We start from the raw sequence: 44,754 nt of genomic DNA, 5'->3' as shown, positions 1-44,754 counted from the left end.
TCTTATTTGATTCCTAAACGTCTCGCACCTATTCTCGCTTCTTATACCGTATTGCCCTAAAATATTAACCTAATTTGAGATTAAATCATGCTCCCCAAAATGCGACTGCTGAATCGACCCCTACGGCGATCAGCCCAACTAACTTGTCTCCAAATAGCTTTTATTGCGATCGAGAGGGGTTTGGTTTGAGTTGGGCGGTTAGGACTTGCTGCATTGGGGATTAGGTTTAACGGTTTCTCAGAGATGGGATTTGATGATATTTTTGGTGGAATTTCCACCAACGACTGAGGGGAAAGTAGACCACAGGAGCCAATAAACTACTGAGTATGGCTGAACTGATGGCAATTTTTTGGCGATCGCTCCAAATGTCTGCCAAATCATTTGTAATGGTTCCTAAGCCCCATTGGCTAAATTGTAAGGCTCTGATCATCTCGACGATGATCGCCATGCCAAATACAATCATAGCCACGGAGATAAAATCTTCTTGAATATTCTTGAGCAACAACTTAGAAAGTACGAAGGTGATGACGGCAGCAATGACTAATGGAACCGCATGGCTAGGCTGTGGGGCGCTGATGCTATCACTCAAGAAACCCATGACTAAACCAGCAATAATAGCCTGGGGAAGCGATCGCCTGAGACTCCAAGCTACTAACCAGATGACCGGCCAATTAGGACCAATGCCAAACATATCAATACCAGGGACTCTGACGAGCATCAATAAAATACAGGCGATCGCAGAACCCACATTAATCAGAGCATTTAGTAATTGACCATTTGTGATATACATTTAAATCTTAAAAATTGGATTATCCAAATCATTTGTACGGACGAGTTCACCAATCATCTGAACTTGCGCCTACTCTGGGAGTGATGGGTTATTCAAGGCTGAAGACTGTTGCTGATTTTGGTAAACCACCACCCACTCTAAGGAATCAAGGGGAGCAAAAAATGCGATCGCTGCCTCTGGTCCTGTGGCTTTGTTAATATCGACAGATACCACCTTACCCACTGGCCAACCCGGAGGTAAGATTTGGCTAAATACTGAAGTTGTCACCACATCTCCCGGTTGAACATCAGGAACAGTATTAAAAAATACCATAACTCCCTGATTGTTATTGAGACCCTGCAAATAACCCATCTGACGACTACGCGCGACAGCCACACCAATGCGACTGGTAGGGTCAGTCACCAGCAGAACTTTACTGGTGTTGGGGGTGACACTAATAATGCGTCCCACTAAACCACCTGGTCCTATCACTAAGGCGTTTTCTTTAACACCCGCTTGACTTCCCCGCCCCAAAGTTATCTGTTGCCACCAATGGTCAGGACTACGGGCAATCACCGGAGCCACCACACCTTTAAAATTAGGTCTAGTGGAAACATAGTCTACCAGTTCTCCTAACCTTTTGTTTTGCTGTTCCAATTCTTCAACTCTAGCTTCAAGTCCTTGGATAATAGGATTCAGGGACTCAGCTTGTTGTTGTTGTTCCAATCTTTGTTCAGATTGAATTTGAAACGGGCGAGTTATCCAATAATAAACCTCAAACAGTGCAGCACCTTGGGTTTGTCTTACCCATAATGCTGTGAAAACTGCTAAACTTAGCAGTGCTAATTGTGAACCGTATCGATTCCACCAGGTGCGTGTACCCATCTATTCCTCCGCAGCAGCCTACACAAATTATTTAACCAAACAGCTACGGATTTTGTGATTGTCGTGTAAATACCCGTTCAAACTGTTCCATATTCTCTAAAACCCGTCCAGTTCCCAATACTACACAGGAAAGGGGATCTGTAGCCACATGGGTGACAATACCAGTTTCGTGACTAATCAGAGCATCTAAGCCTCTCATCAGAGCTCCTCCCCCGGTTAACATAATCCCTCGATCAATAATATCGGCGGCTAGTTCTGGGGGGGTTAGCTCTAGGGTGCGCTTAATGGCTGTAATAATGTCTGATAGTGGTTCTAGCATACTCTCGCGGATTTCTGCGGCTTTAATGGTGACAGTCCTAGGTAATCCTGAGAGTAAATGAATCCCCCTGACTTCCATAATAGATTGTTCTTCGCCATCAATAGGATAAGCTGAACCTAGATTTATTTTAATCTCTTCAGCGGTTTGATCCCCAATTACTAAATTATGGACTTTTTTCATATATTGGATGATCGCCTCGTTTAGGTCATCCCCGGCGACTCGGAGGGACTCACTCAGCACGTTTCCTTCTAGGCTGAGTACAGCTACTTCTGTGGTTCCGCCACCAATATCAACTATCATATTGCCTGTGGGATCTACCACCGGAAGACCAGCGCCAATAGCTGCGGCGATGGATTGATCTAGCAGTTTGACATCTCCGGCTCCGGCTTGGGTGGCCGCTTCAATTACGGCCCGTCGTTCTAGCCCAGTCACACCACTGGGAACGGCAATTACAATCCGAGGAGCAAAAAGGTGTTTTTTCCCGTCATTAACTTCCCGGATAAATACTCTCAGCATCTGTTCTGTCGCTTCTACATCTGCCACCACCCCATTACGCAGAGGACGTACAACACTGACGTTTTTAGGGGTACGGCCTAACATTTTTTTGGCAGATTCTCCCACGGCTAATGGTGTTTTGTCGTCTTCGTTAATGGCAACTACGGATGGTTTTTGCAGAACTATTCCCTTTCCTGATACATAAATGAGGGTGTTTGCGGTTCCTAGGTCGATGCCCATGTCCCGTGATAAGGAAAAGCGATTAAAAAAGCCCACTGGTGTTTACGCCCCCAATTTTGATTAATTCTTTATTCAACGCTATCTTGGCTATGTTGATACGATACAACTTAGACTATGCACAAACAGCACTGGCAAACTCGGTTGACTGGAATACGAGAAAGCTATTGCTAAGATGACACCCTAGCAGTTTGGCATATTTTTTTTCTCAAACGCAGAATTTCACTGGAAGTTATAACCAGTTTTCTGGTTTGAGTCAATCCTGGTGAACCGATGTGGATTGTAGTATGTTTTGGTCTCAGAGTCTAGTCTTTCAGTGAAGACTTGACTATGTGCTGCTATACATATCCCTGAACTGGGTCAGCCCTAATGTAAGGGTTCGGTGGACAAGGCAAGGTTTCAGGACAAACAAAATAGATCAATTCAAATATCATCCTGGTTCTGGACTTATGGGAAGATAATATATATATAATTTTGGTTTATAATCGGGGTCTACTGGTTTTGCTCACCCGGGTTGACGATGATTATTTGATATAATTCAAGGCTGTTTTGATGGTGAAACAGGAAAGGATAACAGTTGATGCGGCTGCTCTATGAACTGCATCTACCTTGGGCAACTTTTTGGAAAAAGTCAATATATTGGAGATGTCCTTGAGGAAATGCGACATTGAGGGTGAGGGGATCTTCTGTGTCTAGGGGGTCGCCGGGTCCAGCCACTACTTCTAGTATTCCATCTTCATTGGTTCCTAATTTAAGAGGCTGGCGATTTTTCACTTCTCCCTGGGAACTATCTACATAGATAATAATATTTCCGGTATGGAATGCTTTGCCAATTTCCTGAATTAATAATAAAAAGTTGCGATCGCTTCCACCACGACGGATTTCTAATTGACCATCTAGCTCTTGAGATTGGCTATTTACGGTATCACCTACGCCGACGATTAAAGGCATTTGTTGGGGATCAAAATTAGCTTTGACTAACTCTAATAGATCAGCGATCGCCTGGGGACACTGGCGGACATTAAAATCTGCGCCGAGGGGATAACTGCCGGTTTGTTGAAAATAGTAACGATTCAACAAAGCTAAAACCCCAGCTTCTTTAATTGCACCCCTAATCATAAACTGAAAATCCGTAGTACCAGAGTCTCCTAATTTTGCCGGACGTAGAATTTCTTTACCCTGTGTATCTCGCCCTAAATTGGGGGCATAGTGAACAAAAAATGAGTTTTCTAAGCCTTGGGCTTTGGCTTTTTCTAATAACTCGATCATTAACTGATGAATGTCTTGTTGTAAGTCGGCATAAACTTGATGGTGGTTATGGAGGCGATCGTAAAATGAGTTTAAGTTAGCGGTTGGTGAGGCTTGATTATCCAAAACGGAAGCATCAATACATTTTTCTATATCTTCAGGGGCAAAAATATCCTGATGTGTCTGACAAAATCTTTCTAATCGGGCGCGAATTTCACGGGGAACGATCGCCAAAAATTCCAACTCAGCATCAGTAACGCCTGGATGAGATACTTGTCCTTGGCGATTTTGCCATTGCACGCCGCCCCCGGCTAAACCGGGAAGATAAAGCCCTTGTTTGGTTACTAAGTTCGGATCACCAACGGCTCGTTCAATAATACCATTTACGCCACGAGTGCCGATATGTTCTCCATTGGTCAAAACGTAAAAATGACCATCTAACAGGGAAGCGGCGCGCACATAATCTAAACTAATCTGGCGATCAAGGGGATCTTTGACCAATCCCATACAAACCCCATCCAAGTCCTGAATAATCAAGAGGTTTGGAGTCTGAACCAAAACCTGAGTGAGGGTCTGATGGTCAAGGGACAGAGACTGCTGGTGCAATGGGATTTGGGATAATGGTGTCATGGTGGAGCAAAAATTGACCGCGCGATCGCCACTATACCATGTGGCTGGTATTTTCCCAAGCCATGTCTGGCAGAATGAGCCAGGCTATGGCAAAATCGCGATAGACTAGAATGATTATTAAATATACAAGCAGGGCAGTTCCGGCTGTTCTCGACTGACTCTGATTTTAAGGAAGGAATTGTAATGCAGCGCCAGAATCGAGCCGTTTTAGCATTAATGTCCGTAAGTAGTATTATGATCTCAGCCTTTGTGCTGTCGGTTGATGTGGCCCGTAGTCAGTCTAACCCCGTCGAGGTCAGTCCGGCGGAGGTGGAACGATTACAGAATGAACTGCGACTACAGGAGGCGGTACAGGCGGAAGCGAACCAAATTTTTAGCCGGACAATGGCTTTGTTTAATCTGCTGCTGTTGTTGTTGGCTTTGCTGTTGGCGGCGGCGATCGCTGCTTTATGGATTTTACGGCGATCGGTCATTCATGAAGTTACTGGAATTGTGGAAACCCATCTAAACGAACTGGGGGACTTGGAAAATAAAATCACCAGTGGGAATGAACAGGTACAAACTTTGATGAAAAATACCGAGGTGTTAGCTGGTCAATTGAATCAGCAAGCTGAGGGTTTTGAGCAAGATCTGGGAACTCGGCGAGAAGAAATGAACGCTATGCAATCTGAGTTCGTGAAGTCGAGGGAACAGGTGCTACTAAAGTTTGAGGAGCAGATTCAGAAACTACGGGAAACCCGGGAACATTTACAACGGGAATTAACGGCTCGTATGGGAGAGCTGAAGCAACAGGTGGATGAACGGGGGGAGTTGGCTCAACAGGATTTACAGAGGTTGGTGGATACTCTGGAAAATGAATTTTCTCAGGTTCATAATGATTTGGGAAATCGGCGAGAGGCCTGGTTTGAGGAGTTGCAGGAGTCGGCTGGTCAATTTTCTACAGAATTAGCACAATTGCAGGGGCAGACGCAACAGGAACAAAGGTTAATTGTTGATAATTTGAAACAGCTTGGGGAAGTATCAACGCGGGATATTTCGAGAGTGCCAGATGATGTTAATGAACAAAAACAAGCGGTATTGTCTCTGTTAAAGGGTGCGGAACGGGAGTTTGCTACTCAGTTGGCGCAGTTACAACAGGAAGTGAGAAAACAACGGGATTTGGTGTTAGAAAATATCAGCCAAATGGCGGCGGATTTTTCGCCTCAACTGTCAAATATTCGTGAGGAAGCGGAATTGGCAGCTCAGAAGAAGGTGGAAGTGGCTTTATCAGATTTGGAGAGGTTAGGGGAGACTCTGGCGACTCAAATTGCTGACGCTCAGTTGAAAATTCAAGATCGGATTCGGGATAAGTTTCAGTCTCTTAAACAATTGGAAAGTGAGTTTGTGGCTCAGGTGACGGAGGCGCAAACGGGAATTCAAAATCAGAAACAGCGGGTTTTACAAGAGTTGGAAATATTGCAAACTGATGTGGGAAGTCAGTTAAATGGTTTGAAAACGGAAATTCGCGATCGCAAAGATGGTACTTTCCAGAAATTAGATAAGTTTGAAAGTACATTGTCTGAACAGTTGGCGGTGATGCAGTCTGATGCAGAATCGGAAAAACAGCGGATTATTCAACAGTTGGGAACGGTTTATTCGGCAGCAGAAAATCAAAAGGATGAAATCTTGGCACAATTGGTGATGCTGCAAGAGTCTGCGACTACTGATAAACAACGAATTTTGCAGGAGTTGGCTGAGATTTCGCCGACTTTTATCGCTGAGTCTGCTTTGTCAGAAATTTTGCAGAAGTTAGCAGGGGTTAATGAGGAACTGGCTAAGATTAAGGCGGCAAATCCTGAGCTGTTTATGACGGCGGAAGATTATGTGCATCAGGGTAATTCCTATTTTGCTAAGGGTGAGTTTGAGACGGCTTTAGAAATGTTTAATCAGGTGGTGACGCGGAAACCTGATGATTATCGAGCTTGGTTAAATAGGGGTATGACTTTAAGCCGTTTGAGGCGGCTTGAGGAGGCGATCGCTTGCTATGATCGAGCGTTAGAATTGAAGCCAGATTACCATCAGGCTTGGGTTGATCGGGGTGTGGCTCTTGGAAAGTTACAGCGCCACTCCGAAGCGTTTGAGTCTTTTGATCGAGCGGTGAAGGTGCATCAAGATGATGGGGTGGCTTGGTTAAATAGGGGTATGGCTTTGGATGTGTTAGAACGTTATGAGGAGGCGGTTAAGTCTTTTGATGTGGCGACTCACTGTGATCCGAGTTTGGCCAAAGCCTGGAATTATCGGGGTTATACTTTGCTAAAATTGGAGCAGGATGCGATCGCAATAGATAGCTTTAAACGGGCCTTAGAGGTGCAACCAGATTATGCTGATGCTTGCTATAATTTGGCTATGGCTTATGCCATAAATAGTCAGGTTGATTTGGCGACGGAACATCTGGAACAGGCTATTAACTTAAATCCCCGATATGGGAAAGAGGCTCGCACTGATCCTAATTTGGAACCGATCGCTCGTCGGCTGCGTTCTTAGGCTTCATGTTGAGGAATATCAAGTTAGTTCATTTTGTCCATACCATAGACACAGCCAGTCTCACCCCTTTGACAATGGTATAGCTGCTAGGTAAGTGCTGGCTGTGGCTGAGGAAATCCCCAAATTTGATCAAATTTTGACAGTGACTTTACAGCTTCAATTAGACTGAACACGCTTAATCAAAAACGGTAGATATTTGCGGGTTGATTTCGGTCAATTATGGTAAATGTAGGGCAATTCAAGGGGGCTATCAATGGCAAGTTTTGACAAACCTAGTGGAACTTATGAGCAGGGAGAAAAATCCTCGTCATTCTATCATAATCAGTCGGATACTGAGAGAGTACAGGAGAAAATTTATCAGTATTTTATCGAGAGGGTAAAACAGGAAAAACCCGATGAAGTTTTGGCTAAGTTTGAAGCAATATTTCTGAAATTTTCTGGCCCGGTTGACCGGGAAATCAAACAAAGTTTGAAATACCTGATTGCTAAAAATCAACAGCAAAAATTTCAAGAATTAATCAAGCGCACTTGTTATATTTTAATCAATAACTGGTATGTGGGGAGATATTCTGAGTGTGTACAAAAACTAATTGCCAAGCTGAATGAAGTTAGACAGCAGGATTTTGGGGGTGATGATGAAGAGCATATTTGTTTACATAATTGGTTAATTAAATTTTTAAATAGTTCTGATTATCAAGATATTAAGGCAGTCACACAGGTAACGGTTAATCAGAATTGGAGCGATCGCTATAAAACCTATTTATTAGTTTCTCAATATGCTAATCCTGACAACTCTTGGGAACATCGAGAAGTAGCGAGAAATTTATCACAACAACTCCGGGACAAATACAAGTTTGAATTAGCTATGTATTTATCCCGTTCTGAGTCTGCCAGTTATCCCCATAAGGATTTAAAAAATCCTACTCATCTGGGTGCGGAAGTTATTACTCTAATTAAAAAGGCTATTTCTACTCAAAGTGTCTCCCAAAGCAAAGTCAAAGCCGACCATTTTTTAGAACAAGTAGAACCCTTAAAATACGGAGACTTTAAACATAAGTTTTATGATTATTTAATGGTGAATGTTGACTCCAAACATCCCTTCAATGTGATTAGTTCCCGCCTAGATAAAATGCTAAATGATTTAGGCAACCAATGGAGCGATCGTCAGATGAATGCCAATATGATCCAGATAGTTTGTAATCAGACACTGGAATTTTTGACCATGAGGAGTAATGGTAATCCTTCCCCTAATTTCACTTTGTCAATGAAGCACGCTACTCATTTGACATTAGCAATTATTTTAATGAAAGTAGTTTTAATTTCTCCGAACAGTCGAGAGCATCTGGATTTGTGCATTTCTAGGATTATTAGTTATTATCAAAATTCCGATGAACAGCAATGTAAAATTGTCATCCAGTTTTTAGAGGTTTTTAACTTAGTCTCTACTTTATTCACCGAAAATATTCAGTATAATTTAGTCTCAATTAAATCTGAGGATGGCATCTTACCATCAGCCACTGAGCTAGAAACATCTCGGCTATTTTCTCAGTTCCAAGGACTAGACCTGCGCCAGACCAACTTAAAAGGAGTTAACCTGAAAAAGATGGATTTAACAGGTGCGGATATGCGAGAAAAAAACCTCGAGGGAATGAGTTTAATTCAACTAGATTTGCGACTGGTAAATTTAGCGAAAGCCAACCTAAGCCATGCTATTCTTAACGGTTCTAAATTAGCTGTTGCTAATCTGAAGGGAGCGAATCTGCAAGAGGCAAGTCTGGTAAAAGCAGACCTAAGACGTGCAGATCTGGAAGAGGTTAATCTGAGTTATGCGAGTCTAACAACTGCTAAGTTACAACGAGCGAATTTGCGATCGGCTTGTTTAATTGAAGCTAATTTAATGGCAGCCAGTTTAGAAGGCTGTGACCTAAAGGGTGCAGATCTAAGTAATGCCAATTTAGAATCAGCTAAGTTAAACCAGGCTAATTTAGCTCATGCTAATCTACGGGGGGTTAATTTACGCAATGCGAACCTGCGAGGGGGTAATTTAGAAGGGGCACATTTAGAAGGTGCAGATCTTAGAGGTGCGGACTTACAGGGTGCTAATTTAAAGGGTGCTAATTTATACAGAGCCAACTTTTATCAAGCTAATATTACAGAAGGTAATTTTAATGGAGCGAAGCTGAGACGAGTTAATTTTAACCGCAGCGATTTACGGGATGCTGAGTTAATAAGAGTTGACCTCAGTAAAAGTCGTTTACGAAGTGCTTGTTTGCGGGGTGCTAATCTAAGTCAGAGTAATTTAAAGGGTGCTGATTTGACTCGTGCTGATTTAAGTAATGTTAAATTTACTGGTGCTGATTTGAGTTGTACTTTAATTCGTCATGCTAATTTAAGTGGGGCTGATTTAAGGAATGCTAAACTTGAAAAGGCGAACTTATTTGGTAGTAATACTGTAGGCTGTATCAGAAATGATGTATAACTTTTAACAGAAACTGTTAGAGAGTTACTGAGATTATGGAATCACCAGTTGAGCGTTTTCGCTTATCGGAAACAGCTAAGGACCAATTGATTAAACTGAAACGAATCACTAAAATTGACCAATGGAATATTTTATGTCGCTGGGGTTTCTGTCGTTCCCTTGGGGAGTCGAGTCCCCCTTCTCCGGTGCCGATCGCTAATTATAGTAATGTGGAACTAACCTGGCGAGTGTTTGCGGGTGAGATGTCTAATATTTTAACAACTGCTCTCAAACAACGCTGTTATGAGGATGGCTTAGGAACTTCGCCGGAAACCCTCGAACAACAATTTCGGCTACATTTACACCGAGGTATTGGCTATTTGGCGGGGGATAGTGAACTGCAAACCCTAGAAGACTTAACAGATTTAGTGTTAAAATGAAAGTATTGGTGCGAGACGTTTACTGTAATAGTGAATAAGAGACAACTGTGAAAGTATTTGATAGGGTGTTTTGCTTAGGTAACAAATATTAAGCCCGGTGGAGTTATGGCTAATCCGGGTTTTTGTAAATCTTGGGGGATTGAGATTATGGCAACTATTAAATCCAGGAAATACCATAATGTTATGGAAGATCTAGTGTCTGAGGAAGTCCGACGACAGTTAGTTTCGATGTCTCCTCGGCTAACTCAATATATTAAACGGGTGGAGGTAGAAACCTATGCTTTAAACCGTTTACCACCTCTGTATGCTTGCAGTAGAGAAGGATGGCTACATCAAAAGCGGCGGGGGACTGAGGACTGTTATGAGCAGGTAAAAATAGCAGTGCGTCAGGCTTTGGCTGCTGTTCAGCGGGATTTGTTGAGAAATTCGACTCCCTTGGTAGGGGATGAGGAGGAACACAAAACTGCCACCACAGCTACTCATCCCGTGACTAAGGGATCTAAAGACCCTGAGCAATATAAATATTTGCGTAAAAGTAACTCTTATTACAACCGTTAGGGGTTATGAATAAAGTTGCTTAACTCCATGCTGATTAATTCCTGTGGGATTAATTCTGGGGAGATTCTTTCGGGTGGGGCGATATCTGCTCCTAAAACAATACCTTGCTGATGGTTTTTTAAACCTGGTACGGCTGATTTGGCTTCGGATTCAGATTTACTATCGGGTTTAATCTCAGGTAGATCTGGGGGTAATTCAGTTTCTGGGAGAGGTTGATCCGCTATCCAAGCAATGCCACCCAGGGAAGCTGCTAAAATGGCGGTATAACCCAGATATAGGTGAACAGAATTCAGATAAAACCTAGAGTCTAATTCAATTTTTGACCACGAACGAACTAGGGTCGGGTCAGGATTGGGAGTGGGTAGGAATCCGGCTAAAGCACTGCCGTTAAGTCCGAGAGCATTGCCTAAACGACATATAAACCCTCTCAAATAGATATCTTCGGGTAGGCGATCTATTTGACCTTTTTCGATCGCTTGTATAACTTTAACTGGGATGAGAGTGTGATGATGAATTTCTGCTAAGGTTATGCCCTTATCGGCGCGGGTTTTTTGTAATTTTTTGCCAATTTGACACAGGCAATTTTCCCGCCTTTTTTGAGATTTTTCCGCCTCTTGTGCGCGGGTGAGTTTTTGAGGTTTTTTCTTCTTGGCTGTGGTGGTCTTGGGTTTGGGGGTGGGATCTTTTTGACGGGTTTTTAATTGGCTATGGGATTTATCGTGATCCTCTGGTGAGGATACGGGAGAATTATCTGTTGGAGGTTTGGGTTTTTTGGCAGATACTTCTACTTTTGACGGGGATGAGGAGGTTTCAGATGTGGGCTGAGGTGTTGGAGAATGGACGGAAGGCTGCGGCGGTGGGATAATGACGGTTTGATCGGCGCTGACTAACATCATTCTCTGCTGTCTGATTAACTGTTTAACAGAAAGCTGGATCGCCTCTCTACCAACTGCTTTGATGACTATTTCAGCTTTAGTGGCGGCTTCCCCTAACATCTTTTGGAGGCTTTGCATAGCAATCTGATAAACTTCGCTCTTGTGCAATTCTGCCTCAATCTTATATAAAAGCGATCGCATATCCTCTGAGGAAATCTCGGCAGCCATCCCGGCGGCGCTGAAGTTAACTGTAGGATTAATATCGTGCATTATCGGTCTCCCCTAATCCAAGTTCTATAATTCATTTTTCAATGGGTTGATTCTCAGTCCGGATGAGGATCAAAAGAATCTTGATTGTGTCCTGTGTCGGTAAAGTCGGCTAGATAGCTGAATTAGAGGAGGGTTTCAGGGAAGGTCGGCTATATCTTATAATTAGGTATTTATATTAACCCAACCCAGATAAGGTAAATGCAGCCCAGTAGTAGGGGTTAGCAAAAGGAAATTCTTGTAAGTTGAGGCTGGCTAAAATGGTTTTTTGGTCATTAATTTGTTTCAGGTTTTCGGGAGTTTTCACCTGCTCAAAATAGCTCTCTAATTCGGGCTGGTAAGTTTCCATTAACTCGGTTTTGGTTAAACTTCTGAGTCGAATTTGAGCCTGTTTTAGGGCTTCTAGGGGGCTTAATTCTTGACGATATTGATAGTAGAATTGGCTAAAAATGGCGGTGGGAATTTCTCCGGCTGACCATTGGGGATAAATAACTGTTGTGGCTCCCATACCCAGAAAGGCACTACTAAAGTTGATGAATTGTTGATCTATTAGGGAAGAGGTGCGGTTTTGGTCTGAAGCTGTTGTATAGGTCTGACAGCGGGAAATGAATACTTCTAGGATTTGGGGCGATCGCATATTGAACAGGTCTTGTAGAGATATAGATTCTGTGCCTAAATTGAGTTGAGAGGATAGGGGATTATCCATATTAAAGCTCATGGGATTTCCGATATATAAAACCTGGGCAGATTTCAGTAATTTTTGATACTGATTGAGGTTAATATTGTCATTTAGCAACTGTTCTGAGGGGATAGAATAGCGTTGAGCTAAGGCTGCACATTCATAAGTTGCTAGTAGTGAGGTAGGTTGAGAATTGCCCATTAATCCCCATGGGGTTGAGATGTTTAATGCTGTGATCGGAGACTGAGGCTGAGACTGGCGGGCTTCTCTAACTTGACGGGATAAATTGAGAATATGGCTACTGGGGGCGATTCTGACCCGGAAGCGATCGCCTAAAAATTCCTCGCCGCCAGCAATTGGTAAAGCGACAAACGGACAGCGATGTAAGACTAAATTCGGAATAATTAGCAGTTCGTCAACTTCCACAAGATGTTCACTAATTAGGCGGTCTATATCCAGACGTTGAGCCAATTCTGCCAACATATCTTTCATGCGATCGCGGCTATTTTTGGGAGTTTCTATATCCAATTTTAGCCAATAATTAGTCAACCAAGTTTCTAAGCTGTCGCCTGGTTGTTCAGGACATATATGCAGGGCAATTTCTACGGTGTTTGTAGCTGACCAAGCATCATCATTACTGCTCTGTTTTACTATAAAAATATAGGCGCACTTTTCCGATGTATAGAAACTTAATAAAGCCGTTCGAGAATGTATGAAAGTCTGTAGGATTTCTTGACTCCACGGTTCAACTCGCAGCAGACCCGCCAGGAAGGGGTCTAGGGAGCGGATCTGATTAATCAATTGGTCATTTTGAGTGGCTAAACCATTGAGTGTAGCCGTTTCCGCCCGGAATATAGCAATACTATTCATCCTAATTCCTGCTGCGGCAAACTGTTTCATTTCATCAGACTGACGGCGAAAATGGAGGGTGTCAATTTGCTGCTGAAGCCGTTGATATTTTTCGACAAGTTCAGTTAATTGTTGATCTATTCCGGCATAATTATTAGACAGCAAGCGGACTAAATGTTGAATGCGGAAACGTTCCCCATATTCAAAAGCTAACTGCTGCTCATTAGCATTAATACAGGTCTGCACCATGCGACTATATAACCCGGCGACTTCCCTAGTAACTTCGTGGCGATGAGTGGCGGGAATAATATTTGTGTAACTGTTTTCTACAGTGTCAATGGCTCGACTATAACCTGATATAGCCAAGGACCAATTTTGTTGCGAAAAGCCGATATCCCCCAGATGTCTGGCTGCTAGTAAACAGTGCATAGGAAGGGTTAAAGGTGTGGTTTTTTCTAAACTTTGTTCAAAGGCTTGAATCGCATTATCAAAGTCTTTAATAGTTTGGTATGTTTGACCTAAATTATTAAGGGCTTTGACTTCTTGGCGCAGGTCTCCGGTTTCTTTGGCGATCGCTAAGGCTTGTTGATAGTTGTCAATGGCATTCTGTGCTTCTCCTTGGCGATAATAGGTATCGCCTAAATTGAGTAAAGCGATTATTTGTCCTTGGCTTGACTGCATTTGTTGTGTTAACTGGAGATGCTGTTTATGGTAGGCGATCGCTTGCTCTAAATCTCCTTTAATTTGATAGGTCATCCCCATATTACTCAGGCTATTTGCCACCCCAAAATTATAATTAATACTGCGGGCAATTTTCAGGGCTTGATGGTGGGTTGCCGTGGCGTTATCATACTGTTTGATGGCAGTATATGCACTTCCCAAACTAGCTAAAAAGCTGGTTTCTCCGAATTTATAACCTAATTCCTCGGCTTTTTCGGCGGCTTTTTTCGTATGGGCGATCGCTTCTTCGTAGCGCCCCAAAGTAGAGTATAATTGACCCAAAGAACCCAGCACATTGACCTCCCCAAAACGATAGTTAATTTTTTGGGTAATTTCTAAAGCCTGCTGATAGCCAAACAAGGCTTGATCATGTTGACCAATAGCATAGCAAACATGGGCAAGACTGCTGTAGGCGTTGGCTTCTCCCTGGGGATATTGAGTTTTTCGGGCTACAGCTAAACACTGTTGATGGGCGGATATAGCTTGTTCATATTGTCCTAAAGAATGATAGATATTACCTAATTTACCCAAACAATTAATCGCCCCGCGATGGTTATTGACTTCCTGATAAAGAATCAGGGCTTCTTGCCAAGATTTAAAGGCTTCCTGGAATTCATTATTTTGGAACTGTTGAACTCCCTGTTTGAAAAGTTCCTCAGCTTGGGATTGTTTAGCTGTAATTTGTTCAGGAGTTAGGACAGGTAACTCAGGTTTTGGTTGGTCAGAAACTTGGGAGGATGCTGTGGTCGCCACTGCTGGTACAGGTTGAGCGACGGGTTGGGGTTGTGGGGCTGGAATTTTCTGCTGAATGAGAGTCGAGACATTGCCAAACTCTTGAATTTGAGTGGCTATTTCTGTTAATCGTTGGGCATCTTCTTCACAATTTCGCTCTACAAGAACTTGGCAAACTTCCTGTAAAAATGGCACAAAATCCTCGTCAATTACGGCCATATTGCCTTGGAGGACTTGCAGATATTTCTCTGGAGAGTATACAAGCAAACTGTAAACAATTTCGTAGTAGGCTTGCTGAAGATGTTCATCCATTGCGATCGCGATTGATTGTTTAGGTCGGTTTGGCACTTGGGGTACAGAGCCAGAGATTATGGGAACACTCCCGACAAGATCTCCCCCTCGAATTTTACCAAGATCAATAGCTATTTACCACAGACTTGATCTGATTTCCGTTAATTGTTCCTATTCTCCACCGGGATGGTTGCACTAGGGAGAAGGAGAATGGGAGGAATGAGTCTAGGAATAGTGTTCGGCAATTCTCTAACTGCTAAATTGCTGGGAATAGAAATAAGCATAACGACCACCAAGTGCTAATAATTCAGTATGAGTTCCGGATTCGGTAATTGTACCATGTTCAACTACTAAAATGCGATCGGAGCGGCGGACGGTGGCTAATCGGTGGGCGATAATAAAAACGGTTCGACCCTCCATGAGTCTTTCTAAGGCTTGTTGAATTAGGGTTTCTGATTCGGAATCTAGGGATGATGTCGCCTCATCCAGAATTAGGATTCTGGGGTTTAATAAGACAGCCCTGGCGATCGCAATTCGTTGTCTTTGTCCACCGGATAAGTTGACTCCCCGTTCCCCTACTATGGTTTGATAACCTTCGGGAAATTGGCTGATAAAATCATGGGCGTTAGCGATTTGGGCGGCGGATTTTACCTGTTCAATATTATAATCAGTTTGACCAAAGGCAATGTTTTGGGCAATATTACCAGAAAATAATGTCACTTCCTGGGGTACTATGCCAATTTGTCTACGGAGACTGGGAAGGGTGACATCTCGAATGTCTATATCATCAATCAGAATTTGCCCCTGTTGGCGATCATAAAATCTAGGGAGGAGGCTAACAATTGTGCTTTTTCCGGCCCCTGATGCACCGACTAAGGCTACCATTTGCCCTGGTTCTACTAAGAGATTAAAATCGACGAGAACGGGCTTATTAGGGGCAGAATCTTGGCTGTAATTATGGCTATTTTGTGTAAAGGTGGGATAGGTAAAGCTGACATGACGATATTCAACTTTTCCTTTGACGTGAGGAAGGGCGATCGCATCAGGTTTTTCTATGACGTTTGGCTGAATGGCGAATAGTTCAAAAATGCGATCGCAGGAGGCTTCTCCCTGTTTGAAATCACTATAATTACTGGTGGTTAAAGCAATCGGATCAATCAATAAAGCTACGGCGGTCACATAACTAATAAAACCTGTTCCGGTTAGCTGACCTTGGGAAATTTGCCAGCCTCCTAAGAAAAACAAAAAGACTACACTCATAGCTTCCAAAAACCCCACTACTACAAACTGTAGGGCTTTAATTCTTTCCGCCAAAAATTTCGCCTGTCGGTTATGTTCTGCTTCTAGGGAAAATCGAGATATTTCGTAATCTTCGGCGGCGAAGGCTTGCACTAAACGGATGCCGCTAAATACTTCCGTCAAGAGGGCGGAAAGGTTAGAAATACGGGTTTGACTTTGGCGGGTAAAGGCGAGGAGTTTTTCCCCAAACCAGCCAATTAATAGCGCCATCAGAGGGGCAATAATTAGGGTGGCTAGGGTTAGTTTCCAGTTCAGATAAAGCATATAGCCGAGAACGACTATTAGCTGCAAAATGCAGGGGATAAATTGATGAAATAATTTGTTAATGACTTCGCCAATTTTATCTATATCTTCGGTGAGACGATAGGATAAGTCTCCGGTTTTGGCGGTTTCAAAGTAACCAACATTTAGCCGATGAAGATGACTATATACTTGTTTTCGCAGGTCTAGGGCGATGCTTAGGGCTGCTTTGGCCATCAGGGTATCTTGACCATATTGGACAGTTCCCCGAATTAGAAATATAATGGCAGCAACCCCAGCAATTTGGGCGATCGCTTCTACATCCCCCCGACCAATATATCCGGCTATTTGACCCATTAGCCAAGCTAATAGCGGCCAAAATGCGGTAAACACGAGGGTACAGGTTAGGGCTTTGGTGATCGTTCGTGACTGGGGACGAACATAGGGCAATAGTTGCCAGTAACTTGATGATTGTTTCAAGGATGCCACAGATATTAATACTATTTGTTTAGGATATCAGTTGTTAAGTCTCTGGAATTTGCTAATTGTCAATTGAAGTTGTAATCAAATATGAATTTTCGATTGTTTTAGCTGATTTTACCCGACAACATGAATAATAAACTTACTCAACAACAGTTAGATCAGGTGATTGCTGAGGTTGAACGCCTATCGCAAATGCAGGAAACTGAACTCGATCGCCAACAGGTCCAAGAAATTCTGGAGGAATTAAATTTACCTACTGAAAATCTTGATCAGGCGCTGATGCAGGTTCGCCGTCGGGAAGTCTTGGCGGCAGAAACCAAGCGAAACCGAATCTTGATGATAGGATTGGGATTAGCTTCTGTAGCTATTGTCGGTGGCGGTTCCCTGTGGTTTTATCAACAACAACAGGCGATCGCCCAAGTTTATGCTAACCCAAATCAAAGCCGTTTGACCTTAGAACGATTCGACCGGGTTAGTCATTTTGACATCATAGACCGTCAGAACTCCCCCACAGTTTACTATCAAGTTAGGTTACAACAAACTCCCAAGGGTCGTCAACTAGAATTAGGATGTAATTGGATTAATCCTTTAGGTCAACTCGCCCACCAAAATCGCTATCAAACTCGTACAATTGATAAGAATGTCTGGAATACTCGCTGTCGCCATCAGTTGGGTCCGACTTCACCACCGGGAACTTGGCAGGTGGAAATGTTTTTAGGCGATCGTATTTTAAGCCAATCAGAATTTATCGTTAAATAACAGCAGTTAAATCACATCAATAATTAATGAATATCACTGAAGCCAAAACCATCAACCCTAACCAGTCTCAAAACTTGCCTTTTTCTGCCGCTTTAGCGCAAAAACTACTAGATATATATGGTTCGCCTCTGTATGTATATGATGCTGAGATTCTCCAGGAGACAATTAACCATATTGGTGGGGCTGTTAACTATCCAAAAACTCGCTTTAAATTCGCTAGTGTCACCAATGGCAATATTGCCTTACTCAAGATTTTTCAACAGGCTAACTGGGGACTCCACGCCAATACACCAGGAGACGCATTTTTAGGACTCAAAGCTGGCTTTCATCCCCAGCAAATAGTTTATAGTGGCAGTAATTTAAATCACCGGGAGTTTCAATTATTATTAAACTGGGGAATCACTACCTATAATTTAGACAGTCTCGACCAACTCCAGCTATTTGGGGAAGTTTTCCAACAACTAAAACCTGATTTTTTGCCTAAGTTAGGATTTCGGCTAAATCTGCCGGAAATTAATGGCGATAGTCGCATTGGTGTTAATCCCCAGGAATTTCCAGAAGCCATCAAAATAGCCTCATCTGCTGGCTTAAAAATTAGCGGACTGCATTTTTATCGCGGCACTGGCACTAATGCAACTTCCTCTTTTACCCAGGTTATTAAACCCCTGTTAGCTATCGGTCAGCAGTTACCAGATTGGCAATATCTGGACTTTGGCGGTGGTTTTGGCTACCCCTATCAACACCAAAAATCAGCCTTTGATTGGCAATTGTTCGGGGAACAAATCACGGCAGAACTTAATCAACTTGACCGAGAAATTGATTTAATTATTGAACCAGGAAGGTCGGCGATCGCCTCCTGTGGAACCCTATTAACTAAAGTAGTCTCAACTAAATGGCAATCTCCCAAACAGATAGTGGGAGTTGATACCACAGTTGCTAATTTATCCGTTCCCTCAGTCTATGGAAATTATCGAGAAATTGTGCCATTTTCTGATACACCCAACCATTATATTACTGATGTTTGTGGGAATACAACCTACTCCCGCGACTATCTGGGAAAAAATCGCCAACTTCCGCAACTTAAACGGGGAGATATCCTCGCTATTTTAGACTGTGGCGCTTATGGTTACGCCATGTCTTCCCACTTTCTGCACCGACCTCGACCAGCGGAGGTCTTACTAAAACAGGGAAAACATCAGTTAATTCGCCAACGGGAAGATTATAATATTCTCTTAACCCAGCAGGTAGATATTTAAGTTAAAATCAATTGGCTGCCAGGTTTAATTATCAAACAATCAGATTATGAAGTGTATCAATTGTGGTATCGAGAATAACTTTAAAGAACGCACCGCCTATGGTGGCAGATGTAAAAGTTGCGGACATCAATTTGTATTTGAACCTAAAACAGGTTCTCCCTTTAGTGACCCCGGCTTTCAGAAATATATTGAATCAGTTTCAGGTCTGGGGAATCTTTTATTCACCAAAAAACAATTAATCTACTTTTTTGAACGCAAATTAGGCCGAAAGAAGAAATTTACCCCCTATCCATACGCCATACTATTCCTGATTATATATTTTTGGGTAACTATTTTATTTTCTGTGCCACTCCTGGTTTCGTTCATAACTTTGAAGATATTGTCGGCACAAATAAAGTCAGAAAATCAACCCGTATCATTGCGTAAACAACAGGCGAGATTTTTGCAATTTATCGGTTTATTTGAGATATTTGCATCAGTAATATTGCTGATTATCAATCCCAACAGTATCAGATTTATAATTTTCCTACTGAGTGTAGGTCTGGGTTTATTTATGATATATATAGGAGAGAGTCGTCGTCAAATGCTTAGTCATACTGTTGACAAATTTCCGCTCGTATCAACAGAATTAGATACTTGGTTAAATCGCTGGAGTGTAGTTAATGGTCCCATAGGTAAACTCTTACCACCTCCCAAACAATCAGAGAGTAATGCTGTGCTTAGTCCTGACATTACCTCCTATAGTTTCGATCGCCTGATGGTGTGTGATAATTCGGCGATCGCTCAATTTTTAATTGCTAATAACTTTCACTTCAATCACAATTGTGCAATTGTCAGTATTACTGGATACCCTGAAAATATTTTTTCCACCATCTTAGAAATGGCTAAACGCAATGCCGAATTAGTAGTTTATGCCGTCCATGACGCTACTATTCGGGGTGTCTCCTTAACCCATCATTTGCGGAATACCCCTCAATGGTTTGCCAACACTACTATACCTATTTATGACGTAGGTTTAACACCCCAACAAGTTTTAAATAGTAAAGGTTTCTTTATCCGTAATTCTGAGACATTCGAGGCACAATCACAAGCCATCTCTTCCGAAATTCGCACCACCCTATCACCGGAAGAAATAGCATGGTTAGAAGCCGGAAATTTTGTCGAATTAGAATCATTACCACCAGCCAAACTCTTACAAATTCTCAGCCGACAATTTAACTTAAACTCTACTAAGTGGTCAGATGACACTACCAGTAGTTATAGCACAGTTGATGGCAGAACATCTACAGATATCGCTATCTTTGCTTCTTCGAGTTTCGGTTAAATCACCACCCCTTGAATGCCTAAAATTATCAAATCCGTGAAACCCCTAAATTTGTCTAAATCTTTAATCCGGGTAATCCTGATAATTTTAATAACCTGTGGATTAACCATAGCCGCAATTCCGCCTGTCACCATACACCAAACAGCCGTTAGTGCGGAACAGGAAATTCGGGGAGTATGGATAACCAATGTTAGCAGCGGAGTTCTGTTTTTTCCCTGGGGAATAAACCGCGCCCTAGACCAATTATCTACCCTTAATTTTAACACAGTTTACCCAGTAATTTGGAACCGAGGCACGACATTTTTTAAGAGTGCAGTCAGTCGCAGAGTCACCGGACAATCCCAAGATTCTCTACTACATATCAGCCGACTAGGACGAGATATCCTGTCGGAAATTGTCATCGAAGGACATAATCGCGGATTACGAGTAATTCCCTGGTTAGAATATGGTTTTATGGCTCCCATCAATTCTCAGTTAGTCAAGAGACATCCCGAATGGGTAACAACTACCAAAGATGGTAGGCTAATACTTCCTAGATATACCACGGAACCAGAGCCGGTTAATGCCAGATTATTTAATCAAATTCGGAGGCTGTTGCTATTAAGTCCGATTCGCAATGTTTGGCTAAATCCTTTACATCCAGGAGTCCAGAGATTTCTGGAAGATTTAATCATAGAAGTGGTGATGAAATACAATATAGATGGTATTCAACTTGATGATCATTTCGGTATTCCGGTTGAGTTTGGTTATGACCCCTATACGGTCAGCCTTTACAAACAGGAACATCAGGGAAAATCTCCCCCAGATAATCCCCAAGACCCGGAATGGCGGCGGTGGCGTTCTAACAAAATTACTGACTTTATTGAACATTTAGTTACAACTATTAAAGCCACGAAACCTGATTGTATTGTTTCCCTATCTCCTAATCCATACGAATTTACCTATAATGTTTATTTACAGGATTGGTTAACTTGGGTCAATCGTGGCTGGATAGATGAAGTTGTGTTACAAGTTTATCGCAATAGCTTAGAAGGATTTATCAAAGAACTGGAACACCATTCGCTGATTACTACTCAACAAAAAGTTCCCCTAAGTATCGGTATTTTAAGCGGTACTTTGCATAATCCTGTGGCGATTAAGGAGATTGCTGCACAGGTGCAAGAAGTACGCGATCGCCATTTAGATGGTGTATGTTTTTTCTACTGGGAAACACTCTGGAGTTACCTAACGCCTGATTCACCAAAAAAACGTCGTCAGGTGTTTGAGATGATGTTTTCAGAATCGATTGTAGACTAGAGTTTTTAGGTGGATTTCCCATCAGATTGGTTGAGACGTTTCTGCCATTCTGCATCAATTTTATCAGCGTTAGCAGCTTCTTGGTCAAGCATATCGGTTTCTGTGGTATAAGCCAAATCCTGATTGCTAATGACGGTTTCTGCGGCGAATTTTCGGGCATATTTTAACTTTTGTTGAAGGGTATCATCAGCTTGATTTAAGGCGATCGCATGAGACTGGCGGTATTCATTACGCACGGCGATTTTACCATTGCGCCACTGTACCCAAAAATATCTAATTAAAGGGACAATCATAAAACCCGCACCATAGGCAAAAAGTAGGGGATAAATTATCTCCACAAATGCCACTAAGCCACCCATTTGTGCTGCTATTGCGCCATCTTCTAGTAAATGACCTAAAATCAATGCGCCGACGAAATTAACCGCACCTAAACCCGCTGCTAACATTAACTGATTAGAAGTAGCATTGCTAAACTTCCAATTATTTTCTTTGAGGTAGGCGGGGACGGGTTGGGGTCGATATTTAGTGGCAGTGGTTTGTAATTCGGGAAAATGATATACTAACTGTCCTTGGGGACTCACTTCTGGCTGTCCGTTAAACCTAGTTAAAACTGGCAGCATATAGTCCTCAAATTCCTGGGAATATGCGTTACCCAAATTATCCAAATAAGGGGCAATTTGTTCAGCTACTACTGCACCTTGATTATTGCGAATTACTGTGGCGATTTCCTGCCAACGCTGTGCTTCTAAATTATAGTTAGGGTTGCCATCTCCAAACAGGAAAGAAAACACGACTTCAAAGAAGTTCATTTTCTCTTTCTTCTGTTTCTTGGTAATCTTCTGTTGCTGGCGATAATAATTGCCATTATCCCAACTCAGGAATGAGAAGGAGTTAGGGTGAAACCAAAAGTGGGGAATAAAAATGAGGCCGCGACCACGGGAACCGCCGCCACCGCCGCCACCGCCACCGTTGCGATTAGAATCGCCAAAAAATAGAATCGCTGCAATGGTTATAAAAATTAGGACTATGGACACCAATAACATAATCCCAAAGGAAATGCGAATTAAATAAAATAGTATTCGCCAGACTTTTTGCCACCATTCATAAACTCTTAACCGCCAATATCGATTTCGCATGACAGCGCGAAAATTCTGGGGAAATAGGAAGGCAATATCCCCAGACTCAGCTACTTGTAGGTGTCCTCCGGCTTCTGATGCTAGGGCTAAAAGTTGCTGTTGAGCGAGGTTAACTTCAAGGCCAGCTTGAATGGCGACATCAGCGCTACTGACGCGATATCCCAGCTTTTCGACAGCTTCAATAATAGCGGGGGAACTAGCAGAATTAAATAGGTTAGACATGATTAAATCTTGACATATTCCTAGTGATTTCTATTTACCCATTGATATGATCGTTATGGTTTAGGGGTGAGCATTGGCAAAACCTGCTGTCAGCACTTACCCATATTGTAGTCTATAATCAAATAGTTTTGAAAATATTATTGGTTAATGTCTGATTGGAATAATTGGGCAATCATTAAGATATACAATAACTGCAAATAAGTTATTGATGCTCATGAAAGTTGGATTAATTGGAACCGGACTTATGGGAGGACCGATCGCCCTGCGACTATTGGAGGGGGGATTAGATGTAGTCGCCTATAACCGCACTGCTACTAAATTACAGCCTCTTGAGGATAGGGGAGTAGCGATCGCCTCATCGGTAAAAGATGCGATCGCCTCTTGTGATTGCACTATTTTGATGTTAGCAGATGCGCCCGCCATTGAAAATACGGTACTATCCGCTGATATTCGCCCACACTGGCGGGGTCGCGCCGCCATCCAAATGGGTACTATTGGCCCACGGGAAAGCCAAGCCATCAGAGACAAAATAGTTGCTGTAGGGGGGGAGTATATGGAGGCTCCGGTTTTGGGTAGCATTCCCCAGGTAAAATCCGGTACACTTCAGATTATGGTGGGGGGAACTGGCGAACAGTTGCAACGGTGGGAGAAAGTCCTTGCACCCCTGGGGGAGGCGATGCTAATTGGGGAGGTCGGTGCGGCGGCGGCTGTGAAATTAGCCCTCAATCAACTAATTGCGTCCCTCACGGCGGCCTTTGGCTTGAGTCTCAGCTTTATTCAGCGTCAGGGTGCAGATGTTGAAATTTTTATGAAAATTCTCCGGGATAGTGCGTTATATGCGCCGACCTTTGATAAAAAGCTACAACGCATGGTTGATGGGAATTATGCCGATCCCAATTTTCCGACTAAGCACCTGTTAAAGGATACTAATTTGTTTATCAATGAAGCGATCGCCTCTCAGTTAAATGTCGCCGGACTATCGGGGGTGCAAGAGATAATCGCACAGGCAATCACCAATTTAGATTTGGGCGACCTGGATTATTCGGCATTAGTAGAAAGCATCAGAAACCCCATTTAATTATATCATAAAATATCCCCCAATAGTATTTTTTAACTACTGGGAGATATAAATTTAATTAATTAGATGACATCTGACACAATTGGGCAGCAATTTGATGTTTGCAAATGGTTTGCCGATACCGCCAATCTTCACAGGTACATCCTCCCGATTTTACTAAGGATAGGGTATGATGATCGGGGTTCCAAACTACTGCACCTTGGGGGATTAGGCGCACTTGTAGAGGTTCTAGGGCTACTCGATTATAGCGAGATAGGAACATTTTAGCCTGGTTTTTATCGACGGCAACCGTGCCTTGATTGGTCTGGATAATTAAGCTGTGGTCGGTGATGTTAATCTCCAAAATTCGGGAATGTTTTACGCCTCGAATTGACAGATAACAAGACCAAACCCTAGCAAAATCAGCTTTAGATACGAGACGACTGCAACGACCAGCGGAAGTTTTATAAACGAGTCGCGGGGTATTGCCGGGGCCGATAGTATCAATATTTTCGATTTTGATGGATTGAGAAATGAGAGGGGAAATTTTGGGGGTTTCTGGCTCTACCAAAGGGGAAGAATAAAACCCCAACCGGCTGTTAGCAGCGGTGGCGATCGCACTTTTACTCATTGTGGTATTATACCCTTGTGATCAAAATATTGGGGACTGAGCGCTCTATCCAGAATCAAGGGGGGAGAGCGCTCTTTTGTTAACTCTATTATAGCAAATCGGAAAAGTGATCGGGGGCTAAAACCTCAGATAGTTGGGAAATTAGGGCATTTGAGGGGGTCGAGCCGTCGCCCCGCTTTACCACCGTTCCCAAACAGGTTAAAATAGGGCAGATATATCAGCGCGTTGGATACGCCGATTAACCGATGGTTTTATGAGCAAAGGAACACTATTTGATAAAGTTTGGGACCTCCATACAGTGGGAACCCTACCATCCGGTGAGACTCAACTCTTCATTGGTCTACACCTGATCCATGAGGTGACAAGTCCCCAGGCTTTCGCGATGTTACGCGATCGCCAATTGAAAGTCCTATTCCCACAACGCACCGTCGCCACGGTGGATCATATCGTCCCCACGGAAAATCAGGCCCGTCCCTTTGTGGATGTCCTGGCTGAGGAGATGATGCAAGCCTTAGAAAAAAGCTGTGCGGAACACAAGATCCGATTTTATAATATCGGTTCGGGTAATCAAGGCATTGTCCATGTAATCGCACCGGAACAAGGCCTGACTCAACCGGGAATGACGATCGCCTGTGGAGACTCCCACACCTCGACCCACGGCGCTTTTGGGGCGATCGCTTTTGGTATCGGTACTTCCCAAGTTCGGGATGTCCTCGCTTCCCAAACCCTAGCCTTATCAAAACTCAAAGTTCGTCGCATTGAAATTAACGGCCAACTCCCCCCAGGGGTCTACGCCAAAGATGTCACCCTCCATGTGATTCGCCAATTGGGAGTTAAAGGCGGCGTGGGTTATGCTTACGAATACGCCGGCACCACCATTGAAGCCATGTCAATGGAAGAAAGGATGACTGTTTGCAATATGTCTATTGAAGGCGGCGCACGTTGTGGCTATGTTAACCCCGATCAAGTCACTTTTGACTATCTCAAAGACCGCGATTTTGCACCCAAAGGCGAAAATTGGGATAAGGCGATCGCCTGGTGGCAACAAATTCGCAGTGATGCCGATGCGGTTTATGATGATGTGGTAACTTTTGATGCTGCTGATATTCCCCCCACCGTCACTTGGGGAATTACTCCCGGACAGGGTATTGGCGTTGATGAGGTCATCCCTAAACCGGAAAATCTCCCCCCCAGCGATCAGGCGATCGCATCAGAAGCATACCGCTATATGGAGTTTACCCCCGGAACTCCCATTGAGGGAACCAAAGTTGATGTTTGCTTTATCGGAAGTTGCACCAACGGACGCTTAACCGACCTACGGGAGGCGGCTAAATTTGCCCAAGGTCGCAAAGTCGCCGCCGGGGTGAAAGCCTTTGTAGTTCCCGGTTCCGAAAGAGTTAAACAAGCCGCTGAGGCTGAAGGACTTGATCAAATCTTCCGAGAAGCAGGTTTTGAGTGGCGAGAAGCCGGGTGTTCTATGTGTTTGGCTATGAACCCTGACAAGTTACAGGGAAACCAAATTAGTGCATCTTCTTCTAATCGCAATTTTAAAGGCCGTCAAGGTTCCTCTACCGGACGCACATTATTAATGAGTCCCGCCATGGTAGTCGCGGCGGCGGTTAACGGAAAAGTTGCCGATGTTCGTAAGTTAATCGAAGCCTAGTTAATTAGTACCCCCATTACCTGATGCAACCGGGTAGGGGGGAACTCTCCTTATTTCCTCTTGTTAACTAATCGGAATCTTCCTAGTCAAAAATCATGAGTAAAATTCACAAGGTGTCAGGACGCGGTATCCCCTTAGTTGGTGGTGATATTGACACCGATCGCATCATTCCCGCCCGGTTTTTACGCTGTGTAACCTTTGATGGTTTAGGACAACAAGTATTTGCTGATGACCGTCAACAATTAAACGGAAACCATCCCTTTGACCTCCCACAATATCAAGGTGCTAATATCTTGGTGGTTAATGAAAATTTTGGCTGTGGTTCCTCCCGAGAACACGCCCCCCAAGCTATCGCAAAATGGGGCATTCAAGCCATTGTGGGGGAAAGTTTCGCGGAAATCTTTTTGGGTAATTGCGTGGCGATCGGAGTTCCCTGTGTCACGGCTACACCAGAGGCGGTCACACAATTACAACAGTTATTACAGCAAAATTCCCAAGTTGAAATTATCATGGATCTGGGGTCGCTGAAAGTTCACGGCGGCGACCTAACTATTGATGTGAACATGAATGAAGGATCGCGACAGTCTTTTATTAATGGTAGTTGGGATAATTGCGGTCAGTTGATTGCTAATAGTGACCAAATCGGCGCTACTGCTGCTAAGTTGCCCTATTTGCAATGGGATAATTCGGCGATCGCATAATCTTTCCCCAGCTTTGGTAGTAGGTTGGGTTGAATATTTCGCCTAACCTATTCCCGTTTCGCGTATACTTACTCAAGTGCCGGAATTCTTCTAGCCACAGCAGCGATATCATTGCTTAAATCCATGATTCCCTATCAAAACCCCATTGATTCTACACCCTATCTAATTTATCCCCCCTTACCTGACCCCCTATTTATTCCCGGAAAACCCATCAAATTAGGGGTTTTGGCTTCCGGTAGTGGCAGTAATTTTGAAGTAATTGCCCAAAAAATACGCGATGGACAACTTAACGCCCAAATACAGGTTTTAGTTTACAATAACCCCAAGGCTAAGGTTAAACAACGCGCCGAAAAGTTTGATATTCCCACTATTCTGGTTAACCACCGCGACTACCCCACTAGAGAAATTTTTGATCAGCAGGTTGTTGATACCCTCAATCAATATGATCTTGATTTAGTTGTATTTGCGGGATGGATGCGAATTGCTACCCAGGTTTTGGTGACCGCTTTTCCTCACCAAATTATTAACCTACACCCCGCCATATTGCCCAGTTTTCCCGGTATTCGTGGCGTTGAACAAGCCTTAGAATCGGGAGTTAAAATAACAGGATGCACGGTTCATATTGTCGAGTTGGCTGTTGATAGCGGCCCGATTTTGATGCAAGCGGCTGTCCCCGTTTTACCCCAAGATACCCCCGAAACTCTCCATCAGCGCATTCAAGTATGTGAACATCAGATTATGGTTGGGGCGATCGCTTTGATGACCCAAAAATTGCCGTTAACCTAATTTCATGAAGTTTTGTAAAGAAAAGTTAAGAAATGTTAAAAAAATCGCCTTTTTCTGGGAGGGGGTAGCTTTTGGGGTGGACTTGTGCTATACTTTTTAGATAATGGGAATATTGCCAATTTTTTAAAAAAAGGTTAGATTTCTATTATGAAGCATTACACTTAAATAATCCCACAAATTGCACCAATTTGTCAACCCCTGTGAAGGAATTTCGGCTAAAATGCAACTTGGAGCAGAATATGTCTTTTTTATCATCCTGGCAGCTTTTGAAACCTCGTCATCGTCAAAGATTACCAGGGCCAGAAATCCGGCCAAATTGGTGGGTAAGTTTAGGTAATTATATCACTCCATCGGATGAAATAACTTGGCAAGAGGAGACAATTGCCATTTACCAAACCCAGCCAATTATCAGCTTAAAGCAGCGATTTGTCATAGTAGGGGACAGTAATTTAATTAACGGGGATATTGAGGAATTATTAGACCATTTAGACAGCAGGGATAATATTCCCCAAGTCCTCTCGGAGTTACAAGGAATGTTTGCCTTAGTAATTTGGGATAGAAGCCAACGGCGACTGTGGCTAGGGCGAGATCCTGTAGGCGCGAGAAATCTATACTATACAATTAACGAAGGTATTTTGCGGGTAGCACCTCGTCTGTCAACCCTAGGGAAATTTCATCCCCAGCAATTAGATTATCTAGCTTTACGAGACTATCTTTCTTGTGCGTTTATTCCGGGAGAACAAACCATCTGGGAAGGGGTAAAAGAAGTACGTCCGGGGACAATACACCAATGGTCAGACGCGGGGAAATCTCCAGAAATACAAGTTTATTGGCAACCTGAAGAACAAATAGGCGATCGCGATCAACCCCTAGAATATTACAGCCAAAAATTGCGATCGCTTCTTAATGAAGTAGTGGAAGAATCCCTACCTATTGGGGAACCTGTCGGCACTTATTTATCAGGGGGATTAGACTCTAGTGCTATTACAGCTTTAGCAAGTCAATTTCATCAGCATCAAGTCCATACTTATTCTATCCATTTTGGTGCTGAATATCCCAACGAATTAGAATTTGCCAATTTAGTAGCCGAACATTGCCAAACTCAGCATCATATTCTGGAAATAAAGCCAGAAAGTGTATGGGATAATCTAGCAATTACTATGGCAAATTTAGACGACCCCATTGGTGATCCTCTGACGGTTCCTAACTATTTATTAGGACAGGTAGCTAAACAGGATGTCGGAGTTATTTTAAACGGGGAAGGAGGCGACCCCTGTTTTGGCGGTCCGAAAAATAAGCCGATGTTACTCTATGAATTGTATGGGAATATTTACAACCATTTTCCTAATCGTCTGACCACCTATTTAGAGTCTTTTAAAAAATGCTATCCCCATTTACCGGAACTTATGAAACCAGAAATTTGGCAGCAGGTGAAAGATGCGCCTTCAGTGTTTGAACCCGACTTAAATGCCGCCAACGAATATTTAAATCGATTGATGCTAATTAATATTAAATTTAAGGGGGCAGACCATATTTTAACCAAAGTCAGTAATATGACCTCGGCGGCGGGTTTAGAAGGGCGATCGCCATTATTTGATCAGCGAATTGTTGACCTAAGTTTACAAGTGCCACCAGCATATAAACTCTCTGCTGCTAATGAGAAAGCAGTGTTAAAAGCAGCGGTTACTGATATATTACCAGCATCGATTATTTATCGCCCTAAAAGTGGGATGCGGGTTCCTGTAGGTTCATGGTTTTACCACCATTGGAAACAACGCACCCAGGCATTATTATTAAATAAAAATGCGGCGATCGCCCCCTATATTAACCAAAAGTTTATTAAAGAATTTTTTAATCCACAAAGTCCGGCTTATCAAAAATTTGGCATAAAACTCTGGTTATTAGTGAGTTTAGAAATTTGGCTACAAACCCATCAAAGTTAATTGTTGATAAAATAACCAGGTACAATAGTTGTGTGTCCTTGTTTGGGGTCATATTTGAGTAAATATTCACGGGCGATCGCATCTTGTTCTCGCAGGCTTTTTAATTCGGGTTCGCCAATTTCTGTGTCTGTAGATAGCAAAATTACCTGATGGCTGGCGGAGGGAAAATATCGTTCAATTAGGTTGTAGCGGTGAGAAGAGTCTAGCCTTCCCAGGGGGGTATCAATAGCAACAGGAAGCTGGCGACCAGAAACCCGCGCTAGACCCCACAAAAAAGCGATCGCCAATAGTTGTTTTTCCCCTGCAGATAAGCGATGTTTGGGGACGGGTTGACCTTGGGGGTCATACAGAGACAAACTAAAATCCTGGGTAGCAATAACCACTCGATGAACTAGGTCTGATTTATGGAGAAGATAGCGGAAACATTCAGTGACTTCTATTTCCAATTTATTAAGTTTTCGGAGAGTCAACTTTTCCCGAAATTGTACTAAAGTTTGCTGTACCCTTTCGGAAGTTTGGATAATGTGGTTGGCATTTTTGCGATCGATAGTCACCTGGCTATATTGCGACAATTCTTTTTTAGTTTTTTCCACCATAGCCTCATAGCGATCGCGCTGACCTATAGCTTGATCATAATCATTTTTCACCTTCGCCACATCCGCCGCCGCATCAGAAACGGCCTTTAACAGTTCTTCGTAAACCTCCGGGGGTGCCGCCACATTTAGCTGTCTTTCCTTAGCTACAATCGTCTCTTGAATGCCTATCAGCTCCTGTTTTAAAGACTCCGTTTGACTAATTTGATTAGGCAGTTGATGTTCCAGGACACTGGTAAGCTGTCGGAGAGTAATTTCATCCATATCTAACCAAACTTCCCGTAAATACTCATCGGAATTTTGGGAACTCTCCGACTCCAAAAAACTCCGAACTTTATCCAAAGTAATCTCTCCTAAATCCAGAGTTTTTAAATAGTCGAATAATCGGCGATCGCGTTCCGCCACCACCTCCCGCGCAATTCTGGCTTTGTGATCACTGATTTCCTTTTCACCCTGCAATTTTGCCCTATGTAACAGAGGCTGAATTAATCCCAAAGGCAACATATCCGCCGCTATTTCTCTGAGGCGATCGCGCTTGCCATTTAACCTCTCTTGTTCCTTGTGTAATTGTGCTTCAATTTGGTCTCTATCTTGGGCTAGTTTACCCCCTTCAGTCCGAAACTTATCACGAGTTTCTTTTTCTCGTTTATGGGCTTTTTGCAACTCCCCATCAACTCGCAAAACCTCCAACTTTGCCTTTTCTAAATCTGCTATTTGTTCATTTAATCTCGACTCAATTTCCTCCAAAGTAGCCAACTCAGAAACCTCAGCCAACTCCTTACGTTTCCGACTCACCAAAATATTCAAATCCACCGATAAACGTTCAGCCAATTCCAGCCCCAAAAGCGACTGAATAGCCTGGATAACCGTAGTCGGAGGACTGTCTAATTCCGCCAATTCCTTCACCTGTTCCCCATCAAATAGAAACAAATTAGAAATTCCCAAAGGAAAGAAATCTTCAACCCGTTCATCCCAAGTTTCAACCAAACCCTTATCCGGCCAATCATCAATTAAAATACCCAAAGTATCCTTACCATTTTTCAGATTTCTATTCCAGCGTCTTTGTATGCGGAATTCCACCTGTTTATTCTCTAAAATATGTTCAAATAATAGTTCAACGCAAGTTTGTTCATGGGGCGGCGTATGTTTATTAATCGCCTGTTTCAGAAAATCAGAATATGCAATATTTCCCCTAGTCGAACATTGGGCGCGCGCACCATAAAAAACCAAACGCATAGCATCCATTAGCGTAGTTTTTCCCCCTCCATTCATCCCTCCAAGTAGGACAATAGGACTGACCGTTTCACCAGTAATTTGCGGACGCAGGTTAATCACTTGTTTACCGCGATAGGGGCCGAAGTTTTGCAGAGTCAATTCCAGGAAAATCACAGAATAGCAGTTTCCGTAAAGGTTAATAGAGTCGAGGCAGAAATAAACAACTTATTGAGTAAGACATCAATTTTCATCCTACAGGATTAATCCCACCTGTGACCCATCACAAATCACAGGATAACTAACCCCTACAGTATCTTAATACATCAGCCCTAACTAAATTTGAGACTCGCCCAATTTAGTTGTTGGGGAGGTTCGGGTTTTTCACCATTGACAATTTTTTTGATATCTTCAACTTTTCCTTCCTTAGCTGCTTGTTTCAGGTTCCGCTGATAGTGAGCATTTGCGATCGCTTCTGATTGCGATCTTGAACTGGTTTCAAAGCATCTTTCCAAGGTATCATAGATTCCGGTACGCCGCGACATCGTTTTATACTGTCGTTCAGTATCCAGCAGTTTCGTCATTAGTTCTAAATACATCATATCTCCTTCGCTGAGTTCCTCCAAAATCTGCCATTCATCTACACCCAACATAGCATTATTACCAGGACGCGGGTCTTCAAAAGGTTCTCCTGTTACCTCTTGATAAATTCTCGGTAAGCTATCATCAAATTCGTGTTTTTCCTCCAACCATATCCTCCGAATTTCGCTAAGTTCCTCCGGTTGAATTAGGGTGATATCCCGCATATCAGGCGGTGCATTTTTACGAACCTGTTGTTGAGCTTCTAATACCCGCTTTAACCAATATTCCCGCCATTCTCGTTTATAAGGTCCTGGTATCGGTTCGACTGAGGTTTCTCCATCAACATTTCTTTCAAATAATTGCACCGTCCCAAATATCCGCCGGAAGTCTCTTTTATCGTGATCATTCCATATATCTAATTCCAGACGAAAATCAACCAGAGGCTGTAACCATTCTTTCTCTTCATCATTATTAATCATTGCTGTCAGTGATTTATCGCTATCAACCAATGTGCAAACCCAACAGCCAAAACGAGAACTTCCACAGCTAGGGGTTGAGGTATCAATAACTAAGGGACATTCATTGTCTGCTGTAGCACCTCGATACATTGCAAACAAGTCTTTATTACTGTAATTCCAAGGGTTTTCAAACTGCATCAAATACAGCCATACTTCATCAGTTGTCCAGCTTTCAATAGGAGTATAAAGCAAAGAACTAGGTAAATGAGGATGAGGACAGAGGTGTTCTCTCACACGCTTTAATTCTCGCTTTTCCATAATTGCTGCTCGATTAGCACTTTCTGTTTTACGGGTTCCCAAGACTACAATTGTTTCACCACTTGAGCGGACAACATTACGGATAAAGCGATTTGATGGGTCTACCTTTAAACGCCCAGTACACCATCGGAATTTATGTCGAGGTGCTGGATATCCTTTTCCAATTAAACCTACCCAGTATGTCTGTGCTATCTCAGGGACTAGCAAATGAGCTTGGACGGGCATATTTTGCGTCTTAGCAGCCTCTTGCATTTTTTCTAAAGATTTTTTAACCCACGCTGAAACTACTGGATTTTCAACTAAGGTATCTGTTGTAATTACATGAATTTTCTTATGGCGTTTTTCTGGGGGTAGTTTGGCGATCGCATTCCAAATTAGTTGTAATGTGGCTGTGCTATCTTTACCGCCAGAATAACCTATCACCCAAGGAATATGATCCAAGCAGTAGAGTTCTTGAATTTCTTGGGTTAACAATTCTAGTGATTCTACAAATTCTTCAATTTTGGTATTTGGCGTATTTTGACTAGGTGGAAATAAATTGATTTGTTCGGCGTTCATTTGATAATACTCCTGTCAATAATTAAGCTCTGAAAATATTGTAACGATGCCATTGTAGCGACTCAATACTAGGATAGTATTTTTCCTGAGATGGCAAAAATATTCGCTCTCCGTGAAATTCTTTGATCTGTTTCCCCATAGATTGAGTTTCTTTTAAATTACTGCCAATTACAATTCTGTATCTGCTGTCTATAGAAAACCAGCCCATATCAAATGCCCAGTGATGATTTTTGCAAAATGAAATACCATTATTTATTTGATTGTTATGGAATTTATAAAAGGGCTTAATATGTGCGCCATCTACAATATTTTGACTAAGATTTCTGCTGATATTTAAGCCGCAAAAAGCACATTTATAATCATAAATATGTACCACAAATTTTCTAAAAAATGCCTGTCTAATCCATGATTTTGTGATGTAATAAGTGGGCGGTTCTGAAGTAGGTTTTTGTCCATAGTCAAGCATGGCTAACTTTTCATTAAGATTCACCAATGATTCTATGTCTTCATGGTTATTTGACAACCAGGTTGCAATTAGTATGTTAGTCAACTCTTGTCTAGTTTTTTCATTTTGAAGAAAGTCAAAAAGCTCATTGTCTAGCTTAACATAATTTACTGCTTGTTTGAGTTTTCCTATACTCTTAGGCTGAAAACCATCAAATTCCTCATGAAATTGTATGTGCCAAAAATTATCTCGTTTAAGATGAAAAAAAGGGTAGTGTAGTCCGCCTGAGTACGATGGATTACCTAAAATTTGCCAATATTGGTTAAATGTACTAACTAACTCATCAGATACAGTGATTTGATTCTCCGTAATTAATCCCTCTGCTATCAGATCTATTACTGATAAAAGTAAAATAGGCTTATAGGGAGCCTGTCCTTTTTGCCGGGTATTGCTGACTTTAAGATTGGCAAACTGCTCACAGTAGTCTACCAAGTTTCGGCTATGTTTGTCTAGTCTGCTTTTAGTCACGGTCCCTCCTAACAGATAGAATAGCCTTGCCGAAATGCCCCATATAGGATAGTATATGGGTTGGCACAGAAGTTTTTAAAAACCATATCAGTATAGTAGTACAATAGCTATGACGATCGCAAGGAACCCAAAACCAGAAGTCCAGCCGGGGGAACTAGGACAATTGCTAACCCAGTTGGTAAATAATAGCGATCGCATTTTAGTTCAACCCACATCAATGGGAGTCACCCAAGGATATATAGGCGCAGTCAGCCTGGAATGGGCCGCCCGTGAAATTGGTTATGCTTCTGAATTACCCCTATTTAAAAGCCATATTGACCGGGAAACCCAAAACATAGAAAGAGGTGCAGAAACCATTGATGCTATCCTACAGCGACCCCTAGACTGGTCACGTCAAGCTATCCTGGTGCAATACCTCATTACCCACAATTGGGATCGAAAATTCCCCCCCCTCGTCGTCGTTATTAGTCCCGATTGGGTAGATAACCCGAAAGCGCCACAATGGGATAAAAACGGACAAGCTACCTGTTCAGCAGCCGAATATATACCCTTAGATGAACATGGAAAAATAGGCATATTAGATTTATCATCACCCGTGTCTGTCTTTGCTTTAGATGGACAGCATAGACTTATGGGAATTCAGGGAGTTATAGAATTATTAAACACCCACCAATTACAACCCTATAGTAAATTGAAAAAGCCGGTAGGTGAACCAATAAATTGGGATAATTTGCCGATAGAAAATATACAGCCAGAACAGAAACTAGCCGAGTTAAACCAGGAAACTATTGGCATTGAATTTATCCCGGCTGTCTTACCTGGAGAAACTAGACAACAGGCACAAAGGCGGATTAGGTCTATTTTTGTACATCTTAATCAAATGGCAGTTAAACTCAGTAAAGGACAGTTGGCTGCATTAGATGAAAATGACGGCTTTTCGATTGTTTGTCGTCAGGTAGCCGTTAATCATCCCCTACTCAAAGATGAACCAGGACGTAAGCCTCGGATTAACTGGGATAGCGCCACGGTTGCCACCAAATCAACAGTATTAACCACCTTACAAGCCTTACGAGATATGGCGGAATTATATCTAGGTTGTCACCCCAAATTTCAGGGCTGGAAAGCGACACAACCGGGTTTAGTTCCCTACCGTCCCGAACCGGAAGAGTTGGCATCAGGGATTCAGGAATTAATGGTTTTATTTGATGGTTTGGCGAGTTTACCCAGTTATCAAAAACTGACACAAGAAATGGAAACTCCCGATTTGAGAAGATTCGGATTTGAACGCCCCCCAGGATTAGGAAATATTTTGTTTAGACCAGTTGGACAAATAGCGATCGCTCATGGTATTGGTAAGGTAGTCTTTCACCATAAACAACCATTGGAAACCGTATTTCAAAAGTTAGTTAAATTTGATGAAGAGGGTGGTTTTAATCATATTGAATACCCTCAATCTATATGGTATGGGGTATTATATGATCCCAATAAACGCCGCGTCCGAGTAGCTGGTCGGTCTTTGGCTACAAATTTAATTGTTTATTTACTAGGAGAAATCACCGAATTAATGGATGAGGCAATTCTACGGAAACAATTGGCTGAGGCGCGCACTTTTGAAAATCGGGCGATTAATTTTGAGGGTCGGATAGTTAAACCGAGGGAAGTAGGATTACCTGACCCTATAGATTTGTGATATGATCTAGCCATAGATATTAAATTAATAACAACTAATTAAACCATGGCTAATGATGAACCTCTCCATAAAATCGACAATTTGGTAGCACCCTTTTATACTGAATACTTCCGCGAAAGGTGTTATTTGGGGTTGATGTGTCGCCAGGGAGGGCGACAAATGATTCAAATTAATGTCCCAGCCCAAGATTTACCAACTCTGCTACAGGCGCGACCCTCCCTGGGAAATGACCCGGACTCTGGCAAAAATCGACCGGAGATTAAAGGTCATGCTGAGGAAATTAAAGACTATATTCTCCAGCGTGTTCAGAAAAATCAACCCTGGATTTTGGGAACATTGACAGCTAATGTTAATCCTGAAGATATCCAAATTATTGACTTGGGTAGAGGCGTGTGTTTTGTGGTAATTCCCCGTGGTCATAAGTTAGATATCACTGATGGACAACACCGCAAAACGGCGATTCATCAATTAATTGAAAGTGATTTAGGAAAGTTAATCGGTGAGGATGATTTTCCGATTACTTTGGTTTTGGAGGAGAATTTTAATCAGTGTCAGACCGATTTTAGGGATATGGCGCAAGCCAGACAATTAGATAAATCTTTGCTGGTTTCTTTTGGGGAACATTCGGGTCGCATTGGTATTACCAAAAATTTGGTGAATCGCGTTTCGATGTTTTATGGGAAAACTGAGAAGGTGAAAAAAAGCCCTTCCACTAAGCAGAAGTTGATTTATACTAATGCTTATATTGTTAATTTGGTTAGTTGTGCTTTTACTAATCAGCCGGATAATGACTTAGAAGATTATGATGTAGAAATGGCATCCCATGAATTAACTCAATGTCTGAATCAGTTTTTTTCGGAATGTCTGGTAACATCACATATTGCTAATCAGAGTGTGGATGAATTAACGGTTGAAGAAGTGGCGAATTTTAAGGAAAAATATTTATTGGGTTTTCGGGTGGGCTTGGAAATACTGGGGCGACTGTTATATATGACCTATGACGGTCAGCAAAATGAGTTTAATCGAAATCAAATATCTGAGTTGGCGCAACTTGACTGGTCGCGGGAGAGTCGCCTATGGGAAAATAACGTGGTAACTATAGATCCTAATCCGAAAAACCCTCATAAACCCTATAAAATTTCGATGGGGGCTAGTCAGGTGAGAATTGCGGTTAATATAGTTAAAAGCCATTTGGGTTGGGGTTCATCTCATCTCTATCTGAGTTAAATGTTATGGTGGGGGTAGTATACTGATGATAGCCATTTTTAAGGATATCTTAAACCCTATGGCCGATCGCTATCAAAAAATTATCATATTTGACTTTGATGGGACTTTAGCTGATACCTTGGAAGTGGTGATTAGCATCATCAACGACCTGGCGGAAGATTTTGGATATTCCCCCACCACAGCTAGTGATTTAGACAAATTACAAAACCTCAATTATCGCCAAATTATTAAGCTGTCCAATATTTCCCTATTCAAAATTCCCCGACTCCTGCGCCAAGTCCAGAAGGAATTACAAAATAATCTCGGGTCGATTTCTCTATTTCCGGGTATTCCCGAAGCGTTACAGGACCTGAAACGCCAAGGCTGTCAACTATATATTATCACATCTAACTCGCGAAATAATGTGGAATTTGTGTTAAACCGACATGGTATTTTGGGACTTTTTGATGATATCAACTCTGAGTCCACACTATTCGGTAAACACCGAATTATTAACCGCCTACTCAAACAGCAAAATATCCCCAAACATCAAGCCGTTTATGTGGGAGATGAAACCAGAGATATCACAGCAGCGCACAAGTCGAAAATCTATAGTATAGCAGTCACTTGGGGGTTTAACTCTGCTAATATCCTGGCTCAATATCAGCCGGATTTGATGATTAATGAACCCCAAGACCTCCCTCGGACGATCGCATCTATTTTGCCGATAAATTAGCCTTCCGACTCCCGATTTAATCCCATCAAAACGGCCCGATCGCTAACATTTTTATAAATGGTGTCTAAATACTGCATAACCACATCCGCCGCCGTAGCTGTAGTCCCCAGAGGAATTGGACCCAAAACATCCAAAACTGTCTCGCTTCCTGGTGGTGGTGAAATCACGACTAAAGAAGATTCTAACTGTTGGTTATACTGCCAATATCCACTAACAACAGGAGGTTGATAACCTTTGATAGATGGGGATACTTGGGAGGTTTTGCTGTCTTTTTTAACCTCACCGGAACCCCGTATATGTCGCAATTTAGCGATAATCTCTTCTTTCAAGCGTCCCCGCAATTGAAATAAGACAAATGGATCTTCACTAAAGCGATCGCCTAACATATAATAAACTGCACCAATATGTTTACAGGGGTTAGCCGGATCTGGACAACTACAGCGAGAATGTACTTCATCCAAATTAAAAGGAAACAGCCGCAAGCCATTTTTAGCAAATACATCCTCAATATTATAAGGCATTTCCCCTGCTAACAACTTGGCGGAAAAAATCGCCTGCTGGGATAATGTTTCAATCACATATCCCCATTCTTCCTCGGTAAAAGTATCTAACCACAATTCCACTTGATAAGGTTCGGCTTGCGTCCCCTGAACTTGCGCCAGAACCCGCTGACCAGTAAATTCAATATTGAGAACATTACCCTGTCTGGCATAATTTCTCGCCCTTTCCAATCGTTTCTTAAACCGATAGCGATTCAGAATGTCTAACCATTGCTGGTTCCACCATTCCTGATTATTTTCTATATGGTAATCTGCCATGATTGGGAACCCCCAAAAATATCGTTTTATTCATTATAGACAACGGGTGAGGGTTGACAACAGCCGGGAACTCATGATAGGATATTGACATATTGTTTCATAATGAGAATATATGCACAAATAAAAAAAATTCGACTATTCCCATTATTTAAAGTATAGCGCAGACCCCCCCAAAAGGCAACCCCACCCCCCCAAAAAAAAAATTTTTCGCAACAAAACTTAATTTTTTGTTACAAAAGTTAACATAATTAGCTAGTGATGGCGATGATGCGATCGCGGTAGATGGGAGGATTCTGTATTCGGGGAATATTTGGGCTGAGAATTTGCGTAAATTGTTTGACGGAAATTGATAAATAATTATATTTGCCGACGAAACTTTCCCAGGCGGTGCTAGAGGGAGAAACGGAGGAGTTGGAGCGGACTCTGGACAGTAACTACGGGTTGTTCGGGTTAGTAGTCACGAACTGCGAAAGTGCGATCGCCGATTGTCCAGAGCCGGAAATTCATGTCTATATTGGTCAAATCTGACTATATATGACTAGATTCTTGTTGAGACTTTACAATGCTTGGTAACTTTTGTGGATTCGCTATATCCTTGTGATACTCAAAGAATTGACTAAGCAAATTCTGCACGCGGGGACTAATTTGAGGCTGAGATGGTCAAAATTCTGGTGATAGTGATAGTTGGGGTTCTGGGAGCGATCGCTCTTTTGGAACTAGGGTTACGGGTTTTTTTTGGTTTTGGCAATCCTTTGATTTATGTATCTGATGAGGAGATCGGCTATTTATTGGCTGGTGATCAGAGTAGCAGACGATTTGGCAACCGGATTGAGATTAATCAATATTCTATGCGTTCTCATGCGATCGCCCCTACACCAGAAGATAACACTCTCCGGATCATGTTGTTAGGAGATTCTATTGCTAATGGTGGATGGTGGACTGATCAGGATGACACGATTTCTGCCATGATGACACAACAGCTTCAATCCCAACTACCAGTCAAACAGGTGGAGGTTCTCAATGTTTCTGCTAATTCCTGGGGACCCCCGAATCAATTGGCTTATGTTCAGAAGTTCGGTTTATTTGGTTCTCAGAGCTTAGTTTTGCTACTCAATACCGATGATTTGTTTGCTAGAATCCCTAATCCTCACATTGTCGGACGCGATCGCAACTATCCAGACCAAAAACCTCCTTTAGCCTTGTTGGAACTGTTTAACCGCTATTTAGGACGCGATCAGCCTATCCCTCCACCTTCTCGCCCACGTCCCCAGGATGTGGTGGCTTATAACCTAGATATGATTAGAGAGCTAAATGCGATCGCTCTTCAACAGGGGGCTCAATTCCTACTGCTGATGACTCCCCTGCTACGGGAAATCGGTCAGCCTGGACCCAAGGACTACGAACTTAAAGCACGCTCACGTCTGCAATCCCTTACCCAACAGGAAAATATTAAATTTATCGATTTGCTTACACCCTTCAACCGCCACCCCGACCCCCCGAGTCTCTACCGTGACCACATCCATCTCAGTCCCCAAGGTAATCAACTCGTAAATGAATTATTACTTGAGCAACTTAATTGATAGTTAAGAGTGCGATCGCCGCTGTTCGTCGATGGGGGTTGCTCTCAGGTTTCTCCATCATCCTCATTTGAGCGGACGATACGTCGGACTCCGACGCGCGCGATCGCTTGTTTCGAGAAACCCGGTTTTTTGAAAAAACCGGGTCATCAGCAAATTGGGTTATCAATTACACCGACAGAAAGGAAGTCATGGGATTTATAAATTGAGGGGTCGATGAAGGTTGTTGTCAATGCGAGGCGATTAATTGCTTTGATTAAGTGTTGTTGAAAACATCCCAATCAATTCCCAGTTGTCGCAGTGCAGACCGTAGAGTTCCAATTTTGAGATCGCGACTTCCCCAATCCGGTAACGCCGAAGCTTGCCCTGTGTTGGGATTCAACCACTTTCGGTGAGAGCCACCCCCGCGCCGGGGCAATTCTTGACAACCCAATGCTTTCAGTTTTCGGGCCACTTCGCGATACTTCATGAACTCACGACTAAAGTTTCTAGCCACACAGAATGATCGGCATCGGCAACACATAAATTTGGGGGTAAAGTTCGACCCAAATCCTCATAAATCTCGACCACGGCAGCCAGGGCATCCTGAACGTTGGCGAGGGCTTCCTCGGCGGTGTCGCCCTCGGTCAGAAGTTCTGGCAAGAGTGGGGAGGTCACAGTAAATCCCCCTTCGGGTTGGGGGGAGAGCAGCAAAGGAACTTTATAAAGCATTGTTTGGAGATTCTCCTTTTGGGTTGAGTCGTCTCGAATATTTTCCAGTTTTTATAACGCCTAATTTTAGCACTTGTAGCTGCTTTTAGTCAATGCTTTGAATGAGTGGCGATCGGGGCAAACGAGATAGGTGCGATCGCTCTTCGCGTAGCACAGGCATCTTGCCTGTAGTGGACCGACACGGCTAAAAATGTGCTTTCGTGTAGGGTGGGTTAGGCGGCTGAAACCCAGGCGGTGAGGCAATATAGCAATCCGCCGTAACCCACCGTTTAAGGTGTGTCGGTCCAGTAGAATCGAGAGCGTCGCTCCCATCGTGTCAACCCCCAGCGCTCATGGCTCCATCGGAATTGCTGACGACACCCGTTGTGGCGATCGCATTCCGGCGTCCGGACACGACGCGGAAGGTGTTTGATGTGATGCGCCGGGTGCAGCCGTCCCCACAGAAGCGCGATCGCACCTTTTCCGGGCATCTTGCCTGTATAATTGGGAGGGTCGCAATCCTTGGCGGAACCGGATTTATACCGATTGAGGGCTGGGACGATCGCCACTTCTGCTAATATACCCGCTTATGGGGGGAGTAACGGGGGATGTGGGCTGGGACTCGGAGGTTGGCGATCGCTTTGACGGGTGATATAATTCCGGTTGAGGTCTCAATAAATTCTTTAACAGCAGGGGGAGGTGGCAAGGTGCGATCGCATTACATCACAGCCAGCCTACCACTACCCTAGCACGATTACTGAAATCCAGGGAAATGGGGATGGCGATCGCTTTTTGAAAACCATCCACCGCCTCTTCTAGCTTACGGCTCGGCAGCAGTTGATTACCCCTCACTAAATCCCTGACTCCCCAGAATCAAGTCTATATAGACGGGTTGTATTCACCCAGCGATTATACCCAAGGAGAACATTCTTGCCAAGGATTTTCATCAATTCACAATTAACTACACTTGTCAAGTACGGATAACCGCATACTTTATTCCGGCAAACCGAATGCCGATCGCTCTAGGTATTATGCGATCGCCGCCCTCGGTATTCGAGCTAAACTTCCCCATCTTCTCTTCTCAACTCGGATACCGGCTCAAATTCTCTGGTATTGTGAGTGACCAATATGAAATTATTGACAATGGCTCGCGCGGCCATCAGCAAATCATCAGGGGCGATTGGGGTTCCCCAACTCGCCAAGTTGTTTCGGATTTCTCCGGCATTTTTGGCGGCTCTATCATCCCCAGGTAAGGAGACCAAAAAATCTCAAAATTCTGGTGGCATTGCCAAGTTGTTGGGCGGATTTTCACTCTCGCTTCGCCCCATAAAATCACTCAAATTTCACGGTGGTCAAAGGAATGTTGGGCATGGTGGGCGATCGCCATTTGATGGGTGATTGAGGCTTTGATTTGCTCACCAATTATGGCTCGTTTTCGGGGCATCTTGCCTGTATAATCGAGAGCGATTGCGCTACGCGCACGCTACGCGAACGCACCCATCGTGTCAACCCCCAGCCCTCATGCCCCCATCAGAATTGCGATCGCGCTACGCGATCGCACCATATATTTCCCCCTGCCACTTCTGGCTTATATCATAAAAATTAAAATCTGTCAATCACGGATAACCGAACACTTTATTCCGGTAAACCGAATCTCCGGCGAGACGTGCTGCGCGATCGCTCATAGTGTAGCCCAGGCATCTTGCCTGTATAATCGGGGGTGCGATCGCACTTCTGAGACTCTAGGCAATACGTCGCACTCCGAGGCTACGGGAACGCGCTTCCGAGAATGTAGGCGATACTTCTGGCGGGCACGCTGCGCGATCGCACTTCTGAAAGGGTAGGCGATACTTCTGGCGGGCACGCTGCGCGAACGCACTTCCGAGAGAGTAGGCGATACTTATGGCGGGCACGCTGCGCGAACGCACTTCCGAGAATCGCTCGGTAGATGTTTGTCAAGTTGCGTCAGTCTCGTGATAGGATATAATGCTGGGATATGTCAGGGGGTGGGTGTGTTGGTAAGCTAGTTATGAGGAGTGGTGAGGGAATGAGTGCGGGTGAGTTGCTGAGACAGGCGAATCAGTTGAAACGGTCTGGGAAGTTGGATGAGGCGATCGCGCTTGATCACCAGGTAATAGATATTAACCCCCATTTTGCTTGGGCTTATCATGGGTTAGGGGATGCTTTGGTTAAGCAGGGCAATTTAGAAGAGGCTGTTACTTGTTATTCTGAAGGCTTGAAAATTAATCCGAACTCAGCTTGGCTATCTCCGAGGCTACGCGATACGCACTACGGACACGCTACGCGATCGCACTTCTGAGACTCTAGGCGATCGCACTTCCCAGAGAGTAGGCGATAGGTCGCACTTCTGAGAGGCTAGGCGATAGGTCGCACTTCCCAGAGAGTAGGCGATACGCACTACGGACACGCTACGCGATCGCACTTCCGAGAATGTAGGCGATAGGTCGCACTTCCGAAAGGCTAGGCGATCGCACTTCTGAAAGGCTAGGCGATCGCACTTCTGAAAGGCTAGGCGATCGTATGCCAACTGTTTGCTATTCTTCTGCCAATTTTAAAAAATGTTGATAAAGTTTGCTCTCTATCCGAAACTCCGCATCTTCGATCAACCGATCTATTAAAGGCTGTACGGCGGGAATTGCCTCTTGATGTTTGGCTTGTAGTAAAACACCCAGCAATCCGGTTACTTTTAATTGACAATCAGTTGCCAGCGCTCTGCCTCTCCGTTCATCCATGAGGAGCAGATCGGCTTTCAATTCCAGAGCCAGTACGATCGCTTCTGCTTCTCCGATATGAATGTGCCGTTGGGAAACTAAAATTTCATCAACTTGTCGGGTATTTTGGACGGGTCGAGTTACAATCCAGGGCAATGTTTGGACTTCGAGAGTGCCGGGAATGGGTTCGTCAGTTCCGGCCGGGGTCAATTCATTATAAACGGCGACGGGAAGGGTAATTGTCCCATAAAGTAAATGCAGAAGGTCGAGTTTTTCTATGGCGGCGAGATTGGTAATTGGGGAAGTGTCACTGACAACAATCATAGGAGTCCCAGTGTTTTTAGGGTTTGTACATCTTGATTGAGTTCCTCAAAGTCATAATTCAGACATAAATCTCTTTTGGCGAGTTCGTGCTGAAATTCTAAAACAGTTAAACCCAACCAAGCCCGCACTTGTCCACCGCTAATTTTGTTTTTTTTGTACAGAATTAATGCCAGCTCGACCTTTAATTCATCTTCGCTGAGTTCGGCGGCTTTTAAAATCTCTTCGGGAATGAAAATACTCATAGACTCTCCCTTATTTATTGGCTTTAAATTGTACCATGACAGTTTCCTTCAAAAGTGTGCGACGATCACGTTGCGATCGCTTGTAGTCCGGTATCTTGCCTGTATAATCGGGAGTACGATCGCACTTCCGAGAGGGTAGGCGATAGGTCGCACTTCCGAGAGGGTAGGCGATAGGTCGCACTTCCCAGAGGCTAGGCGATACTTCTGGCGGGCACGCTGCGCGATCGCCAACTCTGGCTGTAATTTACCATTGGCGGGGACGGAATTTATCATC

44 protein-coding genes are annotated in these 44,754 nt (G+C 43.3%); 23 read left to right on the top strand and 21 right to left on the bottom strand.

Going from position 1 to position 44,754, the window contains the following annotated elements; all coding sequences use genetic code 11:
- Positions 1-226: 226 nt before the first annotated feature.
- From mreD to stpA, 4 genes are all read right to left on the bottom strand, one after another.
- Positions 227-790: a rod shape-determining protein MreD gene (gene mreD / locus P5674_RS09335; protein ID WP_006619862.1), complete on the bottom strand. Its 564-nt coding sequence runs from the start codon at positions 788-790 to the stop codon at positions 227-229.
- A 69-nt stretch (positions 791-859) separates the two neighbouring features.
- Entirely contained in the window at positions 860-1,654 is a 795-nt protein-coding gene (mreC, locus tag P5674_RS09330) for a rod shape-determining protein MreC (protein ID WP_006619861.1), read from the bottom strand.
- Positions 1,655-1,697: 43 nt separating this feature from the next.
- Complete coding sequence (locus tag P5674_RS09325; protein WP_035737285.1) at positions 1,698-2,708, bottom strand: rod shape-determining protein; 1,011 nt, start codon at positions 2,706-2,708, stop codon at positions 1,698-1,700.
- Between the two features lie 588 nt (positions 2,709-3,296).
- Positions 3,297-4,583, bottom strand: a complete 1,287-nt coding sequence (stpA, locus tag P5674_RS09320) for a glucosylglycerol 3-phosphatase (RefSeq protein ID WP_006619859.1) — start codon at positions 4,581-4,583, stop codon at positions 3,297-3,299.
- A 183-nt stretch (positions 4,584-4,766) separates the two neighbouring features.
- On the opposite strand from stpA, the gene P5674_RS09315 reads away from it, so the two are divergent.
- The 4 genes from P5674_RS09315 to P5674_RS09300 all read left to right on the top strand — a co-directional run bounded on the left by P5674_RS09315 (position 4,767) and on the right by P5674_RS09300 (position 10,562).
- Positions 4,767-7,106 (top strand): tetratricopeptide repeat protein, encoded by a 2,340-nt coding sequence (locus P5674_RS09315; protein WP_006619858.1) that lies wholly within the window; start codon positions 4,767-4,769, stop codon positions 7,104-7,106.
- Between the two features lie 253 nt (positions 7,107-7,359).
- Complete coding sequence (locus P5674_RS09310) at positions 7,360-9,585, top strand: pentapeptide repeat-containing protein (RefSeq protein WP_006619857.1); 2,226 nt, start codon at positions 7,360-7,362, stop codon at positions 9,583-9,585.
- Between the two features lie 35 nt (positions 9,586-9,620).
- Entirely contained in the window at positions 9,621-10,004 is a 384-nt protein-coding gene (gene dndE, locus P5674_RS09305) for a DNA sulfur modification protein DndE (RefSeq protein ID WP_006619856.1), read from the top strand.
- 147 nt (positions 10,005-10,151) lie between these two features.
- The gene (locus P5674_RS09300) at positions 10,152-10,562 is read left to right on the top strand and encodes a late competence development ComFB family protein (RefSeq protein ID WP_235181486.1); all 411 of its coding nucleotides are present in this window, start codon (positions 10,152-10,154) and stop codon (positions 10,560-10,562) included.
- Here the strand turns inward: P5674_RS09300 and P5674_RS09295 are convergent.
- From P5674_RS09295 to P5674_RS09285, 3 genes are all read right to left on the bottom strand, one after another.
- Positions 10,559-11,707: a helix-turn-helix domain-containing protein gene (locus tag P5674_RS09295; protein WP_006619854.1), complete on the bottom strand. Its 1,149-nt coding sequence runs from the start codon at positions 11,705-11,707 to the stop codon at positions 10,559-10,561. The genes P5674_RS09300 and P5674_RS09295 overlap by 4 nt on opposite strands.
- A 175-nt stretch (positions 11,708-11,882) precedes the next feature.
- Positions 11,883-14,996: a CHAT domain-containing protein gene (locus tag P5674_RS09290; RefSeq protein ID WP_006619853.1), complete on the bottom strand. Its 3,114-nt coding sequence runs from the start codon at positions 14,994-14,996 to the stop codon at positions 11,883-11,885.
- Between the two features lie 228 nt (positions 14,997-15,224).
- On the bottom strand, positions 15,225-17,003 hold the full coding sequence (locus P5674_RS09285; protein ID WP_014277555.1) for an ABC transporter ATP-binding protein: 1,779 nt from the start codon (positions 17,001-17,003) through the stop codon (positions 15,225-15,227).
- A 120-nt stretch (positions 17,004-17,123) separates the two neighbouring features.
- Between P5674_RS09285 and P5674_RS09280 the strand changes: the two genes are divergently transcribed.
- Genes P5674_RS09280 through P5674_RS09265 form a run of 4 tightly spaced genes read left to right on the top strand, consistent with a single transcriptional unit; the run spans position 17,124 to position 21,632 of the window.
- The gene (locus P5674_RS09280; RefSeq protein ID WP_315669953.1) at positions 17,124-17,756 is read left to right on the top strand and encodes a hypothetical protein; all 633 of its coding nucleotides are present in this window, start codon (positions 17,124-17,126) and stop codon (positions 17,754-17,756) included.
- A 26-nt stretch (positions 17,757-17,782) separates the two neighbouring features.
- Positions 17,783-19,012, top strand: coding sequence for a decarboxylase (locus P5674_RS09275; protein ID WP_315669952.1), 1,230 nt, complete (start codon positions 17,783-17,785; stop codon positions 19,010-19,012).
- Between the two features lie 46 nt (positions 19,013-19,058).
- Complete coding sequence (locus P5674_RS09270) at positions 19,059-20,336, top strand: hypothetical protein (RefSeq protein ID WP_315669951.1); 1,278 nt, start codon at positions 19,059-19,061, stop codon at positions 20,334-20,336.
- Positions 20,337-20,351: 15 nt separating this feature from the next.
- Positions 20,352-21,632 (top strand): glycoside hydrolase family 10 protein, encoded by a 1,281-nt coding sequence (locus tag P5674_RS09265; RefSeq protein WP_006619847.1) that lies wholly within the window; start codon positions 20,352-20,354, stop codon positions 21,630-21,632.
- Between the two features lie 5 nt (positions 21,633-21,637).
- On the opposite strand, the gene P5674_RS09260 is transcribed toward P5674_RS09265, so the two are convergent.
- Entirely contained in the window at positions 21,638-22,990 is a 1,353-nt protein-coding gene (locus P5674_RS09260) for a hypothetical protein (RefSeq protein ID WP_315669950.1), read from the bottom strand.
- A gap of 208 nt (positions 22,991-23,198) precedes the next feature.
- Between P5674_RS09260 and P5674_RS09255 the strand changes: the two genes are divergently transcribed.
- Positions 23,199-24,068, top strand: coding sequence for an NAD(P)-dependent oxidoreductase (locus P5674_RS09255; RefSeq protein ID WP_006619845.1), 870 nt, complete (start codon positions 23,199-23,201; stop codon positions 24,066-24,068).
- Between the two features lie 58 nt (positions 24,069-24,126).
- Here P5674_RS09255 and P5674_RS09250 read toward each other — a convergent pair whose 3' ends face one another.
- The gene (locus P5674_RS09250; RefSeq protein WP_315669949.1) at positions 24,127-24,678 is read right to left on the bottom strand and encodes an SWIM zinc finger family protein; all 552 of its coding nucleotides are present in this window, start codon (positions 24,676-24,678) and stop codon (positions 24,127-24,129) included.
- 253 nt (positions 24,679-24,931) lie between these two features.
- Here P5674_RS09250 and leuC point away from each other — a divergent pair, with 253 nt between their 5' ends.
- From leuC to P5674_RS09230, 4 genes are all read left to right on the top strand, one after another.
- Positions 24,932-26,341 (top strand): 3-isopropylmalate dehydratase large subunit, encoded by a 1,410-nt coding sequence (leuC, locus tag P5674_RS09245; RefSeq protein ID WP_006619843.1) that lies wholly within the window; start codon positions 24,932-24,934, stop codon positions 26,339-26,341.
- Positions 26,342-26,436: 95 nt separating this feature from the next.
- Positions 26,437-27,042: a 3-isopropylmalate dehydratase small subunit gene (gene leuD / locus P5674_RS09240; RefSeq protein ID WP_006619842.1), complete on the top strand. Its 606-nt coding sequence runs from the start codon at positions 26,437-26,439 to the stop codon at positions 27,040-27,042.
- A gap of 123 nt (positions 27,043-27,165) precedes the next feature.
- A complete protein-coding gene (gene purN / locus P5674_RS09235; RefSeq protein ID WP_014277559.1) occupies positions 27,166-27,828 on the top strand; it encodes a phosphoribosylglycinamide formyltransferase in 663 nt (220 codons plus the stop codon).
- Between the two features lie 239 nt (positions 27,829-28,067).
- Positions 28,068-29,771, top strand: a complete 1,704-nt coding sequence (locus P5674_RS09230; protein ID WP_014277560.1) for an asparagine synthetase B family protein — start codon at positions 28,068-28,070, stop codon at positions 29,769-29,771.
- Here the strand turns inward: P5674_RS09230 and dndD are convergent.
- From dndD to P5674_RS09215, 3 genes are all read right to left on the bottom strand, one after another.
- A complete protein-coding gene (dndD, locus tag P5674_RS09225) occupies positions 29,768-31,753 on the bottom strand; it encodes a DNA sulfur modification protein DndD (RefSeq protein WP_006619839.1) in 1,986 nt (661 codons plus the stop codon). The two genes, P5674_RS09230 and dndD, sit on opposite strands and share 4 nt — an antisense overlap.
- A 155-nt stretch (positions 31,754-31,908) precedes the next feature.
- Positions 31,909-33,492 carry a DNA phosphorothioation system sulfurtransferase DndC gene (dndC, locus tag P5674_RS09220; RefSeq protein ID WP_014277561.1) on the bottom strand — a complete coding sequence of 528 codons (1,584 nt, stop codon included), beginning with the start codon at positions 33,490-33,492 and terminating at the stop codon, positions 31,909-31,911.
- Between the two features lie 22 nt (positions 33,493-33,514).
- The gene (locus P5674_RS09215) at positions 33,515-34,465 is read right to left on the bottom strand and encodes an HNH endonuclease (protein WP_315669948.1); all 951 of its coding nucleotides are present in this window, start codon (positions 34,463-34,465) and stop codon (positions 33,515-33,517) included.
- A gap of 109 nt (positions 34,466-34,574) precedes the next feature.
- Between P5674_RS09215 and P5674_RS09210 the strand changes: the two genes are divergently transcribed.
- From P5674_RS09210 to P5674_RS09200, 3 genes are read left to right on the top strand one after another with little or no spacing between them, the layout of a single operon-like run.
- The gene (locus tag P5674_RS09210; RefSeq protein WP_315669947.1) at positions 34,575-36,155 is read left to right on the top strand and encodes a DGQHR domain-containing protein; all 1,581 of its coding nucleotides are present in this window, start codon (positions 34,575-34,577) and stop codon (positions 36,153-36,155) included.
- Positions 36,156-36,200: 45 nt separating this feature from the next.
- Positions 36,201-37,382 carry a DNA sulfur modification protein DndB gene (locus P5674_RS09205; protein ID WP_006619836.1) on the top strand — a complete coding sequence of 394 codons (1,182 nt, stop codon included), beginning with the start codon at positions 36,201-36,203 and terminating at the stop codon, positions 37,380-37,382.
- Between the two features lie 25 nt (positions 37,383-37,407).
- On the top strand, positions 37,408-38,097 hold the full coding sequence (locus P5674_RS09200; protein ID WP_006619835.1) for an HAD-IA family hydrolase: 690 nt from the start codon (positions 37,408-37,410) through the stop codon (positions 38,095-38,097).
- Here the strand turns inward: P5674_RS09200 and P5674_RS09195 are convergent.
- Positions 38,094-38,915, bottom strand: a complete 822-nt coding sequence (locus tag P5674_RS09195; protein WP_315669946.1) for an SWIM zinc finger family protein — start codon at positions 38,913-38,915, stop codon at positions 38,094-38,096. The genes P5674_RS09200 and P5674_RS09195 overlap by 4 nt on opposite strands.
- Before the next feature lie 363 nt (positions 38,916-39,278).
- Between P5674_RS09195 and P5674_RS09190 the strand changes: the two genes are divergently transcribed.
- Complete coding sequence (locus tag P5674_RS09190; protein WP_006622250.1) at positions 39,279-39,443, top strand: hypothetical protein; 165 nt, start codon at positions 39,279-39,281, stop codon at positions 39,441-39,443.
- 128 nt (positions 39,444-39,571) lie between these two features.
- A complete protein-coding gene (locus tag P5674_RS09185) occupies positions 39,572-40,495 on the top strand; it encodes an SGNH/GDSL hydrolase family protein (RefSeq protein ID WP_006616353.1) in 924 nt (307 codons plus the stop codon).
- Positions 40,496-40,748: 253 nt separating this feature from the next.
- Here the strand turns inward: P5674_RS09185 and P5674_RS09180 are convergent, their stop codons facing one another.
- The 3 genes from P5674_RS09180 to P5674_RS09170 all read right to left on the bottom strand — a co-directional run bounded on the left by P5674_RS09180 (position 40,749) and on the right by P5674_RS09170 (position 41,701).
- Positions 40,749-40,961 carry a type II toxin-antitoxin system HicA family toxin gene (locus P5674_RS09180; protein ID WP_006616354.1) on the bottom strand — a complete coding sequence of 71 codons (213 nt, stop codon included), beginning with the start codon at positions 40,959-40,961 and terminating at the stop codon, positions 40,749-40,751.
- Positions 40,958-41,203 (bottom strand): type II toxin-antitoxin system HicB family antitoxin, encoded by a 246-nt coding sequence (locus tag P5674_RS09175; RefSeq protein ID WP_006616355.1) that lies wholly within the window; start codon positions 41,201-41,203, stop codon positions 40,958-40,960. The genes P5674_RS09180 and P5674_RS09175 overlap by 4 nt, the downstream gene beginning before the upstream one ends.
- A gap of 330 nt (positions 41,204-41,533) precedes the next feature.
- Positions 41,534-41,701, bottom strand: a complete 168-nt coding sequence (locus P5674_RS09170; protein WP_158307583.1) for a hypothetical protein — start codon at positions 41,699-41,701, stop codon at positions 41,534-41,536.
- A gap of 3 nt (positions 41,702-41,704) precedes the next feature.
- Here P5674_RS09170 and P5674_RS09165 point away from each other — a divergent pair, with 3 nt between their 5' ends.
- Positions 41,705-41,827 (top strand): hypothetical protein, encoded by a 123-nt coding sequence (locus P5674_RS09165; protein ID WP_315669944.1) that lies wholly within the window; start codon positions 41,705-41,707, stop codon positions 41,825-41,827.
- A 78-nt stretch (positions 41,828-41,905) separates the two neighbouring features.
- Here the strand turns inward: P5674_RS09165 and P5674_RS09160 are convergent, their stop codons facing one another.
- Positions 41,906-42,034: a hypothetical protein gene (locus P5674_RS09160; RefSeq protein WP_286131290.1), complete on the bottom strand. Its 129-nt coding sequence runs from the start codon at positions 42,032-42,034 to the stop codon at positions 41,906-41,908.
- Between the two features lie 115 nt (positions 42,035-42,149).
- Here P5674_RS09160 and P5674_RS09155 point away from each other — a divergent pair, with 115 nt between their 5' ends.
- The 4 genes from P5674_RS09155 to P5674_RS09140 all read left to right on the top strand — a co-directional run bounded on the left by P5674_RS09155 (position 42,150) and on the right by P5674_RS09140 (position 43,502).
- Positions 42,150-42,305, top strand: coding sequence for a hypothetical protein (locus tag P5674_RS09155; RefSeq protein WP_014277566.1), 156 nt, complete (start codon positions 42,150-42,152; stop codon positions 42,303-42,305).
- A 5-nt stretch (positions 42,306-42,310) separates the two neighbouring features.
- Complete coding sequence (locus P5674_RS09150; RefSeq protein WP_014277567.1) at positions 42,311-42,580, top strand: hypothetical protein; 270 nt, start codon at positions 42,311-42,313, stop codon at positions 42,578-42,580.
- 104 nt (positions 42,581-42,684) lie between these two features.
- Entirely contained in the window at positions 42,685-43,026 is a 342-nt protein-coding gene (locus P5674_RS09145; RefSeq protein WP_148261883.1) for a hypothetical protein, read from the top strand.
- Positions 43,027-43,229: 203 nt separating this feature from the next.
- Positions 43,230-43,502, top strand: a complete 273-nt coding sequence (locus P5674_RS09140; RefSeq protein WP_231852059.1) for a tetratricopeptide repeat protein — start codon at positions 43,230-43,232, stop codon at positions 43,500-43,502.
- On the opposite strand, the gene P5674_RS09135 is transcribed toward P5674_RS09140, so the two are convergent.
- From P5674_RS09135 to P5674_RS09120, 4 genes are all read right to left on the bottom strand, one after another.
- Complete coding sequence (locus P5674_RS09135; RefSeq protein WP_014277570.1) at positions 43,458-43,730, bottom strand: hypothetical protein; 273 nt, start codon at positions 43,728-43,730, stop codon at positions 43,458-43,460. The genes P5674_RS09140 and P5674_RS09135 overlap by 45 nt on opposite strands.
- Positions 43,731-43,737: 7 nt before the next feature.
- Positions 43,738-44,238, bottom strand: coding sequence for a DUF3368 domain-containing protein (locus P5674_RS09130; RefSeq protein WP_006615868.1), 501 nt, complete (start codon positions 44,236-44,238; stop codon positions 43,738-43,740).
- Positions 44,235-44,480 carry a UPF0175 family protein gene (locus tag P5674_RS09125; RefSeq protein ID WP_006615867.1) on the bottom strand — a complete coding sequence of 82 codons (246 nt, stop codon included), beginning with the start codon at positions 44,478-44,480 and terminating at the stop codon, positions 44,235-44,237. The genes P5674_RS09130 and P5674_RS09125 overlap by 4 nt, the downstream gene beginning before the upstream one ends.
- 48 nt (positions 44,481-44,528) lie before the next feature.
- Positions 44,529-44,754: hypothetical protein (locus P5674_RS09120; RefSeq protein ID WP_014277571.1), on the bottom strand; the 226-nt coding region annotated here is incomplete at its 5' end.

Source organism: Limnospira sp. PMC 289.06, assembly GCF_032350395.1.
GTDB lineage: Bacteria > Cyanobacteriota > Cyanobacteriia > Cyanobacteriales > Microcoleaceae > Limnospira > Limnospira platensis.
This window is presented reverse-complemented; position numbering and strand designations above follow the sequence as displayed.

What these genes read in the sequence shown, in the direction of transcription:
- mreD (WP_006619862.1), bottom strand. Translation starts at nt 790, where the DNA reads ATGTATATCACAAATGGTCAATTACTAAATGCTCTGATTAATGTGGGT.
- mreC (WP_006619861.1), bottom strand. Translation starts at nt 1,654, where the DNA reads ATGGGTACACGCACCTGGTGGAATCGATACGGTTCACAATTAGCACTG.
- P5674_RS09325 (WP_035737285.1), bottom strand. Translation starts at nt 2,708, where the DNA reads ATGGGCATCGACCTAGGAACCGCAAACACCCTCATTTATGTATCAGGA.
- stpA (WP_006619859.1), bottom strand. Translation starts at nt 4,583, where the DNA reads ATGACACCATTATCCCAAATCCCATTGCACCAGCAGTCTCTGTCCCTT.
- P5674_RS09315 (WP_006619858.1), top strand. Translation starts at nt 4,767, where the DNA reads ATGCAGCGCCAGAATCGAGCCGTTTTAGCATTAATGTCCGTAAGTAGT.
- P5674_RS09310 (WP_006619857.1), top strand. Translation starts at nt 7,360, where the DNA reads ATGGCAAGTTTTGACAAACCTAGTGGAACTTATGAGCAGGGAGAAAAA.
- dndE (WP_006619856.1), top strand. Translation starts at nt 9,621, where the DNA reads ATGGAATCACCAGTTGAGCGTTTTCGCTTATCGGAAACAGCTAAGGAC.
- P5674_RS09300 (WP_235181486.1), top strand. Translation starts at nt 10,152, where the DNA reads ATGGCAACTATTAAATCCAGGAAATACCATAATGTTATGGAAGATCTA.
- P5674_RS09295 (WP_006619854.1), bottom strand. Translation starts at nt 11,707, where the DNA reads ATGCACGATATTAATCCTACAGTTAACTTCAGCGCCGCCGGGATGGCT.
- P5674_RS09290 (WP_006619853.1), bottom strand. Translation starts at nt 14,996, where the DNA reads ATGGATGAACATCTTCAGCAAGCCTACTACGAAATTGTTTACAGTTTG.
- P5674_RS09280 (WP_315669953.1), top strand. Translation starts at nt 17,124, where the DNA reads ATGAATAATAAACTTACTCAACAACAGTTAGATCAGGTGATTGCTGAG.
- P5674_RS09275 (WP_315669952.1), top strand. Translation starts at nt 17,783, where the DNA reads ATGAATATCACTGAAGCCAAAACCATCAACCCTAACCAGTCTCAAAAC.
- P5674_RS09270 (WP_315669951.1), top strand. Translation starts at nt 19,059, where the DNA reads ATGAAGTGTATCAATTGTGGTATCGAGAATAACTTTAAAGAACGCACC.
- P5674_RS09265 (WP_006619847.1), top strand. Translation starts at nt 20,352, where the DNA reads ATGCCTAAAATTATCAAATCCGTGAAACCCCTAAATTTGTCTAAATCT.
- P5674_RS09260 (WP_315669950.1), bottom strand. Translation starts at nt 22,990, where the DNA reads ATGTCTAACCTATTTAATTCTGCTAGTTCCCCCGCTATTATTGAAGCT.
- P5674_RS09255 (WP_006619845.1), top strand. Translation starts at nt 23,199, where the DNA reads ATGCTCATGAAAGTTGGATTAATTGGAACCGGACTTATGGGAGGACCG.
- P5674_RS09250 (WP_315669949.1), bottom strand. Translation starts at nt 24,678, where the DNA reads ATGAGTAAAAGTGCGATCGCCACCGCTGCTAACAGCCGGTTGGGGTTT.
- leuC (WP_006619843.1), top strand. Translation starts at nt 24,932, where the DNA reads ATGAGCAAAGGAACACTATTTGATAAAGTTTGGGACCTCCATACAGTG.
- leuD (WP_006619842.1), top strand. Translation starts at nt 26,437, where the DNA reads ATGAGTAAAATTCACAAGGTGTCAGGACGCGGTATCCCCTTAGTTGGT.
- purN (WP_014277559.1), top strand. Translation starts at nt 27,166, where the DNA reads ATGATTCCCTATCAAAACCCCATTGATTCTACACCCTATCTAATTTAT.
- P5674_RS09230 (WP_014277560.1), top strand. Translation starts at nt 28,068, where the DNA reads ATGTCTTTTTTATCATCCTGGCAGCTTTTGAAACCTCGTCATCGTCAA.
- dndC (WP_014277561.1), bottom strand. Translation starts at nt 33,492, where the DNA reads ATGAACGCCGAACAAATCAATTTATTTCCACCTAGTCAAAATACGCCA.
- P5674_RS09210 (WP_315669947.1), top strand. Translation starts at nt 34,575, where the DNA reads ATGACGATCGCAAGGAACCCAAAACCAGAAGTCCAGCCGGGGGAACTA.
- P5674_RS09205 (WP_006619836.1), top strand. Translation starts at nt 36,201, where the DNA reads ATGGCTAATGATGAACCTCTCCATAAAATCGACAATTTGGTAGCACCC.
- P5674_RS09200 (WP_006619835.1), top strand. Translation starts at nt 37,408, where the DNA reads ATGATAGCCATTTTTAAGGATATCTTAAACCCTATGGCCGATCGCTAT.
- P5674_RS09195 (WP_315669946.1), bottom strand. Translation starts at nt 38,915, where the DNA reads ATGGCAGATTACCATATAGAAAATAATCAGGAATGGTGGAACCAGCAA.
- P5674_RS09185 (WP_006616353.1), top strand. Translation starts at nt 39,572, where the DNA reads ATGGTCAAAATTCTGGTGATAGTGATAGTTGGGGTTCTGGGAGCGATC.
- P5674_RS09180 (WP_006616354.1), bottom strand. Translation starts at nt 40,961, where the DNA reads ATGAAGTATCGCGAAGTGGCCCGAAAACTGAAAGCATTGGGTTGTCAA.
- P5674_RS09175 (WP_006616355.1), bottom strand. Translation starts at nt 41,203, where the DNA reads ATGCTTTATAAAGTTCCTTTGCTGCTCTCCCCCCAACCCGAAGGGGGA.
- P5674_RS09150 (WP_014277567.1), top strand. Translation starts at nt 42,311, where the DNA reads ATGAAATTATTGACAATGGCTCGCGCGGCCATCAGCAAATCATCAGGG.
- P5674_RS09140 (WP_231852059.1), top strand. Translation starts at nt 43,230, where the DNA reads ATGAGTGCGGGTGAGTTGCTGAGACAGGCGAATCAGTTGAAACGGTCT.
- P5674_RS09130 (WP_006615868.1), bottom strand. Translation starts at nt 44,238, where the DNA reads ATGATTGTTGTCAGTGACACTTCCCCAATTACCAATCTCGCCGCCATA.
- P5674_RS09125 (WP_006615867.1), bottom strand. Translation starts at nt 44,480, where the DNA reads ATGAGTATTTTCATTCCCGAAGAGATTTTAAAAGCCGCCGAACTCAGC.